50 protein-coding genes and 4 pseudogenes are annotated in these 48,627 nt (G+C 58.8%); 26 read left to right on the forward strand and 28 right to left on the reverse strand.

The features are described 5' to 3' along the window. The first annotated feature begins 377 nt into the window (after positions 1-377). The 3 genes from RWK44_RS33710 to RWK44_RS33720 all read left to right on the forward strand — a co-directional run bounded on the left by RWK44_RS33710 (position 378) and on the right by RWK44_RS33720 (position 3,287). On the forward strand, positions 378-911 hold the full coding sequence (locus RWK44_RS33710) for a DUF2062 domain-containing protein (RefSeq protein ID WP_316030066.1): 534 nt from the start codon (positions 378-380) through the stop codon (positions 909-911). A 233-nt stretch (positions 912-1,144) separates the two neighbouring features. Further along, on the forward strand, positions 1,145-2,494 hold the full coding sequence (locus tag RWK44_RS33715; protein WP_316030067.1) for an NfeD family protein: 1,350 nt from the start codon (positions 1,145-1,147) through the stop codon (positions 2,492-2,494). A gap of 28 nt (positions 2,495-2,522) precedes the next feature. After that, positions 2,523-3,287 (forward strand): slipin family protein, encoded by a 765-nt coding sequence (locus RWK44_RS33720; RefSeq protein WP_077975750.1) that lies wholly within the window; start codon positions 2,523-2,525, stop codon positions 3,285-3,287. A 124-nt stretch (positions 3,288-3,411) separates the two neighbouring features. On the opposite strand, the pseudogene RWK44_RS33725 reads toward RWK44_RS33720, so the two are convergent. The 4 genes and pseudogenes from RWK44_RS33725 to RWK44_RS33740 form a co-directional block, all read right to left on the reverse strand. Next, positions 3,412-3,588, reverse strand: a pseudogene (locus tag RWK44_RS33725) (DUF1236 domain-containing protein); the annotation flags it as partial. 99 nt (positions 3,589-3,687) lie between these two features. Then, entirely contained in the window at positions 3,688-4,083 is a 396-nt protein-coding gene (locus RWK44_RS33730) for a DUF1236 domain-containing protein (RefSeq protein WP_077975751.1), read from the reverse strand. Positions 4,084-4,480: 397 nt separating this feature from the next. Then, positions 4,481-4,753 (reverse strand): BON domain-containing protein, encoded by a 273-nt coding sequence (locus tag RWK44_RS33735; RefSeq protein ID WP_017959395.1) that lies wholly within the window; start codon positions 4,751-4,753, stop codon positions 4,481-4,483. Positions 4,754-4,933: 180 nt separating this feature from the next. Beyond that, on the reverse strand, positions 4,934-5,065 hold the full coding sequence (locus RWK44_RS33740; RefSeq protein ID WP_281410077.1) for a hypothetical protein: 132 nt from the start codon (positions 5,063-5,065) through the stop codon (positions 4,934-4,936). Between the two features lie 592 nt (positions 5,066-5,657). On the opposite strand from RWK44_RS33740, the gene RWK44_RS33745 reads away from it, so the two are divergent. After that, positions 5,658-7,277, forward strand: a complete 1,620-nt coding sequence (locus RWK44_RS33745) for an arylsulfatase (protein ID WP_168287657.1) — start codon at positions 5,658-5,660, stop codon at positions 7,275-7,277. A gap of 72 nt (positions 7,278-7,349) precedes the next feature. Here the strand turns inward: RWK44_RS33745 and RWK44_RS33750 are convergent, their stop codons facing one another. The 3 genes and pseudogenes from RWK44_RS33750 to RWK44_RS33760 all read right to left on the reverse strand — a co-directional run bounded on the left by RWK44_RS33750 (position 7,350) and on the right by RWK44_RS33760 (position 10,292). Next, on the reverse strand, positions 7,350-8,549 hold the full coding sequence (locus tag RWK44_RS33750; protein ID WP_316030069.1) for a glycosyltransferase family 2 protein: 1,200 nt from the start codon (positions 8,547-8,549) through the stop codon (positions 7,350-7,352). Positions 8,550-8,753: 204 nt separating this feature from the next. Continuing rightward, positions 8,754-9,225: pseudogene (locus RWK44_RS33755) on the reverse strand (DUF1214 domain-containing protein); the annotation flags it as partial. A gap of 41 nt (positions 9,226-9,266) precedes the next feature. Next, the gene (locus tag RWK44_RS33760; RefSeq protein ID WP_222060232.1) at positions 9,267-10,292 is read right to left on the reverse strand and encodes a sensor histidine kinase; all 1,026 of its coding nucleotides are present in this window, start codon (positions 10,290-10,292) and stop codon (positions 9,267-9,269) included. Positions 10,293-10,498: 206 nt separating this feature from the next. Here RWK44_RS33760 and RWK44_RS33765 point away from each other — a divergent pair, with 206 nt between their 5' ends. Then, positions 10,499-11,536, forward strand: a complete 1,038-nt coding sequence (locus tag RWK44_RS33765) for an HWE histidine kinase domain-containing protein (RefSeq protein WP_168287660.1) — start codon at positions 10,499-10,501, stop codon at positions 11,534-11,536. Between the two features lie 27 nt (positions 11,537-11,563). On the opposite strand, the gene RWK44_RS33770 is transcribed toward RWK44_RS33765, so the two are convergent. From RWK44_RS33770 to RWK44_RS33780, 3 genes are all read right to left on the reverse strand, one after another. After that, positions 11,564-12,385 (reverse strand): DUF1206 domain-containing protein, encoded by an 822-nt coding sequence (locus tag RWK44_RS33770; protein WP_132610343.1) that lies wholly within the window; start codon positions 12,383-12,385, stop codon positions 11,564-11,566. Positions 12,386-12,591: 206 nt separating this feature from the next. Next, the gene (locus RWK44_RS33775; RefSeq protein ID WP_131641619.1) at positions 12,592-13,122 is read right to left on the reverse strand and encodes a hydrolase; all 531 of its coding nucleotides are present in this window, start codon (positions 13,120-13,122) and stop codon (positions 12,592-12,594) included. A 5-nt stretch (positions 13,123-13,127) separates the two neighbouring features. Continuing rightward, positions 13,128-13,343: a hypothetical protein gene (locus tag RWK44_RS33780; protein ID WP_131666416.1), complete on the reverse strand. Its 216-nt coding sequence runs from the start codon at positions 13,341-13,343 to the stop codon at positions 13,128-13,130. Positions 13,344-13,997: 654 nt separating this feature from the next. On the opposite strand from RWK44_RS33780, the gene RWK44_RS33785 reads away from it, so the two are divergent. After that, positions 13,998-14,378: a hypothetical protein gene (locus RWK44_RS33785; RefSeq protein WP_316030070.1), complete on the forward strand. Its 381-nt coding sequence runs from the start codon at positions 13,998-14,000 to the stop codon at positions 14,376-14,378. Between the two features lie 686 nt (positions 14,379-15,064). On the opposite strand, the gene RWK44_RS33790 is transcribed toward RWK44_RS33785, so the two are convergent. Beyond that, positions 15,065-16,750, reverse strand: a complete 1,686-nt coding sequence (locus RWK44_RS33790) for an adenylate/guanylate cyclase domain-containing protein (RefSeq protein WP_316030071.1) — start codon at positions 16,748-16,750, stop codon at positions 15,065-15,067. A gap of 350 nt (positions 16,751-17,100) precedes the next feature. On the opposite strand from RWK44_RS33790, the gene RWK44_RS33795 reads away from it, so the two are divergent. Next, positions 17,101-17,751 (forward strand): pyridoxamine 5'-phosphate oxidase family protein, encoded by a 651-nt coding sequence (locus RWK44_RS33795; RefSeq protein ID WP_316030072.1) that lies wholly within the window; start codon positions 17,101-17,103, stop codon positions 17,749-17,751. A 110-nt stretch (positions 17,752-17,861) separates the two neighbouring features. Here RWK44_RS33795 and RWK44_RS33800 read toward each other — a convergent pair whose 3' ends face one another. Beyond that, positions 17,862-18,431 (reverse strand): pyridoxamine 5'-phosphate oxidase family protein, encoded by a 570-nt coding sequence (locus tag RWK44_RS33800; protein ID WP_316030073.1) that lies wholly within the window; start codon positions 18,429-18,431, stop codon positions 17,862-17,864. Positions 18,432-18,509: 78 nt separating this feature from the next. Continuing rightward, positions 18,510-19,214: an SDR family oxidoreductase gene (locus tag RWK44_RS33805; protein ID WP_316030074.1), complete on the reverse strand. Its 705-nt coding sequence runs from the start codon at positions 19,212-19,214 to the stop codon at positions 18,510-18,512. Between the two features lie 116 nt (positions 19,215-19,330). On the opposite strand from RWK44_RS33805, the gene RWK44_RS33810 reads away from it, so the two are divergent. The 4 genes from RWK44_RS33810 (at position 19,331) to RWK44_RS33825 (ending at position 22,103) form a co-directional block, all read left to right on the forward strand. After that, positions 19,331-20,218 (forward strand): LysR substrate-binding domain-containing protein, encoded by an 888-nt coding sequence (locus RWK44_RS33810; RefSeq protein ID WP_316030075.1) that lies wholly within the window; start codon positions 19,331-19,333, stop codon positions 20,216-20,218. A gap of 125 nt (positions 20,219-20,343) precedes the next feature. Beyond that, the gene (locus tag RWK44_RS33815; RefSeq protein WP_168324064.1) at positions 20,344-20,586 is read left to right on the forward strand and encodes a hypothetical protein; all 243 of its coding nucleotides are present in this window, start codon (positions 20,344-20,346) and stop codon (positions 20,584-20,586) included. Between the two features lie 230 nt (positions 20,587-20,816). Next, complete coding sequence (locus RWK44_RS33820; protein WP_168324063.1) at positions 20,817-21,266, forward strand: hypothetical protein; 450 nt, start codon at positions 20,817-20,819, stop codon at positions 21,264-21,266. After that, positions 21,267-22,103 carry a hypothetical protein gene (locus RWK44_RS33825; protein ID WP_316030076.1) on the forward strand — a complete coding sequence of 279 codons (837 nt, stop codon included), beginning with the start codon at positions 21,267-21,269 and terminating at the stop codon, positions 22,101-22,103. 623 nt (positions 22,104-22,726) lie between these two features. Here RWK44_RS33825 and RWK44_RS33830 read toward each other — a convergent pair. After that, positions 22,727-23,036, reverse strand: a pseudogene (locus tag RWK44_RS33830) (kinase); the annotation flags it as partial. 200 nt (positions 23,037-23,236) lie between these two features. Continuing rightward, positions 23,237-23,869, reverse strand: coding sequence for a TetR/AcrR family transcriptional regulator (locus RWK44_RS33835; protein WP_316030077.1), 633 nt, complete (start codon positions 23,867-23,869; stop codon positions 23,237-23,239). A 90-nt stretch (positions 23,870-23,959) separates the two neighbouring features. Here RWK44_RS33835 and RWK44_RS33840 point away from each other — a divergent pair, with 90 nt between their 5' ends. Then, positions 23,960-24,766, forward strand: a complete 807-nt coding sequence (locus tag RWK44_RS33840) for an alpha/beta fold hydrolase (RefSeq protein WP_316030078.1) — start codon at positions 23,960-23,962, stop codon at positions 24,764-24,766. A gap of 272 nt (positions 24,767-25,038) precedes the next feature. Next, the gene (locus RWK44_RS33845) at positions 25,039-25,467 is read left to right on the forward strand and encodes a GFA family protein (protein WP_316030079.1); all 429 of its coding nucleotides are present in this window, start codon (positions 25,039-25,041) and stop codon (positions 25,465-25,467) included. 76 nt (positions 25,468-25,543) lie between these two features. Here RWK44_RS33845 and RWK44_RS33850 read toward each other — a convergent pair whose 3' ends face one another. Then, positions 25,544-26,416 carry an SDR family oxidoreductase gene (locus RWK44_RS33850; RefSeq protein WP_316030080.1) on the reverse strand — a complete coding sequence of 291 codons (873 nt, stop codon included), beginning with the start codon at positions 26,414-26,416 and terminating at the stop codon, positions 25,544-25,546. 126 nt (positions 26,417-26,542) lie between these two features. Here RWK44_RS33850 and RWK44_RS33855 point away from each other — a divergent pair, with 126 nt between their 5' ends. Further along, positions 26,543-27,187 (forward strand): TetR/AcrR family transcriptional regulator, encoded by a 645-nt coding sequence (locus tag RWK44_RS33855; RefSeq protein ID WP_132610363.1) that lies wholly within the window; start codon positions 26,543-26,545, stop codon positions 27,185-27,187. 97 nt (positions 27,188-27,284) lie between these two features. Here RWK44_RS33855 and RWK44_RS33860 read toward each other — a convergent pair whose 3' ends face one another. Next, positions 27,285-27,668 (reverse strand): winged helix-turn-helix transcriptional regulator, encoded by a 384-nt coding sequence (locus tag RWK44_RS33860; protein WP_077975771.1) that lies wholly within the window; start codon positions 27,666-27,668, stop codon positions 27,285-27,287. Positions 27,669-27,803: 135 nt separating this feature from the next. On the opposite strand from RWK44_RS33860, the gene RWK44_RS33865 reads away from it, so the two are divergent. Next, positions 27,804-28,538: an NADPH-dependent F420 reductase gene (locus tag RWK44_RS33865; RefSeq protein WP_410056155.1), complete on the forward strand. Its 735-nt coding sequence runs from the start codon at positions 27,804-27,806 to the stop codon at positions 28,536-28,538. 209 nt (positions 28,539-28,747) lie between these two features. Here RWK44_RS33865 and RWK44_RS33870 read toward each other — a convergent pair whose 3' ends face one another. Then, positions 28,748-29,731 carry a phosphotransferase enzyme family protein gene (locus RWK44_RS33870; RefSeq protein ID WP_077975773.1) on the reverse strand — a complete coding sequence of 328 codons (984 nt, stop codon included), beginning with the start codon at positions 29,729-29,731 and terminating at the stop codon, positions 28,748-28,750. 149 nt (positions 29,732-29,880) lie between these two features. Between RWK44_RS33870 and RWK44_RS33875 the strand changes: the two genes are divergently transcribed. The 4 genes and pseudogenes from RWK44_RS33875 to RWK44_RS33890 all read left to right on the forward strand — a co-directional run bounded on the left by RWK44_RS33875 (position 29,881) and on the right by RWK44_RS33890 (position 33,614). Further along, a complete protein-coding gene (locus RWK44_RS33875; protein WP_376776724.1) occupies positions 29,881-30,318 on the forward strand; it encodes a hypothetical protein in 438 nt (145 codons plus the stop codon). Between the two features lie 727 nt (positions 30,319-31,045). After that, positions 31,046-31,857 (forward strand): annotated as a pseudogene (locus tag RWK44_RS33880) (sulfite exporter TauE/SafE family protein). A 99-nt stretch (positions 31,858-31,956) separates the two neighbouring features. Then, positions 31,957-32,700, forward strand: a complete 744-nt coding sequence (locus RWK44_RS33885) for an SDR family NAD(P)-dependent oxidoreductase (protein WP_221977982.1) — start codon at positions 31,957-31,959, stop codon at positions 32,698-32,700. Next, positions 32,697-33,614: an RNA polymerase sigma factor gene (locus tag RWK44_RS33890; RefSeq protein WP_316030081.1), complete on the forward strand. Its 918-nt coding sequence runs from the start codon at positions 32,697-32,699 to the stop codon at positions 33,612-33,614. Before RWK44_RS33885 ends, RWK44_RS33890 begins: the two co-directional genes overlap by 4 nt. A 224-nt stretch (positions 33,615-33,838) precedes the next feature. Here the strand turns inward: RWK44_RS33890 and RWK44_RS33895 are convergent, their stop codons facing one another. Both RWK44_RS33895 and RWK44_RS33900 read right to left on the reverse strand, forming a co-directional pair. After that, positions 33,839-34,399 (reverse strand): BA14K family protein, encoded by a 561-nt coding sequence (locus RWK44_RS33895; protein WP_168283680.1) that lies wholly within the window; start codon positions 34,397-34,399, stop codon positions 33,839-33,841. A 410-nt stretch (positions 34,400-34,809) separates the two neighbouring features. After that, positions 34,810-34,941, reverse strand: coding sequence for a hypothetical protein (locus RWK44_RS33900; RefSeq protein WP_316030082.1), 132 nt, complete (start codon positions 34,939-34,941; stop codon positions 34,810-34,812). Between the two features lie 127 nt (positions 34,942-35,068). Here RWK44_RS33900 and RWK44_RS33905 point away from each other — a divergent pair, with 127 nt between their 5' ends. After that, the gene (locus RWK44_RS33905) at positions 35,069-36,469 is read left to right on the forward strand and encodes a DUF1254 domain-containing protein (protein ID WP_316030083.1); all 1,401 of its coding nucleotides are present in this window, start codon (positions 35,069-35,071) and stop codon (positions 36,467-36,469) included. Between the two features lie 58 nt (positions 36,470-36,527). Further along, positions 36,528-37,919, forward strand: coding sequence for a DUF1254 domain-containing protein (locus tag RWK44_RS33910; RefSeq protein ID WP_316030084.1), 1,392 nt, complete (start codon positions 36,528-36,530; stop codon positions 37,917-37,919). Positions 37,920-38,229: 310 nt separating this feature from the next. On the opposite strand, the gene RWK44_RS33915 is transcribed toward RWK44_RS33910, so the two are convergent. The 3 genes from RWK44_RS33915 to RWK44_RS33925 all read right to left on the reverse strand — a co-directional run bounded on the left by RWK44_RS33915 (position 38,230) and on the right by RWK44_RS33925 (position 40,384). Then, a complete protein-coding gene (locus tag RWK44_RS33915) occupies positions 38,230-38,814 on the reverse strand; it encodes a GNAT family N-acetyltransferase (protein WP_168287671.1) in 585 nt (194 codons plus the stop codon). Between the two features lie 172 nt (positions 38,815-38,986). Next, positions 38,987-39,421, reverse strand: coding sequence for a hypothetical protein (locus RWK44_RS33920; protein ID WP_316030085.1), 435 nt, complete (start codon positions 39,419-39,421; stop codon positions 38,987-38,989). Between the two features lie 72 nt (positions 39,422-39,493). Beyond that, positions 39,494-40,384, reverse strand: a complete 891-nt coding sequence (locus RWK44_RS33925) for a LysR family transcriptional regulator (RefSeq protein ID WP_316030086.1) — start codon at positions 40,382-40,384, stop codon at positions 39,494-39,496. A gap of 104 nt (positions 40,385-40,488) precedes the next feature. On the opposite strand from RWK44_RS33925, the gene RWK44_RS33930 reads away from it, so the two are divergent. Next, entirely contained in the window at positions 40,489-41,358 is an 870-nt protein-coding gene (locus RWK44_RS33930; RefSeq protein ID WP_316030087.1) for an SDR family oxidoreductase, read from the forward strand. A gap of 33 nt (positions 41,359-41,391) precedes the next feature. Further along, a complete protein-coding gene (locus RWK44_RS33935; protein WP_316030088.1) occupies positions 41,392-41,865 on the forward strand; it encodes an SRPBCC family protein in 474 nt (157 codons plus the stop codon). A 338-nt stretch (positions 41,866-42,203) separates the two neighbouring features. Here RWK44_RS33935 and RWK44_RS33940 read toward each other — a convergent pair whose 3' ends face one another. The 4 genes from RWK44_RS33940 to RWK44_RS33955 form a co-directional block, all read right to left on the reverse strand. After that, a complete protein-coding gene (locus RWK44_RS33940; protein WP_316030089.1) occupies positions 42,204-43,142 on the reverse strand; it encodes a sialate O-acetylesterase in 939 nt (312 codons plus the stop codon). A gap of 426 nt (positions 43,143-43,568) precedes the next feature. Then, positions 43,569-44,810: a flavin-containing monooxygenase gene (locus tag RWK44_RS33945; RefSeq protein ID WP_316030090.1), complete on the reverse strand. Its 1,242-nt coding sequence runs from the start codon at positions 44,808-44,810 to the stop codon at positions 43,569-43,571. Between the two features lie 199 nt (positions 44,811-45,009). Continuing rightward, entirely contained in the window at positions 45,010-45,489 is a 480-nt protein-coding gene (locus tag RWK44_RS33950; RefSeq protein ID WP_316030091.1) for an SRPBCC family protein, read from the reverse strand. Next, on the reverse strand, positions 45,473-45,829 hold the full coding sequence (locus RWK44_RS33955) for an ArsR/SmtB family transcription factor (RefSeq protein WP_316030092.1): 357 nt from the start codon (positions 45,827-45,829) through the stop codon (positions 45,473-45,475). The genes RWK44_RS33950 and RWK44_RS33955 overlap by 17 nt, the downstream gene beginning before the upstream one ends. A gap of 150 nt (positions 45,830-45,979) precedes the next feature. On the opposite strand from RWK44_RS33955, the gene RWK44_RS33960 reads away from it, so the two are divergent. The 3 genes from RWK44_RS33960 (at position 45,980) to RWK44_RS33970 (ending at position 47,533) form a co-directional block, all read left to right on the forward strand. Next, positions 45,980-46,621, forward strand: coding sequence for a dihydrofolate reductase family protein (locus tag RWK44_RS33960; protein WP_316030093.1), 642 nt, complete (start codon positions 45,980-45,982; stop codon positions 46,619-46,621). Between the two features lie 74 nt (positions 46,622-46,695). Next, a complete protein-coding gene (locus RWK44_RS33965) occupies positions 46,696-47,058 on the forward strand; it encodes an ArsR/SmtB family transcription factor (protein WP_316030094.1) in 363 nt (120 codons plus the stop codon). Then, positions 47,039-47,533 carry an SRPBCC family protein gene (locus RWK44_RS33970; RefSeq protein WP_316030095.1) on the forward strand — a complete coding sequence of 165 codons (495 nt, stop codon included), beginning with the start codon at positions 47,039-47,041 and terminating at the stop codon, positions 47,531-47,533. The genes RWK44_RS33965 and RWK44_RS33970 overlap by 20 nt, the downstream gene beginning before the upstream one ends. Before the next feature lie 24 nt (positions 47,534-47,557). Here RWK44_RS33970 and RWK44_RS33975 read toward each other — a convergent pair whose 3' ends face one another. Further along, a complete protein-coding gene (locus RWK44_RS33975; protein ID WP_131666386.1) occupies positions 47,558-48,292 on the reverse strand; it encodes a phosphotransferase enzyme family protein in 735 nt (244 codons plus the stop codon). Positions 48,293-48,627 lie beyond the last annotated feature (335 nt).

Consider the following 48,627-nt stretch of genomic DNA (forward strand, 5'->3'; position numbering starts at 1 on the left):
AGAGCATTGACCGTCGAGAGCCTGACAGATGCACTCGCAGCCATGGACGATCCACATATGCGACGCCAGGCAGATGCGGTTGGCGCACCAATCCGGGACGAGGATGGGGTTGCGAACGCAGTCGGTTTCATCGAGGCTGCTGCGGATAAACTTCAGGCGCATCCTTGAAATGCATTGGACGACATCGTGCCCAATCGACACTCCGTATTCGTGCCAGACCGGTAAGATCAGGAAAGCGCGATAAGCTGCAGCGGTACCAATGACCGGCGCGAAGAATTCGCTTGCCTGCACAGATCGATGGCTTGGGTTCCGGACACGGGCCTCTCGATATATCATTCGATTGTGAACCCAAGCGCTCACGCCGCGGAAGGTAAGGAATGCTGTTTAGGAGACGGAAGCCGCTCTCACCGGCTCAGCGGATCCGTGAAGTCTTTTGGCCATCCAAGGGGCTATTGCGGTCCATCCGATACATCGCCATTCGAGTTCTTCGCTTGAAGGCTACTCCTCACGCCATTGCGGCTGGCGTGGCAGCAGGGGTGGCCGTGTCCTGTACGCCGTTCCTCGGCTTTCACTTCATCTTGGCCTTTTGTCTAGCCTTCGTCCTCAGAGGCAATATGATCGCGGCTGCGCTCGGGACGGCGTTTGGGAACCCTCTTACCTTTCCTCTGATCTTTGCTGCCGCTTACCGGATCGGCATTTTTCTTTTGGGTCGGGCGCCCGAGCGGGTGGGTGAAGCCAATCTGTTCACGCTGCTCCGGCACCTCGATTTTGCGCCACTTTGGCATCCAATTCTCAAGCCGATACTTGTCGGCGGCCTTCCGCTCGCCGCGCTATGCGGTGCAGTTTTCTATGTATTGACATGGCAAGGCGTTCGCCTGTTCCAGCAGCGAGGAAAGCGGCGGAGATCGTAAGATCCAAAAGAGCCGGCAGCGCGCGAAGACCAATTCTGGCAGATGGACTTGACGTCCGTGAGAAGCGTCGTCGCGTATTTGTAAACGACTACGACCGGCTGCTTTTCCTCCTGCTCGCCATCAGCGAGCAAGCCAGCTCAGACTTGTCTCTTACCGTTTCGCAGTTCTGCCATATATTTCAAGATATGAGAGTCCGGCGGACGATTGTGTGGCGTTTGGAGCTTTGGCGGTGGATGCCGTCAATCCTTGCTTTGCTGCTGACGTTGTTCTCGGCTTTTGGCCTGGCGACGCCCGCATCCGAAGCGGAGCGTGTCGCTATAGTCCTGAAGATGAGCGGGGCGATTGGCCCGGCGACGGCCGATTATGTAAGACGCGGCCTTCAGCGGGCCAATGAACGCGGCGCCAGCCTGGTTGTCCTGCAGATCGACACGCCCGGCGGTCTCGACACGTCGATGCGCGACATCATTCGTGCGATCCTTGCCTCCCCGATACCGGTCGCGAGTTTCGTTGCACCCAGCGGAGCACGAGCCGCTAGCGCCGGCACCTATATTCTTTACGCAAGCCATATCGCGGCAATGGCACCGGGCACCAATCTGGGTGCGGCGACGCCGATCGCACTTGGCGGCCGACCATCCGATGATGACCGGAACGACAGCCCTGATACGACCGGCAAGCAGCGGCAAGTGCCGGGCGCTGCCGGCGAGGCGAAGGCGATCAACGATGCGGTGGCCTATATCCGCGGGCTTGCGGAACTGCGCAATCGTAACGCCGACTGGGCGGAGCGCGCCGTGCGCGAGGCCGCAAGCCTTTCCTCCGCCGCAGCTCTGCGTGAGAAGGTCATAGATTTCGTGGCGGCCGATATAAACGATCTCCTGGCACAGGCGCAGGGTCGGGTCGTGCGGGTCGGTCAAACGGATGTCCGGCTCGAAACATCGGGTCTCATCGTCCAGGAACTTGAACCGGACTGGCGAACCCGCCTGCTTTCGGTGATCACCAATCCGAACATCGCGCTGATCTTGATGATGGTCGGTATCTACGGCCTGATCTTCGAATTTCTGACGCCTGGGACGCTGGTGCCGGGAACCATCGGCGGCATCTGCCTGCTGCTTGGTCTCTATGCTTTGGCCTTGCTGCCGGTGAGTTTTGCGGGCCTCGGGCTGATCGTTCTCGGCGTGGGTCTGACGGTGGCCGAGGCGCATTCGCCCTCCTTCGGCGCACTCGGCGTCGGCGGCGGCATCGCACTGATGCTCGGCGCTACCATCTTGTTCGACACGGACATACCCGGGCTTAAGGTTTCCTGGTCGGTGCTTGGCGCAATCGCCGTCGCCTGCCTCGCTCTTAGCCTTGTCATTGCCCGTCTCGCCTACATCTCGCGCCGGCACGATGTCGTCACCGGCGGCGAGCAGATGATCGGAATTTCAGGCAAGGTCGACAGTTGGACGGGCATCTCGGGCTACGTCATCGCCCATGGCGAGCGCTGGAAGGCCATTTCAACTGAGCCGCTTTCCGCCGGCGACGGCGTGAAAGTGACAGGCCGGGATGGGTTGACGCTCGAAGTGGTCCGCAGTTCGCAGGAGGCCTAACCGCCTTCAGGATGCAGGAGGAAAAGTCATGGGCATGTTTTCAGATCTCGCCTTCTACCTTGTGATTATCTTTGTTCTGCTCGTCGTCGTCGCATCTGCGATCAAGATCCTGCGGGAATACGAACGCGGCGTGGTTTTCACGCTTGGCCGTTTCACCGGTGTCAAGGGGCCTGGCTTGATCCTGCTCATCCCCTATGTCCAGCAGATGATGCGGGTCGACTTGCGCACGCGGGTGCTCGACGTGCCCGGGCAGGATGTCATTTCGCATGACAATGTTTCGGTCCGCGTCAGCGCGGTGATCTATTTCCGGGTTGTCGATCCCGAGAGGTCGACGATCCAGGTCGAGGACTTCATGATGGCGACGAGCCAACTCGCCCAGACCACACTGCGCTCGGTGCTCGGCAAGCATGACCTCGACGAGATGCTGGCGGAACGCGACAAGCTCAACATCGACATTCAGGAAATCCTCGACGCCCAGACCGATGCCTGGGGCATCAAGGTTGCCAATGTGGAGATCAAACATGTCGACATCAACGAATCGATGATCCGCGCAATTGCCCGTCAGGCGGAAGCCGAGCGCGAGCGGCGTGCCAAGATCATTAATGCCGAAGGCGAGCAGCAGGCTGCAGCCAAACTGCTTGAAGCAGCCGAAATCCTCGCCAGGCAACCCGAGGCAATGCAACTTCGTTATTTGAGTACATTGAACGTCATCGCCGGCGAAAAGACCTCGACGATCATTTTTCCATTTCCGATGGAGTTCGGCAATTTGATGCCGCCCAAACCGGACCGATGACGACGCCTTGAATGCGCTGTTTTTGCCGATGGAGCGATGGTCCTGCGGTCAGGTGTCAGCTAAGAAGTGCGTTTGAGATCTTCATCGGCAACGCCATAATGCCGGTGCCGGTGCCGGTGCGGGTGCCGGTGCCGTTGGCGCTGGAGCCGGACTGCGAACCGGCATCGGTGCCCGTCTGAGAACCGGATTGCGCCTGGCCGCCGCTCCTGGTGTCCTGCTGGGCTGCCGCGGGCTGAGTTGCAAGCGGCGATACGCTGAGTGACAGCGCTGCTACGAGCATGGGGAGATGCTTGCTTTTCATGATCAACCTCGGAGGTTTCGGGCACGCGATGCCGTCCCGCATTCTCATGCGTCGCATGCGTGCCCTAATCGTCGTAAGGGGCGGCTGAGCCGCCCGAGGTCACTGAATGACCTGGATGACCTTCCGGGAGGAAGGTTCGACGATCACACGCTGATCGTTGATGATCGCGTATGCATAGTTCGGATCATCGGGAATTGGCGTGACGACCACGGTCTCCGGCAGGGGCTGTCCGACGACCACTCTCTCCTTCACCACGACACGCTCGGTCGGGGCCGGAGCCTGCTGAACATAGGTCACCACCTTCGGCGGCGGCGGATCGATGACGCTACCTGCGACGCCGCCGACGATGCCGCCGACAGCAGCGCCGACCGGGCCGCCGACAATCGCGCCCGTTGCAGCACCGCCTGCGGCGCCCGTCACCGTGGACGACTGCGCAAAGGCAGAAGTCGACGCCATAAGGACGCCCACTGCGAACCCTACTAGTTTGATATTCATCTGTTTTCCTCCTTGGATGCGGTTGGTTCCGCTGAGGAGACAATCCGCAAGATGGAGGAAGTGTTCCAGGTGTGGGACTTCAGGCCGGGGCCGCTCCGACCTTGGTCCTAGAGCCTTTCCGGGTTAGATTGCAGCATTCTGCCGGAGCAGGTTTTCGTCAGGGCAAAGGCGATTGGCGACGGGCATACCCCCAGGTACGTCCGAGCCGATCGCCTTTGCCCTGACGTAAAGATGCCCGGCCCTTCGGGTTGGCTGAAACGGGCCGGCTGATCGACCGGCCGGCTTGGCCGTAGAACTGGGCTACGACACGCGCCGGCCGGTCGACCATCCGACTCCGTTTGAGCCAACAGAATGCTGCAATCTAATCCGGAAAGGCTCTAGCGTAAGATTCGCCTGGCTATTGCGTGGGAAAACGGCTGAGCATCCGGTCCTGGACGTTCTCCCAGCCGACGATCATCGCAGCAAGCGAGATGGCTTTGTCGCGGTCCACAGCCTTGGTTATAAAGCCTTCGAGCAGGACGACAGGGCCGAGCATCCTGATCTCGATGGCACTGCTGTCGATATCCGGATCGGCGGAAAGGGCTGCTTCGATTGTGGCGATCGTGGATGCCGAACTATGGCCTTGCGAGCAGCGCTCTTCGTGATTGTAGTTATCGGGGCCGAACTTCATTTTCTCCTCCTGTCCGCCCCTCCACGGACCTTCATATTGCCTCAGACCTAATATGAGCAGCGTGTCCTGACGTCGCCAGCCGGACTTAAGTCCGGCTTTCCCCCGGCACGATCCGGCTTAGATTCTCCTGATCCTTGCTGAAAGGACGTCAGGGAGGTTCAGCATGTTGCCCAACTCCAGTCAGAACCTCCCTGATGATTTACCGATCAATGCCAGCGGATGGAGCACGCGTCTTGCGAGGTAAATGGTTGGTGATGTGCCGCTCGCACCTTCACGGTAAATCTTGGGTTCGGTGTCGAGGATCGTGGCCATTTTTTCGCCATGTTATTTCCCTCGTCCGGCTCGGAAGAATGCCGTTGATCCGTGTGCCTGGTCTTTCATACGCTTCAACCGGCCATGCTCCTCAATCGTGGGCATAGAACAAGTCTCTTCGTGTCGCGTGGAGATCTCAATGATGTTGGTTTCGCCATGCCCTGACGTGCTGGGTGCTCCCCAAACGCCTCGCAGCCGCCATTGCATCCGCCGATATCGTGGCGCCTAGTCACCGAATTCAGGCGACCTGCTCTACCGCCAACTTTCCGGCTATCGGCTCGCGAACAGCGAGTGTCGAAAGAGATGTCTGTTTCCTTTCAAGAAAATTACAGAACGGCCATGGCTGCCCCAAGGTACAATATCGCGACGGGCCGCCGTTTGGTAGGTTGCGCGCTGTGAGCCTCCTTTCGCAAACCGAGGGACCTCACGCTTGGGCGGTGCCGTTCCCAATTGAAGGGCGTCCGAAACTGAAATTGCTCCAGTTGTTTCGATTGAATTCAGAGTGAATACGCGACTGCGGCGCTCGTTGAATTTTGCTGCCGTGCGTTCGGATGGTTCGTCGTTCGGCCGGAATTCACAACGGAGGAGTCACATGTATCGCAGGATCATCTACGGCATCGGAGCATTGGCTGCTTCGGCCGTTCTCTGGGGCGCGCTTGTCCCGGCGCAGGCACAAGAAGCGCAAAAGCCCAACATCGTCGTCATCATGGGCGACGATATTGGCATGTGGAACATCGGTGCATATCACCGCGGCTTGATGGCCGGCCGTACGCCGAACCTCGACAAGATCGCCGCCGAGGGCATGCTGTTCTCCGACTATTACGCCGAGGCGAGTTGCACGGCGGGCCGGGCGAACTTCATCACGGGCGAGCTTCCGATTCGTACCGGCATGACCACCGTCGGGCAGGCAGGTGCCAAGACCGGCCTGCCGGCGGAAGCCGTGACGTTGGCGACTGCCCTCAAGGACATGGGTTATGCCACCGGCCAGTTCGGCAAGAACCACCTTGGCGACCTCAACGAGTTCCTGCCGACGGTTCACGGGTTCGACGAGTTCTTCGGATATCTCTATCACCTCGACGCAATGGAAGATCCCGCCCATCCCAACTATCCGCAGGACTTGCTGGACAAGGTCGGGCCGCGCAACATGGTCCATAGCTGGGCAACGACAACAGACGACGCGACCGTAGACGCGCGCTGGGGGAAGGTCGGCAAGCAGAGAATCGAAGACGCCGGCACGCTCTATCCGAAACGGATGGAAACGGTGGACGACGAGATCCGCGACCAAGCCTTGAAGTTCGTGGAGAAGGCCAAGGCGGAGAACAAGCCTTTCTTCCTGTGGCTCAATCCCACCCGCATGCACGTCATCACTCATCTTTCGCCCAAGTATGAGGCGCTGCGGACTGCGCAGAATGGCTGGTCGCTCCAGGAAGCAGGCATGGCTCAACTCGACGACGACGTCGGCTTGGTGATGCAGAAACTCAAGGATTTAGGCGTCGACGACAATACCATCGTCCTGTTCACGACCGACAACGGCACGGAGACATTCACCTGGCCGGACGGCGGCAACACACCCTTTCGAGGGCAGAAGGGTACGATCTACGAGGGCGGCTTCCGCGTGCCGGCGCTTATTCGCTGGCCCGGCCAGATTCCTGCCGGAACTGTGGAGAATGGCCTGATCTCCGGACTGGACTGGCTGCCGACTTTCGTGGCCGCTGCCGGAAATCCGAACATCACGGACGAACTGTTGAAGGGAAAGCAGATCGGAGACCGGACCTATAAGAACCATCTCGACGGCTACAACCAGTTAGATCTGCTCACTGGCAAAGGCCCGTCGAAGCGCCACGAGATCTTCTATTTTGGCGAAAGCACGCTGGGCGCGGTGCGCATTGATGACTACAAGTATCGCTTTATCGAGCAGCCGAATGGCTGGCTCGGAGCCAAGGAGCATGTCGACGCGCCCTCAATCACGAACCTGCGCCTCGATCCCTTCGAACGCCTGGGCACGCCGGCAAACGGAACGCTGGACGGCGCACAGGGGTATTTCAACGAATGGTTCATGTTCCAATTCTGGCGCTTCGTGTTTGTCCAGCAGGAAGTCGGGAAGCTGGCGGAAACCGCCATCGAATTCCCGCCGATGCAGAAAGGAGCGAGCTTCAATCTCGACGCCGTCAAGGCGCAAATCGAGGCGGCTAGAGCCGCAATGGCGAAATAATCGAAGCTACGTTGCGGGCGGCTTGCAACGGCCGCCCTCTGGCCTCCACGAAACCACCGCTGGGATGCCGGCTCAAATGTCTGATTCTAGCGTCCGGCTGCGGAGACGGGGCTTGTGATTTATAGCCGCCGGAGCGAACTCCTTCGCAAGGGGTTCTAGCATTGAACTCAGCTCGGCATCCACCGCTGCCAGTCGCATCAGGTGACGTCGAAATTGCTCGGTCTCGTCCGGTCGTTCGACAGGGGAAGGGACAATTTGCTGGTCGAATTTCGACCTGTTCATTCGCGGTGGAGCTTGACCGTTCGCTGTTGTGGTCACGAGACGAAGACAGTGTTGTATCAGGCGCAGGGATTTATCGAGTACAAGTCGAACGATGAAACCTGGCTCGCTTCGTGCTATCGACCAAATGGTCACAAGTGACAGATATGTGTTCCTGGCTTGTCGAAATTCCCAAAATGCATATTTCTGGGTGGCGTTGGTTGCGCTTTTCGTTGCGTATTTTGGAAGCGGAGCATTTGCGGCCAGCGAACGCCTGACAACTTCCAGAGCGCCTCGGCCCATTTGCAGGTGATTGGACGACATGTTGCCGGGATACTGCCTGTATCCAACGAGCCGTTCAGGCACGACTTCGATATGATAGCGCGCAGCCAGCCTGAGCTCGAAATCGAGATCTTCGCAGCCGCCAATTCCTGCCGCTGCATATGAGCTGTCAAACCCGCCAATCTCGAGCGCGACATCCCGACGGACAAGAAGGGCGCTTCCATTGCCGACATATTTGAAAGTCAGATGCCGGGCGAAGATATATCCTCTCGCGACATCGGGCCGGCAGGAGCGAAGGATCTCGTCGTGACTATTGATGATGTAATGCAGCACATAAACCGCAGCCCACTGTGGGGATAAGCACTTGAGCGCATTCACCTGCTTTTCGATTTTTGTCTGGTGCCAGAGATCGTCCGCGTCAAGAAATGCGACGAACCAACCTGCTGCTTCCTGGATGCCGGTGTTCCTTGCTGCGGCAACGCCGCGGTTTGGCGTGGACAGCAAGCGAATCCGGGAATCTTCCAGCGCCACTTGCTCGACCACCCTTGCGGTATCATCGGTAGAGCCGTCGTTGATGACTATGATCTCCAAGTTCCGGTAGGTCTGGCGACCGGCAGATCGAAGAGTGCGTTCAATATAGCGGAAAGCATTGAACGCCGGGATGACCACCGAAACCAACGGCTCGCTGAAATGACGAAGGTCCCTCCGATCCTTGTCTGAAGAGGAAAGCATTCCAGATCCCTCATTCGGCCAACAATAAATCTTTTCGTTATAATGATGGGCGATCAGTCCCGCTTTATTCTAACTTCGGGCGACCCGAAATGGACTTTCGTCCGATGCAGCCGCCCTTCAGAAGTTCGGTCAAAAACGTACACATGGTCGAGCGGCGCCACCGCCGAGCGTGGAGAGGCGCCACTCTTCAACAGCCAGCGGCCATCACTGGGTCAACTCGATCTCGCTCGGACGCCACTCCTTGGTGAAGAATGGCTCAAGCGGGCTGTAGAGGCGCAGGAGCGTAAACCAGCCTTTCTTCGGGTCGGTCTGGATCCTGTTGCCCCGCGCAACGCCGTCGGGCTGGGTCGGGCCAAAGTAGACGATCGTGGAGCCGTCCGCAGCCTCGGCTGCCGGCGAGGGGAAGCTCTGGCTGCCGGCGCGCGGATAGCCTTGTGGCGTGTCGAGCATCGAGCGGGTCATGTTGTCGTAGAGCGTAAACCACCAGAAGTTCGCTTCCGGGATGTCTTTCGGCAACGTCACTTTGTAGGTCTTGGCGCCGTCAAAGTAATTCTTGTCGGCATCCGTGAAAGCAAACAAATACTGCGACCCGATGCCGGTCAGGCGCATAGCCATGCCGGCGTGATGCCCCTGAACCATAAAAGAAATTGGTGCGCGCATCACTTACGGTGCGAGCGGGGTGCCTCGCCGCGCCTGCGGCCTAGCTTCGTAGTCAAATTATTCCTCAGCGTCTGAATAGTTTTTATACTGCAGCTTCTGGAGCGGCGCATCCAGTCTTAGGATGAGCCCTGTCGGCGCATAATCAAGTGCGACCTCTCCAAAGGCGGACAGGCTGGAACTGACGAGGCGTGTGCCGAACCCCTTCTTGCTCGGAGCTTCCACCGCCGGGCCTCCAACCTCCTGCCAAGTGAATTTCAGGCGTTGGTCGCCCGCCTCATCGCGTACGGACCATTCGATTTCGACCGTCCCTGTATCTACCGACAGCGCACCATACTTGCTGGCGTTGGTGACGAGTTCGTGCAGCACCAGGGAGAAGCAAAGGGCCGCCTGTGGACCCAATTCAACCGCAGGACCGCTCGCATTGAAACGTCCTGACGTCTCAAGTCCAAGATTGATCGCGGTCGCCTCGACGATTGTCGTCATGCTCGTGCCCAGCCAGTTCTGCTGAAGCAGAATGTCGTGCGCCTTTGAATAAGCATTGATGCGTGCCGTGATCGAATGCTCCGCATCCTCCAGAGAGCTGGCGTTTCGGAAGGATTGGCTGGTGATGGCCTGAACGACGGCCAGCGTATTCTTCATGCGGTGAGAGAGTTCGTGCATCAGGATGCGCTGCCGTTCCTCATTCTCTCTCTGCTCGGTGCGATCTCTCAGGATCTTCACGAAACCTTCGACTTCGCCGTCGTCCGATGTCAACGCCATCATCTGACCGGACGCCCAGAACAATGTGCCGTCCTTGCGAACGTGCCAGCGCTCATCATTGCCGTGACCTTCGGTCAAAGCGGCAGTCATTTCCAGCTGGAGAATCCCGGCCTGCCTGTCTTCCTCGGTGAAAATGACCGCTGCAGGCTGGCCGACAATCTCATCCGCATCCCATCCGAGGATCCGGCGCGCGCCCTCATTCCACGTGGTCACCAGGCCATCGAGATCCATGGAGATGATCGCATACTCGATCGCGCTTTGGAGGATCGCTTCGAGAAAGCGCTCCCGGGAGCGGCTGGAATTAGAAAACAGTTTCATGATCATGTGGTGCGTCAGATCCTTTCAGGGCCTGCAAGGCTGAAAGGCCTCATCTGATTTATACCGGACGGCGTGGCGTTGGCAAAGGCCGCAGCCGTGACACGTTGTCCGGCAAGTCTCGGGGAGTAGCAATCGCTTAAGCCACGCAACTGTCTCGGAAACAAAGATACACGAGCTACGTTATCAGCCGACGACTTTGTGAGCGTACAAGCATGACAGCCCATACCAAAGAAAAACTCCACGGGGATTTGCCCTCCGCATCTTCAAAAGCAGCTTCTGCCGATCGGAAAGAGTTGGCAGCGATCGCATTTGAACGCACCAGGATGCCGATGGTCGTTACCGATGCGCGCAAGCGCGATCTGCCGATCGTGCTCGCCAACAAGGCATTCCTTGAACTGACAGGTTACGAGGCCAGGGAGATACTAGGCCGCAACTGTCGTTTCCTCCAAGGTCCTGCTACGTCTCCGATCGCCGTTGCCGAAATTCGTGCCGCTATCGCCGAAGAGCGCGAGATCACCGTCGAGATCCTCAATTACAAGAGAAGGGGAGAGCAGTTCTGGAACCGCTTGCATCTCAGCCCTATCCATGGAGATGATGGAAGGATCCTGTATTTCTTCGGGTCGCAAATCGACATGACGGAGTACCGGCGGATCGAGGCACTGGAAGCCTCCGAACATCGCCTGCTCATGGAGGTCGACCACCGATCCAAGAATGTCCTGGCGATCGTCGACAGCATCGTCCGCCTGAGCAACGCCGAAGACCCCGCGCTTTACGCCGCCGCCATCCAACACCGCGTGCAGGCGCTCGCCCGTGCGCATAGCTTGCTTGCTGCACGAAGATGGACAAGCATTTCTCTTGAGGAACTCATTCGCCAGCAGGTGGCGCCATTCGCGGCCACCCGCGCCTTTTTTAGCGGGCCGGATCTCAAAATGCCTGCGCCGGTCGTCCAGCCTCTTGCGCTCGTGCTCCATGAGCTCGCTGTCAACGCAGCCCATCACGGTGCGCTTGCCACTGCGCAAGGCAGGCTTTCGATCAGTTGGAAGCCCGGACCGTCCGGGGCCGGCTTTAACATCCGCTGGCAGGAGGTAGGCGCCCCCACTCCACCCAAATTGGCCAAGCGGGGTTTTGGTACGGTGATCGTCGGCGCAATGGTTGAAAAGCAGCTTCAAGGACGTCTCGAGAAAACCTGGTCGGAGGAAGGGCTGCTTATCGACATTGAAGTTCCAGCTGCCAGCTCGACCTCCGCATAACGGCACCTTGGCACAGGAAAAGTAATGTCAGGAACCCGCCATCGAGATCGAACGCTTAGCGTCCGCTAGCGAAGGACTCCGAACGATGCGGTACCTTGCCTCAACAAGATTATAAATTCCGAAAGCCGCCAATCCCACGGCGACGGCGACGTACAGAAAGGATCCCAGCGGAAGCTGGCGGAGCCATTCCAAGGCGTCGCCCATGCTGCCGGCTTGTCCAGGATCCACCCTGAAACCCGCATAGGCGAAAAGGACCCCTGTAATCGCGAACACGACGCCGCGGGCGACAAGACCGTAGATGCATACCAATGCCACAATACCCTTTTGATCAGATATCCGAAGGTGGCGTTCGAACTTCCTGGTGATGCCCTTGGCGGCCGTCACGAAGCCGCCGATGACGAAGCCAGCTCCGACGGCGATCGCAAGATAGGAGCCGAAGGGCTGCGACATGATCCATCCTGCCAGATCCTTCTCACCGGAACTTCCGCTGCTGCCGCCCATGAAAAGAGCGTTGCCGAGTGCATATCCGGCAAGCCCGAGATAGGTGATGGCGCTGCCGAAGAGTGCGGATCGGATCGCCAATCCTCTTGCCTTGCCACCATGGCCGTCGCTATCGGCTAGAGACTGCGCCAACCTCCAGGCGACAAAACCGAGAAGGCCGAGCCCGATCAATCCGACCCAAACGCGACCGAGCGGCTGCCCGAGCAGTGCCGAAACCGCGGATTTCGTCTCCGGCCGGCCACCCGCCAGGCCGGAGAAGAGAGCAAGCCCGGCCACAAGGAAAAAGACAACGCCGCGCGCGGCATAACCGCCTTTGGCGAGCAGATCGAATCGAAATCCCTTGGTCATCAGCGGTCCTCGTGTTCTGGGCGCGCGATGTTAACGCGCCAACCCGCTGAAAGTTTTCCTGAGAAGCCGCGATGCATTCTCCGGCCTGACCGGCGCGTCTTCCAAAAGGACCGGTCCCTTGAACCGCCGATAGCGGCTGGCGCCCGAAATCGAGGGCAAACCAGGCAAGTGCCACTTGGAGTTTGCCGCAAGAAAGCGCGCAAAGCTCAGGTCGCGTTCATTTTAGCTCGCCGCGCGTTGGCCTTTCGGCGGGTCGAGGCAAGCAGAGCGTCAAGCCGGACCGGCTGGAGTTCACGCGCATCGACGCCGACATCGAACTGACGGGGGACCGGCTTCAGCCTGCCGTGGGAGTGTCCGTGTAGATTGACCGAGCCCTTGCCCATCTTATTCCAGGTTCTAAACGCGTAGTGGCACAGCACCAGATGGTAGCCGTCCAAGGTCAACTCCTTGTAATGCTGGACGCTGCTCCAGCCCGATGCACCGGTCGTCTCCTCTGAATCGTTGTTGCCGACAATGAGATGTTTCCTGCCGTGCAGGCGGTCGAGGAGCGTGTCGCAATCGCCCGCACGCGATGACATGAAGTCGCCCAAATGCCAAACCTCGTCGTCGATCCCGACGATCAGGTTCCAGTTCCTGATGAGGGCGACATCGTGGGTCGCCATATCAGGGAATGGTCGCCGATCGATGCGAAGAACGCGAGAGTCGCCGAAATGGGTGTCGCTGGTGAAGAAGATCATGCTGTTCACTTATGATCGAGTCCGTCTTCGACCTTCTTGCGGCTGTTGCCGACCTCCTTGACGATGGAACCACTCGCCGGTGCGAGATAGGAAATACCCACTTCGTTCCTTCGAACAGCGGCCGCTCTGGGCATTCGGATCGAATGATCACGTTTGTACGCCCAGACGTCCGGCGTTCCCCGGTCCACCATCATATCAATGCGCCAGCAACGAGCGGCCATGTCAGCGCCCCCTCCAGGGTCTTTTGGGCGAACGTCAGATCCGACGCAACGGGCTGAAGTGGGACGGCTACCGCCTACAGGGATGGCATCATGCTCCGCGCGGTCCGGCTGTCAAACTCTCGGCGAAGTTTGTTTCTCGGCGGAACCGGCTGGTTGCGCTTTGCTCGCGCCGCAGATCAAAAAAGGAGCCCCGCCGAAACGGGGCAATCTGGAAAGGACGGATCGTACAGGAAGGAAGGGATGGCGGACGGCCCCGGGATTGGGGCCACCTGTACGATCCTTTTGGCCAAACAACGATTGATCGAAAAGGTTCCTGTGCGTTTCCGCACCAATGCTTGGATTAATCTGTACTTGCTCGACGATTGTTGAGTTCAGAAAAGAAAAACCCCGCTGGAGCGGGATCAGGAAAGGGGGTGTTTTCTGGGCTGGCGAATTAATTGCGCCGCAAAAACTATTTCGAACACAAATCATAGGTTTTCAATAAAACAATAATCCATGAACTAACTTTTCCCCAGATATCTGCTGACAACTATCAAATTATCGAGCGACTTCGCTTTTTCGGCAAGGAGGGTTGTAGCTAATTACAAGAGATGACTTGTGGTTCTTATATGTCGGATAGAAACTGTGCTTGACAGAGATGGGAGAAATCGGCCGATGCATAGAACTATACTGATTGGACTATCTGTGATGTTTCTCGGAACGCAAGCTATTGCTGCTACCGCGATGATAGGAAAGGAGCTTCAGGCTCTGCTTTCAGACGGCAAAGTGATTGCGCTGGGCGGCCCAAAAGAGGGCTACAGTGGGGAGCTTTCTGTACTCAAGGACGGCACCGCACATGGTCAGGTTAAACTCGATTCCGGAGATGTAATCTCAATTGACGGCGTGTGGCACATTTCTGGCAACACGTTCTGCCGTACCTGGAAGGGGGGGAGGGACGCGGGCAAGGCGGTGTGTGATACCTGGAATAATACAGGCCCGAAGTCTGTTGGCGTGTTGAACGGAAAAGAGAATATTGGCAGAAATTCTTGGAAATAGCCTCGAGGCCGTGATCGATTTGCAAGCCGGGCGCGGGCGCTGCAAGCATCGGTGAAGCAGGTGAGCTGTCGTCCTCTTCCAATTGAAGGATCTGCAACATCGATCAAGAGGACCGTCGACCAGTTAAGCCGGGGCGGCCGCCCGGCTTAACAGGAGACAGCGGTTTTCGGGGTGAAAACCAGCCGAGCGACCGGCTCTCAAACCCGCTTAGGGTTCGGCGGTTCCGCTTCTCACCCGAAAGGACTACACCTTCACGAAGCACGAAGCGTCGGCCCTGGACGTCGTCGATCGCCGATACCGGGATGTCGTCATCGACCGAAAGATGGAGGAAGTGTTCCAGACGTCGGACGTCACGCCGGGGCCATAGCTACTTCAGGGAAGCCGGATATGAACAGACCTAAAACAATCTCGCTCTAGCAGGTCGCGCTGCAGATCGGGTTGACCGAGGACGATCCATGACTTGGCCAGCTTGGCAACGTGCTATCCCGAGGCCTCGACAAGCTGGTCAGGGACGGCCGCGTCCGGTATCCAAGCACCACCGACGGACAGCCCCGTCTCTGCGAGCGCGCTGCCTGATCATTCCTGTCCGGACTGACTCCGTTTTCCCAGAGACGAGTGGGCGGCTGTTAGCTTGCTCATGGCATGGCCATACTCCCCCGCCTCTGGACGTGGCCATCAGCGTCCTATCACTCCGGCAATCCCGTTCCCGACAGGCCCTGTCTGAACTTCTCAGTCTGTTCGGCGGTTTCAACCACGATCCCTCGCGCCAAAAACTCTCCGATCGTCAGATCTGGATGATTTTCGCGAACGCTTTTGGCAAGTGCGGCAGCCTCGCGGGAGCGGCCTGCCATCGACAAGCAGGCGATCATTCGGGTGCTCGTATACTTTCCGGGGTTCGGTAGCTGCTTTAGCGCCGCTAGGGCTTGCTCGTAGTCGCCCTTAAAATAGAGAAGATTACCCAAAACCGCGTGATACCAGTGAGGCGGGTAGGGGTTGAGTCGCATCCCTTCTTCGACCAAGGGAAGCGCTTCCTCTACACGGTTTCGTCTTGCCAGAAGTCCGCCGAGCTGGACCAATGCATGGGCGTCACTGGAATTGAGCTTATATGCCAAGCGGAATTCTCTCTCGGAGTTGTCAAAATCCTTCAAGTAAAGGTGAGCGAGCCCGAGTACACGATGGGCGCCAGCCTCTCCCTCGTCCAACTTTACGGCATGACGAGCGAGGGCGATCCCGTCGCGAAGTACAGCCTCCGGCGCGTTGGCATAGCCGCCGACCGCTATCCTCGCCAACGCAAGATGAGCGTGTGCCAGTGCAAAGCCTCCGTCGCCGGCAACCGCTGCTTCGAACATCTCCACCGCCTTGACGTTGTCATCCGGCTCGTAGCCTCTGAGATGCACGAGCCCTCGCAGATAATATTCGTAAGCAGCGAGGCTGGCCGGCGGCCGCCGGAGGGACTCTCGATAATCACAGCTTTCAATTTGGCCCACGAGATTTGCGACAATCATTTTCACGATCTCGTCCTGGATGCCGAAAATATCTGCCGCTTGCCGCTGATATTTCTCAGACCAGACCAACCGCTCCGTGTCGGCTTGGATCATCCGCACCGTGATCCGAACCTCGTCTCCCGACCGACGCATGTTGCCGGTCACGAGATAGTTGGCAGCGAGCTTGCGCCCAACTTCCTTTAAACCCTCCGAGCGATCACGGAAGGCAAACGCTGAGGACACCGCAATCACCGACAGGCTCCTGAATCTCGCCAGACCGGAGATGATGTCCTCAGTAAAGCCGTCGACGAGGAACTCGTTCGCTGCTTCATCTGCGCTTTGAAAGGGAAGGACGGCGACGACAGTTCGAATTGACTGCACTATCGTGGGAGTGCGAGGCCAATGCCATGCACGCACCGGCCTGGAAATATTTTTCAGATGTAGCAGTCCTCCATCTACAAACAGCCGCTGCAATTCCTCTGGAAGGATGTCGTGCGTTGTTTCTGAGATGCAGATGCCATCCGGTAACGCGTGTTGTTCGAGGCGCGCCGCAACATTCACGCCGTCGCCGAACACATCGTCCTGAGTGATCATGACCTCGGCGTAGTTTATACCAATTCGAATTCGAAGAGCATCGGTGCCACTGGCACCTACAGCCTCGCTTGCCAGCAGATGCTGTACCTGTAACGCCGTCGAGATGGCGACGACCGGGCTATCGAAGATCGAAAGTAGGCCGTCACCCATAACTTTGATTGTCCGGCCGCCACTCTTGAGGATTCGAGGCTTGAGGATCTCTTCTTGCAAGCGGCTAACGCTTGCCATTGTTCCTTCTTCGTCGGCTTCCATCATGCGCGAATAACCGACAACGTCCGTCGTCAGGATTGCCATCAATCGTCTGGTAGTGGGCGAAGAGGACATCTGTGACAAAAACCCGAGTAAACGGCAAGTGCTTCGAATGGAATGTACAGTCTTAGGGCACTGATGTCATGCACACGAAGGTGATCTCCGCGACGGCTGCCCATCTTTGAAGCGTGATTACATCTGATAACGCGTCATCAGTCGCCCTTGAGCTGCAATCCGATGGCTCGATCCCGCATTGATCCTGCATCTCAACTCATGTATATCCTCTGAGGTACGTACATCATATCCATGGCTTGAAGGCGGAGACGGGCGTTGCAAGGTCTGAATTCCAGACCTGCAGTTCGGCCATGCGATGAGAGGGATTTCGGGAGGGGATCATGACGGGTTTACAACTCAATCCAGATTTTGCCATCGCCGATGAACAGTCGCTTCGGGCGCTGTTCGAGCCGACCCATGCTCTGGCAATCGTGAAGTGTCAGAATTCGCTTGGCGAGCACGCGCAGGAATTCATTCGGCGCTCGCCATTCTTCTGCATCGGCACGCAGAGTTCGGAGGGAAGGGCCGACGTCAGTCCTCGCGGCGACCCTCCGGGCTTCGTCAAGGTTCTTGACGAGCGCACCCTGGCGATCCCGGATCGACCCGGCAACAATCGTCTGGATACCTTAAGCAACATCATCGCCAACCCGAATGTCGGGCTCTTGTTTCTTATCCCCGGTTTCGACGACACATTGCGCGTCAACGGGCGGGCAAGTCTGACCAATGATCCTCAACTGATGACGAGCATGAGCGTCGCCGATCGTCTGCCGAAACTCGCGATCATCGTCAACGTCAGCGAAGTCTTCATGCATTGCGCCAAGGCGTTCAGACGGTCCCGCCTGTGGAGCCCGGATCATTTCCAGGACCGCACGGAGATGCCCTCGCTGATAAAGATCATTCTGGATGAGACGACAGGGGCGCCGCGGGACGGGGATGAAATGCGCAAGATGGACGAAGACCTGGAACAAGCCTACCGAAGGACACTTTACTAGCTGCCCGGCGCCGGCCGAAGCGGGCGATGGCGACGCTCCAAGAAGGGTAGCCTCAGCCAGATGTGGCGGACGATCACAAAACGATGGGCGGTTTCGAAGTCATCAGGCGTTCAGGGATTGACCCAGCGGGAGGAGGTCAGCGCGCCCAGATGGTCGTAGGCAAAGACTGCGCGTCGGTTGTCGGCGTGGCACAGCTGGAACCAGTCCAGCGTCTCCGCCCGGAAGATCAGCACCCCGAAAAAGGCCTGTCCATCGGCGTCTGCGGCCTTACCCTCGCTTGCCGGCGGCTCGCCGATGTCGTCGCCCGGCGGCCCGCCCATATAGGTGCTGCGCGTCGATTGCGGCAGCAGGCTCCAGGCCTCGGCCGCGCACTCGCTCGCCGGCCCATTGAGTTCGGCCGATCCCTGCAGGCGAAGCTGCACTTTCGGCTGCGGGCCAAAGCCGAGGAGGGTGACCCGAGGATCGGCCGATATTTCCTGCCATTTCGGGCTTCTGACATCCGTATGGATTTCCAGGACGCGTCGCGCCACATCCACGCGCCGCAGCACCACCATGCGGGCTTGCGGCCGGCCGTAGGCGTCGACCGAACAGAGGTTCAGGTAGCGGAAGGCCGACTGCGGATCGGCGGCAGCGCCTTCCAGCTCGGCCCAGGCCGATGCATCGACCTCGGCGAGGGTCATTGTCTCGCCTCCGCCTTCTTCATCTCGCCGGCCTTGACGTTCCACATCGCTGTCTCCTTGGTATTGAGAGCGATCCTGTCAGACGGACCGGGTAAGGCCGCCGTCGATCCTGAGGCTCTGGCCGGTGATATAGCCTGCCCCTTCGGAAACGAGGAAGGAAATCGTCGCGGCCACTTCGGCGCTGGTGCCGTAGCGCTTCATCGGCACGCTGTCGCGGCGCTCCTCCGTCGCCGGCAGGCTGTCGATCCAGCCTGGCAGCACATTGTTGATGCGGATGCCGTCGCCCGCATAGGTATCGGCATAAATCTTGGTGTAGGCGGCAAGCCCGGCGCGGAAGACCGCCGAAGTCGGGAACATCGCCGATGGTTCGGACACCCAGGCAGTGGAGATATTGACGATTGCGCCCGACTTCTGCGCCTGCATGATCGGCGTGACCAGCCGAACCGACCGGATGACGTTCATCAGATAGACGTCGAGGCCGGTATGCCACTGTTCGTCGGTGACCTCGGTGATCGGCGCGCGCGGGCCGTGGCCGGCACTGTTGACAAGGACGTCGATCCGACCCCACTTTTCCATGCATGCGTCGACCAGGCGCTTGAGGTCGTCGTTGGACTGGTTCGAGCCGGTGACGCCGATGCCGCCGAGTTCGGTGGCAAGCGCCTCGCCCTTGCCTGACGAGGACAGGATGGCGATCTTGAAGCCATCGGCCGCCAGCCGCCTCGCGGCCTCCGCACCCATGCCACTGCCGCCAGCCGTGATGATCGCTACCTTTTCTACTGCCATCGTCGCTCTCCCTGCTCGATTTGCACCCATTGCCGGGCGTTGATCCCTGGAATACCATAGGCTTCGAGCGGGAACGAACCAGTTTTCGTGACATGTCCCAGTAGAAAAACTATCGAATGGCCATGCTGATCGGCAATCTTCCATCCCTCAACGGCCTCAAGGCCTTCGACGTGGCGGCGCGTCATCTGAACTTCCGGCTCGCGGCCGAAGAGCTCGGCGTCACCCAGGGAGCCGTCGCCCAGCACGTGCGCGGGCTTGAGGCGGAACTCGGGGTGACATTGTTCGAGCGCCTGCCGAAGTCGTTGGCGTTGACGGGCGAGGGGAGAAGCTACGTCGCCGACGTCCGGCGTGCCTTCGAACTGCTCGCAAACGCGACGGCGAACCTGAAGCCTCAGCCGGTCAAACTGGTGGTCAGCACGACACCGACCTTCGCCTCGAGATGGCTGATCCCGCGTCTTCCGGATTTCACCTCGAGGCATCCCGATCTCGATCTCCACATCCTGGCGACGGACCGCATTTCCAGCTTCCAGGCCGACGGCGTCGATCTCGCCGTCCGCTATGGCAGCCCTCCCTTCGGTCCCGGTCTCGCCGCCGAACTGCTATTCGAGCAGGAGATCATTGCCATCTGCAATCCGAGCCTCGTCGCCGAGGGAGCCGAGCCTCAGAACGCAGAAGAACTCTCGCACTACACGCTCCTTCACGATGCCCATAATTCCTGGCCCGAATATATCGATCGCTTCCTCGGCGGCGGCGATCCCTCGCTGTTTCGGGGCATCAGCTTCTCGCAGACATCGCACGCGATCGAAGCTGCCATCGCCGGACAGGGCATCGCCGTGGCAACCCGCGCTTTCGTCTCGACAGACATCGAGGCGGGCAGGCTGAGGCAGATCTTCGACGGCGCCCTCAGGGCGCGGTCGCACTTCTATCTGGTGAAGCCGCGATATCGGAAGTCCGGAGCGGTCGAAAAGCTTCAGGACTGGCTGCGGTCAAAGGTGCAGGCCTGATGGTCGGATTACGACACCTCTTCATCAAGTGGGACCATTTGACTTCTAGACCCGATCGCTCGGCAGATAAGACTTGTCGCCGCCCGAACCACCGTCCGCACGGCAGCTTTTAAAGGAGAGATTTATTGCGACAGCTCGGTTTGGTCATGATGCTGCTCGGCTTGGCTGGAACCGTGATCGGTTACCTCGGCTCGGTGTCGCCGTGGGCCTTGGATTTTAATCTTTGGCTCAATCCCAATTTTCTCCTGGAAGGTTCTTATCCGGAATGGGGATTTGTGTACTTGCTTGTGTGGTCCTTCGTTTTTTGGATTTTCGGCGCTCTTCTTCGCAACCCTCGGCCGTCGCGCAAGAGTGGGCGCAAGCTTTAACGAAACGATACCTCATCATCAAATGATGGGCAGCTATCGGCGCTTTCCGAAGTCGGTAGTCGTCCACTTTCGGCCCAAAGCCGATAATGAATGCCACCGCAGACTGATGATGGCATGTGCTCGATAGAGACCTTGAGAGTCCTGAGGTTGCCGCGTGCGGTCAGCTTGACTGCCTGCAGGAATTGCATAGTGATGGTGTGATTCAGGGATCGCGTTCAGGACGTTACACAATGACAATCGTGCACACTAAAGAAAATCTCATCAACACTATAGAAAAGAAAACTAAGGAAATTTGGGATGAGCACGAGAAACCTTGGCTGCTTTCGGACGTTGAGCCGTTTCTAAAAAGAGAGGGTTTCTCATATAAAGACCTGATCGCACCGTTGACTCTGAAGAAGTTTGCGGCCGGTTTGGACGGTAAGGTCAAAGTAGTGCAGCACTCGTCTCGAAGAGCGCGCGTTGGCATTATACCCGCAGACAAGACCTACTCGTTCGATGGAGAGATACCGGCTGCTACGACGACTCCTGACCGGGAAGTTTCTACAAGCCGCCCGCACTCGCGTAGCACCAAATATGCGGTTATTAATTTCCTGCATGCCATTTCTACACTCGACGAGGCAGACCTCGACAAGATTATCATTCCGACCAGTGTATTGGCTAAGCTTGTAAAAGATAAATAAATGACGTTTCACTTCCTGATCGTCACGACGTCCGAAGACGTCCACCGCCATGTCGGCGTTAAAAAGCTGAACATCATTCCAAAAGATGTCAGGGATAATTTCCCAGACCTCTTTAGCAGTTGCAACGTCGCTTCGATCATTATCGAGCCTGAGAAAAATGCCGTCTCGGTTCTCATCGATTATTTATCTCAAGATATTGATGGACGGACCGGCGTGCTGCTCCTTGTCGAAGATAGTCTTTCTTACGTGTCAAAAATATTAGGCACGGGTTTTTTTATCGCGTTCTATGATCCTGGGCTCGGTGGAAAAAATATCCAGAACTATTTTGGGATGGTGACACCAAAGCTGACAAAGGCGTTCGCATATTTTGCGAGAAAGTTCGACAACGAAACTTTCCGCAAAATGTGCATTCTTCCGATCAGGAATTTTAAATCTCAGGAGTTGGCCGACTTTAACAACATCTTCATCTCGGGAATTCAGCCGAAGGGCTTCGAGGATCAGGTCGACTCGTATTTCAAGAAAATGAGGCAACGGCAGAAGCCGAAAACGACAAGTAACCGAGATGATCAATATTATGTCGACGATAACGAGCGATATTTTTCTTACGGAAAAGAAGAGCACTCGTTACCGGAAACGAAGATGCCGCCTCACGAACATACATGCAGCTTGAACGCGTGGCTTAGGTTCGGAAAAAAATACGATCACGTCCGACACTTCAATGTATCCAACGAGACGGGCACAATCGGCGGTAATTTTTCGAATTGTCACGGCGAAGTGACGACAGTGAAAGGTGGCAGGAAACACGTGAACATGTTTCCGAACGACAATCTGCCATAAACGGCAACGGGGAGCGTACCGAGTACGTTCCCCGTTTAATCGATTGTCTATGTGGACTTTCACTTCACAGCTGCGGTAAAACCAGATCACGACCGATGGCCGCTGTTCCAGAGAACCGACACAGACACTTGGCGAAACGATACCTAAAAAGATAGGCTACATCATAACGCATGAAGTGACACTAGACATTATCATTTATGCGACGCACACTAAAAAATGTCAACGACATTCGCACGCGACGACAAACACGATGTCCTGTTGGGGACAACATAGTAACGACAGCGTAAATTTCAAGATCGCGATCGAACGCACAATGCGACGCGATAATTAATTGACCGTCGTCTGACCGTTGCAACGACAGAGATATAGCCACTGAGACCTGCCACGATGACCGCTGTTGGCGCATTCCGGAAGCGGCGATGGCTTGGCCTGACCGGAGTCGTGGGTATCGCCTTCAGTCGCGAAAATCGCGCCACGCTTCCTTCGCTGATATCCCTGACAAGTTCCCCTATATCGACCTTCTCGGGCGTTCCTTTACCCTGCCCCAGGAGTGGGCTAAGGTCGAAGCGATGGCTCACCTCCGGGTCTGCTACTCCGATCCTCCGGGCTGAGCAGAACTGAATTCAAAACAGTCGATCGACACATCGCTCGGTCTCCCACCGCCTGAGGAAATTTGCCTGCCTTGCAATCCAGCCGACAGTCTCGCTTCCCATTCCTGGGCCCGGCTGGCATATTCGCCATCAGCCAGATATGGCGGACGATCACGAAGCGGTGGGCGGCTTCGAAGTCATCTGGCGTGATCGGCCGGACGGCCCGATAGCCATCGACGAAGGCGTCCCACATGGCGTTCGACCTCCGTCCGAAGGATGTTTGCGCCCACAAAAACACCGACAAGTCGTAAGCGAGGTATCCCGGACCGCCGTCTTCAAGGTCGCTGCGGACCTCGGCGTCTTCCGGGACAGTTGCCAGTGGCCCTAGCTCTAAGCACCCGGTTGACGCGGGGCGCGCTTCTGGGCTCCTGCAGAGCGCGTGCGCAGACAACCGCGCTTATCGTTCCCGCACGATCTTCGGAGCGCCGTCCAAATCCGTGAGGTCAAGCTCGAGTTGATCTCGCTCACGTCAGTTGATCTCGCTCACGTCTTGTCCTCGGCAACGCGAAACAGAAGGCGGATATAGCGCTCCAAATGAGCGAGACTTTCGCGCGCCAACTCCGCATCATTTCCTGCTTTCGCAAGAACAAATCCTCCTTGAATTACCGTCTGCGTGTATCGAGCCAGGCTTTCGGCAGTCCAATCATCCATAATACCGCGTTCACTGCGGGCCAGTTCAATGTCGGCCTCTAACGTTGACGCATGACCGAATATGCTGGTTCCACACGCGTCGCGGATGCGAGGGAAGGTCATGTAGGTTTCTTGAACCATCGTTCCGACCAGACAGCTAGACTCTGCGACATCGTCGGTGATGATTGCTTTGCGAAAAGCGACATATGCAAGCACCCGATCCAGCGCATCGAGAGGATGATGATAGGGAGCAGCGGCGAACAAGTCCGAGGTGGTCCTCGCCCAAAATTCCGCAGCTGCAACTCCCAGAGCTTCCTTGCTGCCGAAGCTGTGGAAGAATGCCCCCTTAGTTACCGCAGCCGCCTTGCAAAGATCATCAACGCTGGCCGCGGCGAAGCCTTTGGTGCGAATAATGTCCTTTGCAGCTTCCAGGAGCCGGGTTCGAGCATCGCCCCGCTCGGGTGCGTGTTTGGTTGGTCTAGACATACGAATATTTATACCGTACGATCGGTATAAGTCAACGATGAAGCATCTATTCGCTGGCGGCGCATAGCTCTTAAAATACGGGGACGCGATATGAGTTTATATGACGACGATCTTAGCCAGTTTGCTGAGCATGGAGCCGCCCTTCCTGCCCCCGATCGCGAGGGTCGAGTAGAGCATGACGGGGCCTTGATCTGGTATGCATCATTTGGTAGCGGTCCTCCCATCATCCTCTTGCATGGCGGACTCGGCCACAGCGGCAACTGGGGAAATCAGGTTTCGGCATTGGCGGCGGCGGGCCACCGCGTGGTGACGATCGACAGTCGCGGGCACGGCCGCAGCACCCGCGACGACAGACCATATTCCTATGAATTCATGGCTTCTGACGTCGTGGCTGTGATGGACCACCTGTCCCTCGACAAGGCTACCCTCGTCGGCTGGAGTGACGGCGCCTGCGTCGCTCTGGTGCTTGCCTCCAAGGCACCAGCACGCGTGGCAGGCGTCTTCTTTTTTGCCTGCAACATGGATCCTGGTGGCACAAAGCAGATCGAACCGAGTCCGTTTCTCGATCGCTGCTTCAGCCGCCACAAGAAAGACTACGCCATGCTCTCCGCCACGCCAGGTGACTTCGACCAGTTTGTCGGCGCGGTGGGACTGATGATGCGAACCCAGCCAAACTATACCAAAGAGGACCTTGGCGCCATCAAAGTGCCGGTGGTCATCGCACTCGGCGAGCATGACGAATTTATCAAGCGAGAGCATGCCAACTACCTGGCTGACGCTATTCCGGGCGCCGAATTGATCATTTTGCCCGGCGTTAGTCACTTCGCGCCGTTACAGCGTCCGGACGAATTCAACGCGACGGCCCTCGCCTTTGTAGCCAAGGTTTCGGACCGATAACCACTAGAGCAATTCCAGCAAAAGTGCGGAGCGGTTTTGCGTCCGGAATTGCGTGAAAACAAAGAGATAGAGCATTTCCGTGATTCGGAGAAAAACGGAAATGCTCTAGTGGCGGCCGCGCGGAGTTACCGGCGTTGAGCCGTGTTGAATTGCGACGCGGCGAAACCGCGATCGATGGCGTTTGGCCAAGGCAGAAACCGGCGAGAAGTCTTTCGACGAAGTCTGGGGCAGGGCAGAAGCTCAACAGCGATGACGACGTGCGGAGAACCTAGATGAACGAGACCAACCGTAAGCGCCTGTTACTGGGCACCTGCCTGTGCAAAGCAGTCTGCTATCGGGTCACAGACGCGTTCATCTTCGCAGCAAACTGTCATTGCGCAGCTTGTCGTCGCACAACGGGGTCGGCGTTCAAGGCATTCGCCCGCATCCATGGCAACGAACTGACTATCGTTCGGGGTGAAAGCGAGATCTCCTCATTCGAAAAAGACCAGTTCAGCGATGAGCATTGCAAGACATGCGGCTCGCTGCTGTTTTCTCGCGTTGACGGAGGGTTCGTGCACGTCGCGATGGGGACGCTGGTCGATGCTCCGTCAATTTCACCGACGGACCACATGTTCGTCGGTTCGAAAGCGCCCTGGTTCACCATCACCGACGCATTGCCCCAGCACGAAGGGCACGTAACGCGGAAAGAAGCCGATTAGGCTCGAAATGTGGACCACCTGCCCGTCAACGGTTTGCTGCATACCAGTAGGACACGGTCCCGCCAACCGCAGAGTGTCAGATCATGCTCGACATGCCGAGCGAAGTGAGCAGGTCGTTCTGGATTGGGCTGACGGCCTCGTTCAACCGCTGGACACCGAGATCCATGCCTTCAGGCATGACGACCGTGCGCAATGGACGCCGTTCCGTGGCCTCGACCAACTGCGCAATGGCATCGGCCACACGTTGGGGCCGTGGCGGATTGGCCTCGTCGTGTCCGTCGTTGGCCTTGATCTGACCCGGTATCGCCGCAACCTCGCCGTAGGATGCAAGCACGGTCTGATCGGAGGGCTCCGGGCTCGATGAGATAAGGTTGCTCGGGAATGGCCCAGGCTCAACGATGACGGAGTCGATTCCGAAGCCCTTCAGTTCGTACCGATAGGCTTCGGCAAGCGCCTCGAGCGCGAACTTGCTCGCAGAATAGACGCCGAAGAACGGAAAAATCACACGCCCCATCAGGGATGTCACATGGACGAGAAGTCCGCTGCCGGCGGCACGCATGTGCGGCAGTACGGCGCGGTCGGCCCGTAGGGCGCCAAAGAAATTGACCGCAAATTGCCGTTCGACGTCCGCGACCGTATAGGCTTCCGTGACCCCGACGGCCATCGTTCCCGCGTTGTTGATCAGGGCATCGATTTTTCCGTGCTGCCTGATGACCTGCTCGATCGCGGAATTGACCGATGCCTCGTCGGCGACATCCATTTCAAGGACGTGCAATACATGCCCTTCAGCTTTCGCCGCCTCGATGAACTCGCTCCGGACCTTGGCATTTCTTCCTTCGACGTCTCGCATGGTCGCAACAACCGTATGACCCCGCCTTGCAAGCTCCAATACCGTGAGTTTCCCAAAACCACTGCTCGCGCCGGTCACAACAATGACTTTTCCGCTCATCTTAAGTCCTTTCTCTGAAATCCAAGGGGCGTTCCATCCTCATAGACAGACCTGTACGTATTTGCAATCTTTAAATTAACAGAATAGTCTGTATACCAGTGTAAGAAGAATCTGAGGTGGCGAAGGATGGAAACGCGCGGCATGCTTGAGTTCGTGGATGTGGAGGGGCAGCCGCTCAACGCCCTTGCCCCGCGAGAACGTATATTAAAGACGGCGTCGGACCTGTTTTACCGGTTCAGCATCCACTCAGTTGGGATAGACCGCATCATTGCCGAAAGCGGCGTGGCCAAGATGACGTTCTACAAGCACTTTCCATCAAAGGCAGACCTAATCGCTACCTATTTGCGTTACAAAACGGACACCTGGTTTCAGATGCTCGCAACCTCGACTGAAAGAGCCGGGCTGTCGCCGCTGGAGCGCGTCCTCGCCATCTTTGATGCGTTAGAGGAACCGTTCCGTGCGCCTTCCTTCCGCGGCTGTCCCTTCGTGAAAGGACTGGCCGAGTTCGGGCCGGAGGCTAACTCCCCAGACGTGCAGGCAACCATCGCCGCGTATTTTAAAGGCTTACATGGATTTGTTGCGTCACTCATCGAGCCTTTGCCATTAAGCAAACCCGAAAGAGCCGTGATCCAGATTCTGTCGCTCTTCCAGGGCGCGATGGTGATCGCACAATCGACGCGCGATCCTGCCATAGTGGAGGCAAACCGCGATGCAGCCAGGGTGTTGCTTGAGGATGCGTTGATCACGTCGCCTGAACCTGAATTTCGTTAAGCGGCGGGGTAGACGATCTCGGCCAGCGCGGCTCGACGCAGCGGCTCCTTTTGATCTGGCGATGCACAGCGGGCAGTCACGAAAATATTCTGGTCGCTTACGCCGGATCTTGCGACGCTGCGGCACGCGCATCACGACGCATGAACGCCCAGTCGATGAGTTCCGCCATGGATGGACCGAGTGCGATCCCCATATCACTCAGTGCATATTCAACCTTTGGCGGCACCTGTGGATAGACGGTTCTTGTCACGATACCATCCTTCTCCAACTCCTTGAGTTGCTGGATCAGCATCTTCTGGTTCACGCCCTCGACGCGCTTTTCGAGTTCCGAGAATCTTAGCGGACCCTTTGCGGCGAAGAGCTGGCAGATGATGACGATCTTCCACTTCCCTTCAAGGACCCGCAGAGCGTCCTGGGTTGCCGCCGCCCATACCATTCGCTGCTTCGGGTCGTCGCAGCGCCAGTCTCGTTCAACTGCCATACATACCTCTGGGTAGGTTACCCACCTTTTAGTCGGTTCTTGCCGTACCCGGTAGCTGATCCTATTCTTTGGAGCACAACAAGTCACGCTTCCGTTGGCGTGCGTTGAATCCAATATTCGCAGCAAGGAAATGATATGAAAATCGGGATTGTCGGCGCAGGGAACATCGGCGCGACACTTGCACGCAAGCTCGCGGCCGCAGATCACGAGGTCAAGCTTGCCAACTCAAAGGGTCCGGAATCCATCCGCGATCTCGCCGCGGAAGTCGGTGCGACGGCAACGACCAAGGAAGATGCCGTGACGGGGGTGGACATTGTGATCCTTTCCATCCCGTTTTCGGCTCATCGCGATCTTGCCAATTTATTCGCAAATGTTCCCGAGGACGTCGTTGTCGTAGACACGTCCAATTACTATCCGTTCCGTGACGGAGCGATCACCGATGTTGATGGTGGCAAACCGGAAGCGGTCTGGGCCAGCGAGCAGATCAACCGACCGATCATTAAAGCCTGGAATGCGGTGCTTTCTGCGACTCTCGCGGAAAAAGGCGTAGACAAGTCGCAACCCGGCCGCATCGCCCTTCCGGTAGCGGGTGATGACCTCGAAAAGAAGTCGATTGTTATGCAACTGGTAGAGGCGACGGGCTTCGACGCTCTCGATGCCGGGGGTCTCGCGACCTCATGGCGACAACAGCCAGGCACGCCTGCCTATTGCACGGAACTGTCTGCTGACGAGCTGCAAACGGCGCTCGAAAAAGCTGATCAGAACCGCTCGGCGGACAATCGCGAGGCCCTGATCAAGGTCTTCATGGAAAAAGGCGACAGTCTTACTCACAATGACATCATAGCCCTAAACCGCGCCGGGACCGCGTGAGCGAGAAGAAGATGAAGGTTGGTATCCTCGGACTAATTTCACGCCAACGGGGGCCGGTGGCCCCTAAGTGCTGATATCCCGACAGGTTCCCATATATCGACCTTCTCGGGCGTCCCATTATCTGCACCAGGCCAAGTGGGCGAAGGTCGAAGCGATCGCCGACTGCGCCGACGCACCGCCGATCCTCCGGCTGCCGAGCAGAGCTGAATTCAGAGCAGCCGATCGACACATCGTTCGGTCTCCCACGTCTTGAGGAAATTCGCCTGCCTGGCAATCCAGCCGACCGCCTCGCTTCCCCATTCCTGGGTCCGGCTGGCATATTCGCCCATCAGCCAAAAATGGCGGACGATCACGAAGCGGTGGGCGGCTTCGAAGTCATCGGGCGTGATCGGCCGGACGGCTCGATAGCCATCGACGAAAGCGTCCCACATGGCGGTCGACCTCCGGCCGAAGGATGTTTGCGCCCACAAAAACACCGAGAGGTCGTAAGCGAGGTACCCCGGACCGCCGTCGTCAAAGTCGAAAAAGACGGCTTCGCCGGCGTCGTTGATCCGCGCATTGGAGCCGTGACAGTCGCCATGGCAATACGTCCACGTCAAATCGGCGAAGGCTTCGATCGCCTTTGCGGTCCGCGCCGCGATGTCCTCAAGGTCGCTGCGGACGCCGGCGTCTTCCACGACGCCGCTATCGCATATGCGCGCGAGCGGCCGATGCAGCAAATGTTCGAGGTCGAGCCGATAGAGCGCTCCCTCCGGCTGGAATGTCTCGGCGGCGTTGTGCAGCAGAGCAAGGGTCTTGCCGTTGGCCCGCGCATCGCCGGCATCCGCCGTATCCGGCTTACGGCCCTCGATCGCCCGGAAGAGCACGGCCTGGCGCGGACCCTCCGGCGCATCTCCCTCAACGAACAAGCTGCCTTCGCGGGTCGGGATGGCTGCTGCGACCGGAACGTCCGATTGCGAAACATGCGCCAGGAACGCCGTTTCGGTCTTGACGTCGGCCGGACCACGAGCGCGACGATGGGAAAGCCGGAACACATAACGCTCGCCGCTGCTCGCAACGGCAAGATACACATCATTCAAGCCGCGTTGCAGCATCCGGCAGGAAACCGGCCCAGCAAGCGGATAATGCTGATCGATGAACTGTTCGATGGCCGCAATCTGCGGGGTCGAATAGAGCGGATTAAAGTCGAGCATGGGCGCTGTACCATCGGCTTTGCTGGCAGGCTGCTTCCGCGGTGAAAGACCATGAAGGCGGTGGCGGCCGCAGGCACCTACGATTGCAATAGGCTGCTGTTTGGATAAGGTGAATGGCGCTATTAATAAACCAAGAGATGAAAAACAAAATGCAGGCTTCGCGATTTTTGAAAGAAAACTCTCTTTCGATTTCTGTCCTTTCCATCATTTTCGGTCTGTCTGGATGTGTCACCACTCAAAACGGTGTGGCTATTTCTGCGGATCACAGTCGGGCTCTGAGTGGAGAGCGGACAAAGATGGGCCAGTCCTACAATTTGAATGAAGACTGCACGGCTGCAACAATAGCCAATATAAAATTGGTAGAAGCCCCGGCGCATGGCTCGGTTGAATTCGTCAAAGAGAATATTTATTCCAATTACAAGGATGGCATCCGCAATAAATGCAATTCCAGGAAATCTCCCGGCGTGTCGGAATACTATACTTCCAACAGCGGCTATTCTGGACGTGACATGTACAAGGTGAGGGTTTCCTACGGGGAGGGGACCATCAAGGACGTCACCGTCAACATCAATGTGATCAAGAATTAGCTAAGGCCAGCGATATCGATCCCGTCGATCATCGGCAAAGTCTGGGTCAGCTCCGTCGCCGGTGGAACGGGCGATACTGGACCCATGCCCATTCGTGTCGCCTGCAAGCTAGTCTAGGTTGATCGAAACAGCACGTTGTAGTTGGCATTGCTGCTGAAATGCGGATCGCGGTAGATCAGATCGACGCTTGCGGAAGCGACTTCCTCCCTACTGTAAATGGCGCACCCACCATAATGAGACTTCGTGTCGCCCTTTTCCGTAATCGAAATAATCCACCGGCAGACCAGCCGCGAGCTTAGCATCCGACATAGCCTTTCGTTCTGCCATGCATCCGTTATCAAGCATTGAAGCGACTTTTTCCGGATCTTTGTTTGAAACAAGATACGATTTTGTGGTCCGCTCCAAGCACTTGCCCAATGCACTCCCGGCTGACCCGACGCGGCGTATCTCTGGGGTGTTATAGGGTGAAGTTGTAGTGCACGACGCGAGAGCCGTGACGGCACTCAGAATAATGCCCTTAAATCGCAATGTTACCCCCGCTCAGATTGAAGTTTTACTGAGTCTCAGCGTTACCATCGCTACCACTGAAGCCCATGTTTCAACACCCGCAATCGAAGATCACGGTAGTCGTCCACTTTCGGCCCTAAGCCGACGTGGCACCCAAGCTTACTTTGGTGAATTCGATTATGTCAGTTGGGGATAGCGATATCTTCACCGGACTATATCGATGTCTCAGGATTTGCCCGCCTCGCCACCCAAGTCTCAAAATCTCCCCGTGGCCTTTGCCGGCGGGGGGATTATCGGTGCCCTCGGTGGGGTGATTGGGCTTGGAGGAGCGGAATTCCGGTTACCTCTCCTGATCGGTTTGTTCACTTTTGCGGCTCTTGAGGCGGTCATCCTCAACAAGGCCATGAGCCTGGTCGTTGTTGCCACTGCGCTCCCGTTCCGTGCTGCGACAGTGCCTTTCAGCACGATCGCCGAGAACTGGCCGATTGTCGTCAACCTGCTCGCTGGAAGCCTGCTCGGCGCATGATTTGGCGCGGGATGGGCAACCCGCCTGAAGTCGGAAACCCTCTACAAGGTGATTGCCGCCATGCTGGTCGCGATCGCCGTCGTCCTGGTCCTCGGCCACGATGCGACAGCCGGCCAGGCGCTTCTAACGGGCGTCGCCCAGATGATCGTAGGCGTGGTGTCGGGTTTCATCATCGGGATCGTCGCATCCCCGCTCGGCGTTGCGGGCGGAGAGCTGTTGATCCCGACGCTGGTCCTGCTTTTCGGGGCGGATATCAAGCTGGCCGGAAGCCTCTCCCTCGCCGTAAGCCTGCCCACGATGCTGGTCGGGTTCACCCGCTACAGCCGCGACCAGAATTTTTCGGTCCTTGGCCGCAACAAGACCTTGCTGCTGGTCATGGCGGGGGCTCGATCGTCGGCACCTTTGCCGGCGGCCTCTTGCTCGGCATCGTGCCGAACGCCTTCCTCCTGCCAGCCCTGGCCGCAATCCTGCTGATCTCAGCGATAAAGGTTTGGCGACACAGCTAACTCAATGACGAGCGTGAAAAATAGTGACTCTTTTCAGCTCGTTCGAACGTCCTTGTCGCGACTGCCTTTGCGCGGTTTGGATCGAATGAGGAAAACAACATGGATTTGGATGGAAAACGCATCGTTGTCGTCGGTGGTAGCCGCGGGTTGGGCTTCGGAATGGCCGAGGCGTTTGTAGCGCGCGCCGCTAAAGTGACCGTCGTGGCGCGCGACGCGACGACTTTGCAAGCGCTTGGAGAGCAACTGGCCGTCACGACTGTCGCTGCTGACGCGACCAGTGCCGATGCCGCAAAGAGGATCATGTCGGAGACAAGACCTGATGTCGTCATCATGAACGCCGGCGCGGAACCGCCCATGGAACGGATCGACCGTGTTGGCTGGGAGGCGTTCACGACCAACTGGAACGTGGATGTGAAGGCCGCCCTCCATTGGGTGCAGGCCGCTCTGACCTTGCCGATGGCGCCGGGCGGGCTGGTCGTTCTCGTTTCCAGCGGAGCCGCGGTGCAGGGCTCGCCGCTGTCGGGAGGCTATGCAGGAGCAAAACGGGCGCAGTGGTTCATTGCAAAATATGCCGAGGGCTTGTCGACGCAGCTCGGCCTCCGCCTGCGTTTCCGGGTCATTGTTCCCCGGCAGATGTTCGCAGGAACCGGCGTGGGCAACGCCGGAATCTCCGGCTATGCTGCGGCGGCGGGCCGGACATTCGCCGAACAGGCCGCCACCTGGCCGGACATGACACCGCGCGGCTTTGGCGATACTGTAGCCGAACTGATCGGTAAGACGGCACTGGAAGAGGCCATGATCTACGCCGTGCGTGGAGATACGGGCGTGACGGTCATCGAATGATGGATGAAGCTGCCCTCGAAGCAGAAGCGAAGAACGCACTCTACGCGGCGCTGGCCAAGGAGGCGGATGCAGTTCGCCCGGAACTGCATCGCTATGCCGCGCGATTGGTCGGCTCGGTGATCGACGGCGAGGACGTGATACAGGACGCGTTGGTCAGTGCGTTCGCGACGGTCGGTTCGATCTCGTCCGGCACGCCGCTGCGACCCTGGCTGTTTCGCATCGTTCACAATCGCGCCATCGATGCGCTGCGCCAGCGAAGTACCCGCCGGTCGGAGCCGCTGGAGACGGCCTTTGATCTGGCTGATGTCACTGCTGTCGATCCGGAGGATGCGTTGATAAGGCAGGACACGGTGCGGATCGCCCTGGCTCACTATGCCAAATTGCCGGTGCCGCAGCGTAGCGCGGTGATCCTCAAGGATGTGCTCGGAGAGCCGATCGCAGACATCGCCGCGCTATTGGGCCTGAGTATCGATGCTGTCAAAGCCCATCTCTCGCGTGGTCGGGCAGGATTGCGATCCATCTCCGCTAGAGAGTCCGAAGTTCCGCAGCCCCCAAGTGCCGAGGTTCTGAATTTCGCAGCGCTCTTCAACGCGAGGGATTGGACGGCCCTGCGCAGCCTGCTTGCCGAGGATGTTCAGCTTCGTCAGGCACGACGGCCGCAGGTCTCCGGTGCGGCCAACGTTGGCCGGTTCTTTTCCTATTATGCGGACTATCCGCGGGTTTGGATCGAACCGGCTTCTCTGGAGGGCAGGGAAATATTGCTGGTCTCGGCTGCGCCGTCCGCTGCTCCTGCATATTTCATGCTGCTTGAATGGAGGGATCAAAAGATAACACTGATCCGCGACCACCGATATGCGACCTACGTCATGGAGGACGCGGCTGTGGCGCGGGCCGCATCGCAACGCGGCTACTAGGCCTGGCCTGGCGCTCTCACCGCTCGTGTCGGCGCCCGGAGTCGTGTCAAAGCAATGCGATGGCCGCTTTCGGCCCGAGGCAACAACTGCCTTTATGACCGTCAAGGGGCGCATTCCGGAAGCGGCAATGGCTTGGCCTGACCGGAACCGTGGGTATCGCCTTCAGTTCCGAAAATCGCGCCACGCTTCAACGGCGAGCGTACAGGCATGCGCGCCCGCAATCATCAGTAGGGCGAGATGCACGCCCGTCGCGGACCGTAGTAGGGCTGGAACGTGTTGTCGTAAGCCCTGTAGGACCGGTAGCGCGCATAACACCAGCGCGTATGTCCGTTGCCGCCACTATAGACCTGGCGGTAATCGCGCGGCGCGTAGTAGCGCGGGCGGTAAGGCGCGTAGTAGCGCGGACGGTAAATGGTCGACCCGTAGTAGCGCGGCGGACCGTAATAGGGCGATCCGTAGTAGCCCCGGTCGTAGTAGCCCTGACCGTAGTAGCCCCCACCGTAGCTCGGGCCATAATACCGCGGCTGCGCCAGCATTCCGCCGATGATCGCGCCGGTGGCGAGCCCGCCGAGTGCCCAGGCCCAATCGTCGCCACCATGGCGGTATCCACGCCCGCGATAGCCTCGATAACCGCCTCGGTACCCACCGCGATAATTTCTGTACTGGACCGGCTGCGCCTTGGCGGCTTCGATCTTCGGAACGGCAATGGTGGGAAACGCCACGGCCTGCGAGACGCTCGTCAGCGCCGTCACCAGCGACAGGATAACGATTGCTAACCTTTTCATTGGCTCATCTTTCCTTCGTAAGCGCTGCGCGACGCATACGGCGCGCAAGGACGTTTCCGCCCTCTCGATGCACTGGTTAATTTTACTCTAAAATCGCATGGGATTCGAGGAATTATGTAGGAGAGCTTTTCTTCAACGGCGGGGTCGCGGCGAAAGCACGCGCTCACCCTTCGTCATATCCGTATTAGCCGCGCCGCGCTCCATGAATCATGTGCCGCGGGGCTCATCCATGAGGCCGGCAAAGCGCGGCTCATGGGGTGCCGCCTCTGATCTCGGCCGCCTATCGGCGAAATATCGGGGACTTTTCGGACAGAGTCCCAGCACGACCCTTGCGCTTACACTTCAACGTCGATGGGCCGATTCGTCCCTTTGAGCAAATTTGCACTGATCACGTAGACGATGCTCCTGGGTCATCCCAGAATGCCTATCTCGACACGTTTATCAAGAATGACGCGCCAGGTATTCCCGTTTTCGTTGCGCGCCCTAAAATACTGCGAACAGTGAACAGGTGCGCCAACCGAGAAGGTGACGGCCTGGGCCATATGGCCTGCTCCACAACCACAGGAGATTTCGATGCGAAGATTCCCTGCCAGGACGCTTGCCGCCTCGCTGTTTTGCACCACGGCCCTTGCATCGGCCGCCTGTGCTCAAGCTAGTCTCGAAGATGCCATGCTTCACGGTGACGAGACGATCCAGACACCGATGGGCGACATCGAGCTTCAGGACAACTATTTCGACAACGGCGCGTCGAAGCGGCTGTATGACGAAATGGACTACCAGCGGGCGTCGCAAGCCTATATCTGGAGCACCCCCTTGGTCAGCGTCACCACTTGGCGTGATAACCAAGGGAAGGCCTACGGGGTCAAAAACGATACCGACTTCGTGGTGTTGGAGTCATTGAAGGAAAAACGCGGCATCGTCACGGCGAACCTAACGACGCCCTACATCTTCAACTTCAGCAATCTCAAGGACGGCGCGCTCCAAATCGACTATCCGGCAGGCCAGACGGCCGGTGGCGTGCTCGACTTCTGGCAGAGGCCGGTCTTCGACCTTGGGCTTACCGGACCTGATCAAGGCAAAGGCGCTAGCTACATAATCGTCGGCCCGGAGGACGATCCGGCGAAATACAGGAAAGACGGAGTGCATGTCTTCCAGAGCGCCACAAACAACGTCTTCATTGGAATCCGAATTCTTGATTCCGACCCGGCTTTCTACGAAAAATACACGTCAGAATACAAAATGGGCCGCGTCGGCAGCGAGTTGAAGCCGTGCAATTTCCTCAGGGGAAAGGACGTCGAGTGGAGCGCGACCGCGCCCCGCGGTCTCGATTATTGGAAGAACCTGTCAGAGATCATCCAGGAAGAACCTGTCCGTGAGATCGACAAGCCTTGGATGGCGATGCTCGAGCCGCTCGGTATTGCGAAGGGGAAGGAGTTTGCCCCGGACGAGCGCTTGCAGCAGGTCCTGAAGAAGGGCGCGGCCATGGGCGAACTCATGACCCGCAACCTGCAGGTAAACCCACGTTATGCCGAAGTATGGTGGGAAGGCACGAACTGGTACAAAAGTTTCGATTTCGACCTCCCGCAGGAGACGGAGATAATCCAGCAGATCGACCCTCGTGCCACTTGGTTCTATGAGGCGGTGGCCTCGACCAAAGGTATGGTCAACCCAACCCCGGGCGCTGGGCAAGTCTATATGACCACGAAGCGCGATTCGAACGGCGACACGCTGCGCGCCGACAGGACCTACAAGCTGCATGTTCCGGCCAAGGTTCCGGTCGGCCAGTTCTGGTCACTGACTCTTTACAGCGAAAACACCCGCCGCGCGTATGACAATGGCGGTACCGAACTTCGGAGCGCTAACCTCGACAGCCGGATGAAGGAGCTGAAGTACAACGAGGACGGCAGCGTCGATCTCTTCATCGGGCCTGATGCCCCGGCTGGCTTCGAAACGAACCACATGAAGACCGTCGGCGACGATGGCTGGTTCGTCTACTTCCGCCTCTATGCGCCGGAACAGGGCTTCTTCGACAAGAGCTTCAAACTGACGGATTTCGAGCTGGTCAATTAAGCGTTCGAACTATGGCGTTTGAACGCTCAACAAGAAGTCAGTATGGATGGAGGATGGAATGCCATTCAAGAAAATCGCAGCTACCGTCAACATTTGTCTTTTGGCCGGCTTGCTTGCCGTTGGCCTCATCACCAAGGTGGGCGCGCAGACCGTCACGCCAGAGGACGCCCGCGCCATCGCGAAGGATGCTTACATCTTCGCCTATCCGCTAGCGATGCAATATCACACGCTATACATTCAGGCCATCGACGCCGAGGCGAACGAATACGTCGGTGGTTTCGGCACATACCGCCACTACGGTATGTCGACTCCCGACAACAAGGACATAGTCACGCCAAACAACGACACGCCCTATTCCTGGGCCCAACTGGACCTTCGCGCCGAACCTTGGGTACTTACCCTTCCAAAAACGGACGGCCGTTATCTTACGACTGAATGGATGGATTTGTGGCATTTCGTGCTCGACAACCCAGGGACGGTCAAGGACGGTGACGCTGGCGGTAATTACTTACTTATTTCGCCCCGATGGGGTGGGACTGCCCCTTCCGGTATCAAGCGGGTGATCCGCGGAGAGTCCGACTTCATTGGAACGCTGACCCGCACCGGTGTCTCGGGCCCGGAAGATGTACCCAATCTGGAAAAAACCCAGCAGGGTATCAGGCTTCAGCCCTTGTCCGCCTATCTTGGTCAGTCTGCGCCACCCCAGGCACCTGCACTCAACTTTCCGAATTGGGTTCAGGGCGTAGAAAACACGCCGGATATCTTTCGCTACGTGAATTTCATGTTGCCGTTTACCGTTCCGCACGAGACGGACAAACCCACCTTGGATATGATCGCCAAGATCGGCATTGCGCCCGGTGAACCTTGGGAGCTTACGCGGATGAATCCGGAATTGCGCAAGGCCATCGAAAACGGTGTCGCCGACGGTCAGAAGGCAATTGCAGAGAACGTTCAAAAAACGGTCGACTCCTCGAAGCTCTTTTATACACGCGAGACATTCGACGGCGATTATCTCAACCGCACGACTGGCGTGGTGATGGGCCAGTGGGGCAACCTTTCGGAGCAGGCGGTCTACCAGACCTGGGCTGCGGATTCTGATGGCCAGCCGCTGGATACGAGCAAGAACAACTACACGGTGACGTTCCTGCCCGGCGGGCTGCCGCAAGCGAAATACTTCTGGTCAATCACAATGTACAATCTGCCCGAGCGTCTGCTCGTGCCAAACCCGCTGAAAAGATATTCGATCGGCAGCCAGACGCCGGGCTTGAAGACCGCCGCCGATGGGTCCGTGACCATCTACATTCAGAAGGATTCGCCCGGTCCTGATAGAGAATCCAACTGGCTGCCAGCGCCCGACGCTCCGTTCTTTGCGGTACAGCGGGTCTACGGTCCCGGTGAAGCCGAGCGCACGGCACAATGGAAGGCACCCGCTATGGTTCGCGCGAAATAGTTGCCAATCGGTAGCAAGGAATGGGATCGTTTGTTCTAATGTCCGCTTCAGCCAACTGTTTTTCGAAAGCAGCCGTTCGGTCATGGCGGCAATCTTCGAGACTGCTTAGAGCATGTTAGCAAGGGCGACAGGAAACCCGTTACGCTGTAATGCGCCCTCATGTCGGTCGTTAAAGCTAGATCGTCCGGCTTCTAAAAGCGGACATCACCCATAACTCGACGATATCCGCCGGCAACATTGTCGCCAGTTCGTTTCGCGGCTGGGCTGCGCGCTGGACTTCGGGACGCCCAACTCTCGATCGAACTGGAGCTCAACGCGGCCGCCGCAGCATCGGGACGAGCGTCGGCGACGAACCGACCTGGATCGCGCCGAGCGGTTCGAAGCCGTAGCGTCGGTAGAACGGAATGTTGCGCGGGTTGGAGGATTCCAAATAGGCTGGCGCGTGGTCGTGATCGCACCGTGCGAGCGCGTACGCCATCAAGACGTCGCCGTGACCTTTGCCTTGATGCGCCGGGTCGACGCCGATCAGGGGCAGGTACCAATGTGGTTCGGTTGGGTGGTACGTGGCCATCTGCTCGAATATGGCCGTGGTTTCGGGGGCAACAGCGGGCGCAACTGTGCTCTCGAGCACCGCACCGAGCTCTTCCTCGTCGGATTGCACTCCGGGCGGTAACCACAGCGCCGTCCCGGCGTAGCCGTCGGTGCAAAAGGCGCTTCCGTTAGAGAATGCGCTGCTCCCGAACGCCCGGATCATTCGCGGCATGGCCGCAAGGTACTGGTGTGCATGCGGCCAGGTCCATCGCGCCATAGGATCCGCTGCAAACGCCAGCATGACCGTTTCGATCGCCAGATCTTCCTCGGCCGCGGCCATGACTCTCACTGTTGGCGATTTCATACTGCACTCCTGAGGTAGGTGGTCCGATGTAGTGACCGCGCCGGTTCTCAGCTAAGCCATCTTAACCGCTATGGCGTGGGAGCGAAACCGACTGCTACTGGCTCAGTGGCTCCCGTTTGAACCTATTCACCGAGCCGCAATGCATGCCGCTAACAGTTTCTGTTATCGCGACCTACTGCTGAAGCTCGGCATCATGCGCGGCTTTCAATGCGTCGCATCCCCCAAGCTCTTTCGTCGTGGCCGACGCCCACTCCTGCACCTGCGGTTCGGAGATCGTCAGTCCGGCTTCTCCATTCTGAGCGAGAAGCTTCAGGCTCGCTCCCTCCATCTTGGCAATCGCCGCCTCGAGATCGGAATAGATCTCGGTTCTAGGACCACAGCCTTGTTTCTCGACATATTGTAAAAATCGCGGGCGCATCGGCTTCGGCTCCGCCCCGCAATATCTCTCCGCAAGCACATGCATGATCAGCGCGTACTCGATTCCCATGAAACGCGACTCGATCGGTTCGTTAGGTTTGACACTGGTTCTGCAAAAATTTGGAGGTTGTGCATTGGCGGCAGCGAGCGGCGCGGACGCTAATACTGCGCCAAGTAGATAACGAAACACACCGCTCTCCTTCGGATGTCGATCTCGTCGATTATGGACCAGACTCTCTACGCCTCAAAGCGGCTTCGGTGATCACCGGCCGATATAGGCGGCCAGCTCGTCAGCTGTGCCATTGGGGAAGGCCTGCTTCAGAAAGTCGAGGAACGCCGAGACGCGCGCGCTGAGCAGTCGCCTGGAGGGGTAGAGCGTCCAGAGTGCGATTTCGGGGCCGTCGATATCTCCCCAATTGACCAGAGTGCCGTCCGCCAGGTCGTGGCTCACCAGCGAAATGGGTAGACGGCCTGCGCCGACGCCGGCGCGCACCGCATCGCGGATGGTGATGAGCGTTGACAAGGTGAGGACCGGCTCGATCCTGATCGTCGACCGGCCGCCCGATGTCTTCACCTGCCATGTTTGCGCTTCGCTTGCGCCACGCGCAACGCCGGGCGCGGCGCGTCCGCCGGTCGGGCGGGGAAGATCGGGGCTTGCCACCACCACCAGCCGGTCGCGCAGAAACGCCCGTCCGACCAGGCTTTCGTCGGGATCTGGATTGACCCGGATGACCAGATCATAGCCTTCCTCGATCATATCGACGGCCCGGTCCTCACTTGTTACCTCGAGCCTCACCTCCGGATATCGGAGGGCAAACCCGGCGGCGATCCTGCCCATGGCGGTCTGGGAAAAATGCAACGGGGCGCTGATCCGCAATCTGCCCTTGGGTTTTTGACCGCCTGAGGCAATCGCCGCAGCCGTCTCGTCCAGTTCGGCAAGCAGCGCCCCGGTCCGCTCGAACAGCGCCCGTCCTTCTTCGGTGAGCTTCAGGTTACGCGCACCCCGTTCAAACAGCCGCAGAGCGAGATCGCTTTCCAATTCGGCGACACGGCGCGACAATGTCGCCTTCGGCCGGCCGGTCGCCCGTGCCGCTTTGCCGAAGCCACCGTGGCGGGCGACGAGATTGAAATCGGCAAGCGCAAGAAGATCCATGTCCGTTCCATCAGCGAGACGGTCTGTCTAAAATCGCCGTCTATCGGACTGCCAGTGAACCACACATATTCGAGGTGTCAAGCAACCCAACACGGAGAAAGACCATGACCATCCTCGTCACCGGCGCCACAGGCAATGTTGGCCGCCAAATCGTCGAACACCTCGTCAAGCGCGGCGCCGATGTCCGCGCTCTTGTCCGCGACCCGTCGAAAGCGGATTTCCCGGCTGGTGTCAGCGTCGTGCAGGGCGACTTCCTCGATGTCGACTCATTGCGCAACGCCATGTCGGGTGTGTCGACGCTGTTCCTGCTCAGCGCCGTGGTGCCGGACGAATTCACTCAGGCTTTGATTGCGCTGAACGTCGCCCGATCGGCCGGCATCGAGCGGATCGTCTATCTCTCGGTGATCCACGCCGACCTCTATGTGAACGTGCCGCATTTCGCCGGCAAGTTCGGCGTCGAGCGGATGATCGAGCAGATGGGTTTCAAGGCGACGATCCTGCGTCCGGCCTACTTCATCCAGAACGATCTGATGGTCAAAGACGTCATCACCGGCTACGGCGCCTACCCGATGCCGATCGGCGCCAAGGGCCTCGCCATGATCGACATCCGTGATATCGCCGAGATCGCCGCCCTGGAGCTGCTGCGCCGCGAACAGTCCGCGGAGCCGCTGCCGCTCGACCGCATCAACCTCGTCGGTCCGGAGACTCTGACCGGAGCCGATATTGCCGCCATCTGGTCGGACGTGCTCGCCCGCCCGATCGCCTATGGCGGCGACAATACCGAGGGCTTCGAGCAGAATCTCAAGCAGTTCATGCCTGCCTGGATGGCCTACGACATGCGGCTGATGGGCGAGCGCTTCCTGACCGACGGAATGCTGCCCGAGGCCGGCGACCTCGAGCGTCTGATAAAGCTGCTCGGCCGCCCGCTGCGCTCTTATCGCGCCTTCGCCTCGGAAACCGTTGCCTCCGCCTGAAGCAGCAATAGCGATCTCGAAAGGACGATCACCATGATCTATTCGACCGCCACGGTTCCGGTGAACCCGGACGGCGAAACCCCGTTGACGCGCGCTGAGGCCTGGCAAGGTCTCGAACGCAAGGCACGCGACGCCCGGCTCTTTCTTCCCGCCGGTCTCTGCACCCGCTGCGATGTCGTCGAGGAAAGCCCGACCCATTTCGTGCGCGAGGCGACGATTGCCGGGCACGATCTGCGCGAGATCATCACCCTGGAACCGCAAAGCAAGGTCACCTTCTTTCAGGCCACAGGCCCACGCGAGGGAGCGATCGTCAACGAGCTTTTCGAGGATCAGGACGGTCAGTTGCAGCTGCGCTTCTACTGCTATCTCGGCCTGCGCGGCAAACAGCCGAACGGCCCGGAAGAGCAGGCCGAACAGGCTCAATTCGACGACGAAACCGGCTACAAGGCCGCCCTGCTGTCGACGCTGAAGCGAACCCGCGAACTGCTGGCAGAGGGAAAGCTCTGAATATCGCCGCAACACAGCAACACGGCTGCGACCTTTCTCCAGCCTCTCGCCACCCCCCTCGTCCTTCGAGGCTCCGGCCTTTGGCCTGCGCACCTCAGGATGAGGGCTGGTCGGTGTGCCCTGCCGCTTCGCTTCCCGTTGAACCAGGGCGCGACCTCTCTCCAGCCTCATCCTGAGGTGCCCCGGAAGGGGCCTCGAAGGACGGGGCTGGCCATGGGCCGAGCCGCTTGTCGGCCAAAGCGGACAAGCGCCTTGCCGGTGCAGCGCTCACCGGGCGGGAGTTAATCTTGCTGGCATCCATATGGCTCGCGAAGGCGCGAAAATCGGTTCAGGCCAGACTATCGCGAGCTTTCCAGGTGGCCATCGGAGCGCAGAAGGTTCAGCCAGGCCTGCGACACTTTCTCCCCGCCTGTGGCCCCGAAATGGCAATCGTCGTAGCGGTCGTCTCCATCGAGTAACGCGTCGGAATTGACGCCCTCTCGGATACCGTGGCCGCTTTTTGACAGGGCCAGTTGCGCCCGCACGACCGCATTGTCCGGAATATGCTCCTTGAAGCCGCCGTTGCTCGGTTCGAGGCATTTCGATGCGGTCGAAATGTAAACAGGTGCTTCGACGCCGTGCTGACGCAATGTGTCGACCATCGACATGAAACGTTCCTGGTAGGCCTCCGCAGGGGTGCCGATAACGAGGTCCGCCTCTCCTTGCACCCAGAGGACGTTGGTTATCCGGTAACCGGAATCCTGAAGCTTTTTCACTGTATCGACCAGCACGGGATTGAAGTCACCACCTGCCGCCCATCGTGCGACCTCAGATCCGGAATAGGCGAGAGGTGCGAGGATGACGTTGTCATTTTGTCCTGATGCGATCAAATTGTTCGCAAGCAGCGTCCAAAACTCTCCCCTGGTATTGGTCGATCCAAGAAGTGGCGACGCCGCGATGAAGCAGCGTTTGTCAAAGGCGTTTACAACGCGAGCGCCATAATTCGACCTGTGCCGTTGTCCGCCGTAGTTGGCCGCGTTCGATTGGCCAAGAATGAGCAGGACAGCAGTTCGGTCGGTCTGAGCCGGGCAGGTCACAAGCGTTTTCGATTCATCCCCGATGAGCCGTTCCTTGTCGTCGAACGTATAACGGCTTGGAGCCGCCACCTTCTCTCCGCCAACCATTTTTTTCAGCGCGGAAAGTTGTGGCCAAGGAAAGATCTGATGTCTCGCGCTCATGCCGCCGAGAAAGTAGATGGCGATCAAGGCGGCCAGGCCGACTGCCAGTGTTTTGCGCATGTCGTTACCTTTCAAACATCATCCGATCACATGGAGCCTATCGGACCGATCAAGGCTGCTCCAGCCAGGAAGGCTCCTTTAAACCAGCCACATCTGCTTTCTTCGGGCATGATCTTTGAAAGGACAGTTCGTCGCGAAGATCGAGCCCCCATCGACGACCATTTCGCGCGGAGTCGCCGGAAACCTGCTCTAAACTACAGATCGGACCAGTGATTACAATCATCCGGATGGGTTAGATCGTACCTGCTATGGGCGGGTCCAGATAAACAGCGAGCCGCCGATCGTACGCGCCGGGGCAGGTCTCCAGCAGACCCGCGAACTGCTGGCAGAGGGAAGGCTTCGCCGCAACAAAAATAACAGAGCGGCTGCCGCGGCCTGAACGGCAGGCTCAAGGGCCGGGACGATGGACGGTCCCGGCGAGCGTCATCAGGCATCCAAACGACGTCGGATATCGTCGGCCAACAGGGCTGCCTCCTCCTCGATTGCCAATATTGTGCCCGACCGTCGCGAGATCGCGAAAGGCAGGCCGGCAAAATAGACGCCAGGAACGCTCGCGAACCCGTTCTCGTGCAATGGCTGGCCTCGTGCATCGAGCACATCGGGAACACGCACCCACCCGAAATCCCCTCTGAACCCAGTGCACCAGATCACCGTTGTGATCCCCCGCGCGGCGAGATCAATTGATCGGATTGGTGGATTCGGCAGAAGCGCACCAATAACCTCCGCCGGGTCCGCCTCAGCCATCGGGGCATCGATCCCGTTGCGGGCGATGTACTCATCGATCAGGCTGCGAACCATAGCGGAGCCCTCGTCTGCGTGGCGAACATGCTCTCCTGCATCGTCGCTGAACGAGAGGCAGCCGCCGCCATCGACGCCCGTGAGCCGGCCCAGCAGGACAACGCCTTGCGCGCTGAGGGACTGCAGACTGATCGTATGGAGCGCTCCTTGGAGCGGTCTTCCAGGGATCGGCCCCTGTTCCAGAATTTCCCGGCGCGTTATATCCATCCGTCCGCTCAGAACCAGCCACACACTGATGTGACGACCTCGGTACATTCGGGGCAGCCGGCCGACCCGGCCCGTTGCAAGAAACACGGTTCGCCCTGCCTGGATCAGGTCCTCGGCGATTTGGCCGCCAGATTGGGCGCTGCCGACCACCAACACGGCTCCACTGTCGAGAGCAGATGCGTTGCGGTACGCCGATGCATCGATCTGTTGGACTTCGGGCGGCAACAAGGCAGAGAAAGGCGGGCGCACCGGGCAATTCTGGTTGCTGCTCGCGATCACCACATTCCTCGCCCAAAGGGGGCCGCGCGGAAGGGCCACCCGATACAGGCCATCGCTCGCGACAAGATCGGTCACCGGCGTACCGGTTTCCACCGGGAGGCCATGCCGGCCGGCATAGTCCTCCAGCAGCGCGACAAACTCACCGCTTGTCATTGCACCGTCGGGATCGGGGCCGACATAGCTATCCCCGGGCATGATGGTTTGGCTGTTGGGTGTGTTTATCCGAAAGGAGTCCCAGCGCTGGGCCCGCCAAGTCTCGCCGATGCGACCTCGCTCCAACACTCTATGACGCAGGCCGCGTTGCGTCAGCGCATGACTGACGCCCAGCCCCGCCCAACCGGCGCCGACGACGACGGCATCAAGAATATCCGTTCCGTCCGTCATTGCGTTCCCCTCTGATTGTCACCCTATTGTACTTTGTGAAATCAGTAAATGGCCGCTTTCTAGTGCAGAGTTGCTTCCCGGCATAACAAAATTGAGGATGACAGTACTTGGCGAGGGGTTGACCGAGATGTCGCCTCTCGTGCTTGCTCCCTGTGGCCGCGCCTCCGTCCCCTCCCGGACGGCACCGCGCGGCCAAGGCTCAGCGGTCCAGCCAGGCGGCGAGGCCATCCAGCGTCTGCAGCCCGTATTCCACCGCGCCGAAGCCGATGACCACCTGACGGCGCTTGGCGCTGGGGTGGAGCTGGCGCATGGTCAGCACCGTCTTGCCGTCGGCCTGCTCGTCGAAGGTCACCGTGGCGCGGAAACGGTCGGGGTCGTCAGGATCGGGTGTGCCATAGTCCATCACGATCCGCTCGTTCGGCAGGATCTCCAGAAAGCGCATGAGGTTCGGGAAGCGTTGCTCCCGGCCCTCGAACACGCCCACCATGTCGAACCGCCAGACCCCGCCCTCGCGGATATCGGCTTCGTGGGTCTCGATGCTGAGGCCGGCCGGGCCGTACCATTCGCCAAGCGCCTTGGGATCCATCCAGGCGGCAAAGACCTTGTCGCGCGGGTGGTTGAGCAGCTTCACCAGCACGATTTCGCGGTCGAGCGACCATGTCTCAAACAGGCTTGCCATGTCCTTGATCATCCTCTTCGGTTTTGTCCAGGTAGACTTCCAGGCGATCCAACCGCTCGGTCCAGCGCCGGCGCTCCGATACCATCCAGTCCGCCGCCTCGTCGAAACGCGCCTGCACCAGCCGGCACCAGCGGCTGCGCCCGCGCTTCTCGCTGGCGATCAGCCCGCAATCCTCAAGCACCTTGAGATGCTGGGCGAAGGAGGGCAGCGCCATGTCGAAAGGCTCGGCAAGCGCGCTGACCGGCAACTCGCCCTCGACCAGACGCGACACCACGGCACGGCGGGTCGGGTCACTGAGAGCGTGAAAGGCGAGGTCGAGGGGGGTCGAGTGGTAAGGCATATTAATCCGTAAAATGGTCGGTGGCGGCGGTCAAGGATAAAAAGGTACTTGCCTTAGTGTCCGGCTCCAAATATGAAGGCAGTTGCCTTAGTATTCAGCCCTGAATGGTAGGGCGGCTGTGGTGCAAATAACCCGCAAGGAGGATTCCCAGTGGTAGTTCGTGTCGATCTCATGATCTCGCTCGATGGTTTCGCGACAACGACGGACCAGACGCCCGAAAGCCCGTTCGGCGAGGACTGGCCGCGTCTCGTCGGCGCGTATGCGGCAACGCGAACGTTCCGTGAGCGCATGCTCAAGGATACGACGGGAGCAGGGACCACAGGTCTCGACGACGACTATGCGAAGGAATATTTCGAGAATGTGGGCGCCGAGATCATGGGCGCCGGCATGTTCGGTCTCCACAACTTTCCCGACGATCCGAACTGGCGTGGCTGGTGGGGCGACGAGCCGCCGTTCGGCTGTCCGGTCTTCGTCCTCACCCGCAAGTCGCGGCCCTCCGTGGAGATGGTCGGTGGCACGACTTTCCACTTTCTCAATACCAGCCCTGATGATGCGCTCCAGCAGGCCGTGAGGGCCGCAAACGGCAAGGATGTGAGGATAGGCGGTGGTCCTACCGTCGTTCGCGACTATCTCAAAGCTGGCCTTGTCGACCGCCTTCATATTGCTATCACGCCGATTTTGCTCGGGCGAGGCATCCGCCTGTGGGACGATCTGCGCGGCCTGGAAGCTGGCTACACCGTCAAGGCGGAAACGTCACCGAGCGGCACCATCCACCTCACTTTCCAACGCTAGCCGCTAGCCGCTAGCCTCCGGCCGATCTCGGCCCCATTGCATGACGTTGACCCATATGCTAGATACTGAACTATATGGTTCAGTTTTCGACAGCCCGCCTTGATGCCTCCTTTGCCGCGCTCTCGGACGCCACGCGACGCGGTGTTCTGGAGCAGCTCGGCAGTGCCGATGCTTCGATCACGCAGCTTGCAGAGACGTTCCACATGACCCTCACGGGCATGAAGAAGCACATCGGCGTCCTGGAGCAGGCGGGGCTGGTGACGACGGAGAAGGTCGGCCGTGTGCGGACCTGCAGGCTGGGCTCACGCGGGCTCGAGGAAGAGGTGAACTGGATCGAAGCGCGCCGCCAGATCTGGAGCGCACGCTTCGACGCGCTTGATGGCGTCATCGAGGCCCTGAAACGGAAGGAGAAAGTCGATGGGGGACAGAGCGAGTAACGGCCGCACGGTGGTCGAACGGAGATCCGAGCTTGAACTCGTGGTGACGCGCACCTTCAACGGCCCGGTTCACCTCGTATTCGACGCGTGGACCAAGCCCGAATTGTTCAAGCTGTGGTGGGCGCCGAAGTCGATGGGCGTGCCCCTGCTTTCCTGCGAGATGGATGTTCGCACCGGGGGCAGCTATCGCATCACGTTCGGACACGACGCCGCCGACGCCATGGCGTTCTTCGGCAAGTATCTCGACGTGTCGCCGCCATCGCGCCTCGTCTGGACCAATGACGAAGGCGGGGAGGAGGGCGCCGTCACCACCGTGGCCTTCGAGGAAGAGGACGGCAGGACGCTGCTGGTCCTGCGGGAACTCTATCCCTCGAAGGAAGCGCTCGACCAGTCGTTCGTCGGCATGGAAGACGCCCTGCCCGAGCAGTTCGAGCAGTTGGATGAACTTCTCATCACGCTCAGCGCGAGCGTGTGACAGCTCGCCTTCAACTCAAACTGCTCAGACCGCTCGAACCTCGGCAAGCCGCCTGACGGCGTATTCGTCCTGCCAGCAGACGGCGGCTTCCCATGCGGCTGAGGCCTGCGCGGCGATGTCATACGCGCCGTCGTCGAGGCCGGCAGCGTTGTCTGGCAGCACCAGGTCAAGGTCGGGGACGTCGACATGTGCCTCATCCCAGTCGATCAACGCGACCCGATCTGCGGTGATGCGGACGTTGCCGGGGCTGTTGGGGTTGCCGTGGACGACGCATGTCTGACGCCCGGTGAGCCGCGCCCACGCTGCTCGACATCGAATAACAGCCTCAGGCGGCATCGCAGTAAGGTTGATCCTCGTTCCGGTCTCAGTATGCAGGAGGTCGCTCGACGATCGCCAGCCTGGGCGCTGCGGCCAGCCCTGCGTCAACCGATGCAGCTCGCGCAGCGTGTCGGCGACGCGACGCCAGTCGGACCCGGTCTCGGGCGGTCCGCCCTCCATGTATTTCATCACCACCAGACCGTCCACGAACAGCCGGCCGTCAATCGTCGGGATCGGTACCGGAACGGTCATGCCCTCGCGGTCGAGGTATTGGAGCAGCTCGGCTTCCCATGTAAGATCAGCGTCGCTCCTGGAACCGAGACGAGCGACCGCGAGCTGCCCGTGGACGCGAACGCTCCACACGTCGTTGGCAACGCCACCCGTGAGCCGTTCGATGCGAACCGCGCCTTCACCCCATTGCACGAGTGCTTCCCATCCCATTGGCGATACCCTTGGAGGCCATGATGAAACGACGAAAGAAATAGAGAAAGTTTACGACGCCGCAAAGACCGCCGCGGCGCGAAGCTGCCGTTGGTGCAACTGCTCGACAACCGCAACCTAACCTGAAGCTGCCGCCGACTTGCGCGAACCGGCAGGCGCCCACTTCTCCTCCCTCATTCCTGTGCTTGTCACAGGAATCTAGCCACGGCGCGCCCGCGCCGTGAATGACTCTACTGCAAAGAAGAAACTCCCGCGCCCAAGGACTTGGGCGCACTGGATTCCTGTGACAAGCACAGGAATTGTCTCTCAAATTTATGTTTTACTGTTTGGGAAGC

The organism is Rhizobium sp. 25PS6 (assembly GCF_032464655.1).
GTDB classification, from domain to species: Bacteria; Pseudomonadota; Alphaproteobacteria; order Rhizobiales; family Rhizobiaceae; genus Rhizobium; species Rhizobium laguerreae.

What these genes read in the sequence shown, in the direction of transcription:
- RWK44_RS33780 (WP_131666416.1), bottom strand. Translation starts at nt 13,343, where the DNA reads ATGGCCGCTCGTTGCTGGCGCATTGATATGATGGTGGACCGGGGAACG.
- RWK44_RS33785 (WP_316030070.1), top strand. Translation starts at nt 13,998, where the DNA reads ATGCATAGAACTATACTGATTGGACTATCTGTGATGTTTCTCGGAACG.
- RWK44_RS33955 (WP_316030092.1), bottom strand. Translation starts at nt 45,829, where the DNA reads ATGCCTTACCACTCGACCCCCCTCGACCTCGCCTTTCACGCTCTCAGT.
- RWK44_RS33735 (WP_017959395.1), bottom strand. Translation starts at nt 4,753, where the DNA reads ATGAAGTTCGGCCCCGATAACTACAATCACGAAGAGCGCTGCTCGCAA.
- RWK44_RS33865 (WP_410056155.1), top strand. Translation starts at nt 27,804, where the DNA reads ATGAAAATCGGGATTGTCGGCGCAGGGAACATCGGCGCGACACTTGCA.
- RWK44_RS33890 (WP_316030081.1), top strand. Translation starts at nt 32,697, where the DNA reads ATGATGGATGAAGCTGCCCTCGAAGCAGAAGCGAAGAACGCACTCTAC.
- RWK44_RS33750 (WP_316030069.1), bottom strand. Translation starts at nt 8,549, where the DNA reads ATGCTTTCCTCTTCAGACAAGGATCGGAGGGACCTTCGTCATTTCAGC.
- RWK44_RS33720 (WP_077975750.1), top strand. Translation starts at nt 2,523, where the DNA reads ATGGGCATGTTTTCAGATCTCGCCTTCTACCTTGTGATTATCTTTGTT.
- RWK44_RS33860 (WP_077975771.1), bottom strand. Translation starts at nt 27,668, where the DNA reads ATGGCAGTTGAACGAGACTGGCGCTGCGACGACCCGAAGCAGCGAATG.
- RWK44_RS33760 (WP_222060232.1), bottom strand. Translation starts at nt 10,292, where the DNA reads ATGATCATGAAACTGTTTTCTAATTCCAGCCGCTCCCGGGAGCGCTTT.
- RWK44_RS33855 (WP_132610363.1), top strand. Translation starts at nt 26,543, where the DNA reads ATGGAAACGCGCGGCATGCTTGAGTTCGTGGATGTGGAGGGGCAGCCG.
- RWK44_RS33795 (WP_316030072.1), top strand. Translation starts at nt 17,101, where the DNA reads ATGACGGGTTTACAACTCAATCCAGATTTTGCCATCGCCGATGAACAG.
- RWK44_RS33845 (WP_316030079.1), top strand. Translation starts at nt 25,039, where the DNA reads ATGAACGAGACCAACCGTAAGCGCCTGTTACTGGGCACCTGCCTGTGC.
- RWK44_RS33710 (WP_316030066.1), top strand. Translation starts at nt 378, where the DNA reads ATGCTGTTTAGGAGACGGAAGCCGCTCTCACCGGCTCAGCGGATCCGT.
- RWK44_RS33810 (WP_316030075.1), top strand. Translation starts at nt 19,331, where the DNA reads ATGGCCATGCTGATCGGCAATCTTCCATCCCTCAACGGCCTCAAGGCC.
- RWK44_RS33835 (WP_316030077.1), bottom strand. Translation starts at nt 23,869, where the DNA reads ATGTCTAGACCAACCAAACACGCACCCGAGCGGGGCGATGCTCGAACC.
- RWK44_RS33935 (WP_316030088.1), top strand. Translation starts at nt 41,392, where the DNA reads ATGATCTATTCGACCGCCACGGTTCCGGTGAACCCGGACGGCGAAACC.
- RWK44_RS33740 (WP_281410077.1), bottom strand. Translation starts at nt 5,065, where the DNA reads ATGGCCACGATCCTCGACACCGAACCCAAGATTTACCGTGAAGGTGCG.
- RWK44_RS33825 (WP_316030076.1), top strand. Translation starts at nt 21,267, where the DNA reads ATGACGTTTCACTTCCTGATCGTCACGACGTCCGAAGACGTCCACCGC.
- RWK44_RS33950 (WP_316030091.1), bottom strand. Translation starts at nt 45,489, where the DNA reads ATGGCAAGCCTGTTTGAGACATGGTCGCTCGACCGCGAAATCGTGCTG.
- RWK44_RS33770 (WP_132610343.1), bottom strand. Translation starts at nt 12,385, where the DNA reads ATGACCAAGGGATTTCGATTCGATCTGCTCGCCAAAGGCGGTTATGCC.
- RWK44_RS33915 (WP_168287671.1), bottom strand. Translation starts at nt 38,814, where the DNA reads ATGAAATCGCCAACAGTGAGAGTCATGGCCGCGGCCGAGGAAGATCTG.
- RWK44_RS33895 (WP_168283680.1), bottom strand. Translation starts at nt 34,399, where the DNA reads ATGAAAAGGTTAGCAATCGTTATCCTGTCGCTGGTGACGGCGCTGACG.
- RWK44_RS33885 (WP_221977982.1), top strand. Translation starts at nt 31,957, where the DNA reads ATGGATTTGGATGGAAAACGCATCGTTGTCGTCGGTGGTAGCCGCGGG.
- RWK44_RS33805 (WP_316030074.1), bottom strand. Translation starts at nt 19,214, where the DNA reads ATGGCAGTAGAAAAGGTAGCGATCATCACGGCTGGCGGCAGTGGCATG.
- RWK44_RS33965 (WP_316030094.1), top strand. Translation starts at nt 46,696, where the DNA reads ATGGTTCAGTTTTCGACAGCCCGCCTTGATGCCTCCTTTGCCGCGCTC.
- RWK44_RS33820 (WP_168324063.1), top strand. Translation starts at nt 20,817, where the DNA reads ATGACAATCGTGCACACTAAAGAAAATCTCATCAACACTATAGAAAAG.
- RWK44_RS33940 (WP_316030089.1), bottom strand. Translation starts at nt 43,142, where the DNA reads ATGCGCAAAACACTGGCAGTCGGCCTGGCCGCCTTGATCGCCATCTAC.
- RWK44_RS33975 (WP_131666386.1), bottom strand. Translation starts at nt 48,292, where the DNA reads ATGGGATGGGAAGCACTCGTGCAATGGGGTGAAGGCGCGGTTCGCATC.
- RWK44_RS33925 (WP_316030086.1), bottom strand. Translation starts at nt 40,384, where the DNA reads ATGGATCTTCTTGCGCTTGCCGATTTCAATCTCGTCGCCCGCCACGGT.
- RWK44_RS33850 (WP_316030080.1), bottom strand. Translation starts at nt 26,416, where the DNA reads ATGAGCGGAAAAGTCATTGTTGTGACCGGCGCGAGCAGTGGTTTTGGG.
- RWK44_RS33765 (WP_168287660.1), top strand. Translation starts at nt 10,499, where the DNA reads ATGACAGCCCATACCAAAGAAAAACTCCACGGGGATTTGCCCTCCGCA.
- RWK44_RS33945 (WP_316030090.1), bottom strand. Translation starts at nt 44,810, where the DNA reads ATGACGGACGGAACGGATATTCTTGATGCCGTCGTCGTCGGCGCCGGT.
- RWK44_RS33745 (WP_168287657.1), top strand. Translation starts at nt 5,658, where the DNA reads ATGTATCGCAGGATCATCTACGGCATCGGAGCATTGGCTGCTTCGGCC.
- RWK44_RS33840 (WP_316030078.1), top strand. Translation starts at nt 23,960, where the DNA reads ATGAGTTTATATGACGACGATCTTAGCCAGTTTGCTGAGCATGGAGCC.
- RWK44_RS33970 (WP_316030095.1), top strand. Translation starts at nt 47,039, where the DNA reads ATGGGGGACAGAGCGAGTAACGGCCGCACGGTGGTCGAACGGAGATCC.
- RWK44_RS33800 (WP_316030073.1), bottom strand. Translation starts at nt 18,431, where the DNA reads ATGACCCTCGCCGAGGTCGATGCATCGGCCTGGGCCGAGCTGGAAGGC.
- RWK44_RS33905 (WP_316030083.1), top strand. Translation starts at nt 35,069, where the DNA reads ATGCTTCACGGTGACGAGACGATCCAGACACCGATGGGCGACATCGAG.
- RWK44_RS33775 (WP_131641619.1), bottom strand. Translation starts at nt 13,122, where the DNA reads ATGATCTTCTTCACCAGCGACACCCATTTCGGCGACTCTCGCGTTCTT.
- RWK44_RS33900 (WP_316030082.1), bottom strand. Translation starts at nt 34,941, where the DNA reads ATGGCCCAGGCCGTCACCTTCTCGGTTGGCGCACCTGTTCACTGTTCG.
- RWK44_RS33715 (WP_316030067.1), top strand. Translation starts at nt 1,145, where the DNA reads ATGCCGTCAATCCTTGCTTTGCTGCTGACGTTGTTCTCGGCTTTTGGC.
- RWK44_RS33875 (WP_376776724.1), top strand. Translation starts at nt 29,881, where the DNA reads ATGCAGGCTTCGCGATTTTTGAAAGAAAACTCTCTTTCGATTTCTGTC.
- RWK44_RS33870 (WP_077975773.1), bottom strand. Translation starts at nt 29,731, where the DNA reads ATGCTCGACTTTAATCCGCTCTATTCGACCCCGCAGATTGCGGCCATC.
- RWK44_RS33790 (WP_316030071.1), bottom strand. Translation starts at nt 16,750, where the DNA reads ATGGCAATCCTGACGACGGACGTTGTCGGTTATTCGCGCATGATGGAA.
- RWK44_RS33930 (WP_316030087.1), top strand. Translation starts at nt 40,489, where the DNA reads ATGACCATCCTCGTCACCGGCGCCACAGGCAATGTTGGCCGCCAAATC.
- RWK44_RS33910 (WP_316030084.1), top strand. Translation starts at nt 36,528, where the DNA reads ATGCCATTCAAGAAAATCGCAGCTACCGTCAACATTTGTCTTTTGGCC.
- RWK44_RS33730 (WP_077975751.1), bottom strand. Translation starts at nt 4,083, where the DNA reads ATGAATATCAAACTAGTAGGGTTCGCAGTGGGCGTCCTTATGGCGTCG.